The 56485-nt window shown below is 65.9% G+C and carries 53 protein-coding genes (2 of these 53 only partly in view); 33 read left to right on the top strand and 20 right to left on the bottom strand.

All coding sequences use genetic code 11. The annotated features are described in order from the left end of the window. Positions 1-310, top strand: the final stretch of a protein-coding gene (locus tag BW970_RS09980; RefSeq protein WP_076530728.1) for an anti-sigma factor family protein. The gene continues 443 nt to the left of window position 1, outside the view; 310 of the gene's 753 nt are visible here — the last part of the coding sequence; its start codon lies off the left edge, out of view; the stop codon is at positions 308-310. Here the strand turns inward: BW970_RS09980 and BW970_RS09975 are convergent. Next, positions 307-999 (bottom strand): hypothetical protein, encoded by a 693-nt coding sequence (locus BW970_RS09975; protein ID WP_076530726.1) that lies wholly within the window; start codon positions 997-999, stop codon positions 307-309. The two genes, BW970_RS09980 and BW970_RS09975, sit on opposite strands and share 4 nt — an antisense overlap. A 392-nt stretch (positions 1000-1391) precedes the next feature. On the opposite strand from BW970_RS09975, the gene BW970_RS09970 reads away from it, so the two are divergent. Together BW970_RS09970 and BW970_RS09965 are read left to right on the top strand one after the other, a co-directional pair. Next, entirely contained in the window at positions 1392-2696 is a 1305-nt protein-coding gene (locus BW970_RS09970) for an AAA family ATPase (protein ID WP_076530723.1), read from the top strand. Continuing rightward, positions 2693-3781 carry a ParB/RepB/Spo0J family partition protein gene (locus tag BW970_RS09965; RefSeq protein ID WP_076530721.1) on the top strand — a complete coding sequence of 363 codons (1089 nt, stop codon included), beginning with the start codon at positions 2693-2695 and terminating at the stop codon, positions 3779-3781. The genes BW970_RS09970 and BW970_RS09965 overlap by 4 nt, the downstream gene beginning before the upstream one ends. Before the next feature lie 115 nt (positions 3782-3896). On the opposite strand, the gene BW970_RS09960 is transcribed toward BW970_RS09965, so the two are convergent. Further along, positions 3897-4796: a LysR family transcriptional regulator gene (locus BW970_RS09960; RefSeq protein ID WP_076530719.1), complete on the bottom strand. Its 900-nt coding sequence runs from the start codon at positions 4794-4796 to the stop codon at positions 3897-3899. 108 nt (positions 4797-4904) lie between these two features. Between BW970_RS09960 and hglS the strand changes: the two genes are divergently transcribed. Genes hglS through BW970_RS09945 form a run of 3 tightly spaced genes read left to right on the top strand, consistent with a single transcriptional unit; the run spans position 4905 to position 9067 of the window. Next, positions 4905-6290, top strand: coding sequence for a 2-oxoadipate dioxygenase/decarboxylase HglS (gene hglS / locus BW970_RS09955; protein WP_076530716.1), 1386 nt, complete (start codon positions 4905-4907; stop codon positions 6288-6290). A gap of 20 nt (positions 6291-6310) precedes the next feature. After that, positions 6311-7834: an L-piperidine-6-carboxylate dehydrogenase gene (gene amaB / locus BW970_RS09950; RefSeq protein ID WP_229740485.1), complete on the top strand. Its 1524-nt coding sequence runs from the start codon at positions 6311-6313 to the stop codon at positions 7832-7834. Between the two features lie 3 nt (positions 7835-7837). Further along, positions 7838-9067 carry a pyridoxal phosphate-dependent aminotransferase gene (locus BW970_RS09945; protein ID WP_076530714.1) on the top strand — a complete coding sequence of 410 codons (1230 nt, stop codon included), beginning with the start codon at positions 7838-7840 and terminating at the stop codon, positions 9065-9067. Positions 9068-9176: 109 nt separating this feature from the next. On the opposite strand, the gene BW970_RS09940 is transcribed toward BW970_RS09945, so the two are convergent. Then, the gene (locus BW970_RS09940) at positions 9177-10637 is read right to left on the bottom strand and encodes an aldo/keto reductase (RefSeq protein ID WP_076530712.1); all 1461 of its coding nucleotides are present in this window, start codon (positions 10635-10637) and stop codon (positions 9177-9179) included. A 4-nt stretch (positions 10638-10641) separates the two neighbouring features. Further along, positions 10642-11295 (bottom strand): GntR family transcriptional regulator, encoded by a 654-nt coding sequence (locus BW970_RS09935; protein WP_076530710.1) that lies wholly within the window; start codon positions 11293-11295, stop codon positions 10642-10644. Positions 11296-11392: 97 nt separating this feature from the next. On the opposite strand from BW970_RS09935, the gene BW970_RS09930 reads away from it, so the two are divergent. From BW970_RS09930 to BW970_RS09895, 8 genes are read left to right on the top strand one after another with little or no spacing between them, the layout of a single operon-like run. After that, positions 11393-11764, top strand: a complete 372-nt coding sequence (locus BW970_RS09930; protein ID WP_076530708.1) for a TIGR04076 family protein — start codon at positions 11393-11395, stop codon at positions 11762-11764. Then, positions 11761-12843: an aldo/keto reductase gene (locus BW970_RS09925; RefSeq protein WP_076530706.1), complete on the top strand. Its 1083-nt coding sequence runs from the start codon at positions 11761-11763 to the stop codon at positions 12841-12843. The genes BW970_RS09930 and BW970_RS09925 overlap by 4 nt, the downstream gene beginning before the upstream one ends. Further along, complete coding sequence (locus BW970_RS09920; RefSeq protein ID WP_076530704.1) at positions 12840-13607, top strand: ABC transporter ATP-binding protein; 768 nt, start codon at positions 12840-12842, stop codon at positions 13605-13607. The genes BW970_RS09925 and BW970_RS09920 overlap by 4 nt, the downstream gene beginning before the upstream one ends. Beyond that, complete coding sequence (locus tag BW970_RS09915; RefSeq protein ID WP_076530702.1) at positions 13604-14332, top strand: ABC transporter ATP-binding protein; 729 nt, start codon at positions 13604-13606, stop codon at positions 14330-14332. The genes BW970_RS09920 and BW970_RS09915 overlap by 4 nt, the downstream gene beginning before the upstream one ends. Next, complete coding sequence (locus BW970_RS09910) at positions 14329-15246, top strand: branched-chain amino acid ABC transporter permease (protein ID WP_076530700.1); 918 nt, start codon at positions 14329-14331, stop codon at positions 15244-15246. The genes BW970_RS09915 and BW970_RS09910 overlap by 4 nt, the downstream gene beginning before the upstream one ends. Next, positions 15243-16226 carry a branched-chain amino acid ABC transporter permease gene (locus BW970_RS09905; protein ID WP_076530698.1) on the top strand — a complete coding sequence of 328 codons (984 nt, stop codon included), beginning with the start codon at positions 15243-15245 and terminating at the stop codon, positions 16224-16226. The genes BW970_RS09910 and BW970_RS09905 overlap by 4 nt, the downstream gene beginning before the upstream one ends. Beyond that, on the top strand, positions 16223-17485 hold the full coding sequence (locus BW970_RS09900) for an ABC transporter substrate-binding protein (RefSeq protein ID WP_076530696.1): 1263 nt from the start codon (positions 16223-16225) through the stop codon (positions 17483-17485). The genes BW970_RS09905 and BW970_RS09900 overlap by 4 nt, the downstream gene beginning before the upstream one ends. Further along, on the top strand, positions 17485-18156 hold the full coding sequence (locus tag BW970_RS09895) for an aspartate dehydrogenase domain-containing protein (protein ID WP_076530694.1): 672 nt from the start codon (positions 17485-17487) through the stop codon (positions 18154-18156). Before BW970_RS09900 ends, BW970_RS09895 begins: the two co-directional genes overlap by 1 nt. On the opposite strand, the gene BW970_RS09890 is transcribed toward BW970_RS09895, so the two are convergent. From BW970_RS09890 to BW970_RS09850, 9 genes are all read right to left on the bottom strand, one after another. Then, positions 18143-18526: a hypothetical protein gene (locus BW970_RS09890; RefSeq protein WP_076530693.1), complete on the bottom strand. Its 384-nt coding sequence runs from the start codon at positions 18524-18526 to the stop codon at positions 18143-18145. The genes BW970_RS09895 and BW970_RS09890 overlap by 14 nt on opposite strands. Before the next feature lies 1 nt (position 18527). Then, positions 18528-19280: a tyrosine-protein phosphatase gene (locus BW970_RS09885; protein WP_076530691.1), complete on the bottom strand. Its 753-nt coding sequence runs from the start codon at positions 19278-19280 to the stop codon at positions 18528-18530. A gap of 8 nt (positions 19281-19288) precedes the next feature. After that, complete coding sequence (locus BW970_RS09880; RefSeq protein ID WP_076530689.1) at positions 19289-20095, bottom strand: metallophosphoesterase family protein; 807 nt, start codon at positions 20093-20095, stop codon at positions 19289-19291. Then, positions 20092-20868 (bottom strand): ATP-binding cassette domain-containing protein, encoded by a 777-nt coding sequence (locus tag BW970_RS09875; RefSeq protein WP_076530687.1) that lies wholly within the window; start codon positions 20866-20868, stop codon positions 20092-20094. Before BW970_RS09875 ends, BW970_RS09880 begins: the two co-directional genes overlap by 4 nt. Then, positions 20865-21818, bottom strand: coding sequence for an ABC transporter ATP-binding protein (locus tag BW970_RS09870; RefSeq protein ID WP_076530685.1), 954 nt, complete (start codon positions 21816-21818; stop codon positions 20865-20867). Before BW970_RS09870 ends, BW970_RS09875 begins: the two co-directional genes overlap by 4 nt. Then, positions 21815-22633 (bottom strand): ABC transporter permease, encoded by an 819-nt coding sequence (locus BW970_RS09865; protein WP_076530683.1) that lies wholly within the window; start codon positions 22631-22633, stop codon positions 21815-21817. Before BW970_RS09865 ends, BW970_RS09870 begins: the two co-directional genes overlap by 4 nt. Next, positions 22630-23574 (bottom strand): ABC transporter permease, encoded by a 945-nt coding sequence (locus BW970_RS09860; protein WP_076530681.1) that lies wholly within the window; start codon positions 23572-23574, stop codon positions 22630-22632. The genes BW970_RS09865 and BW970_RS09860 overlap by 4 nt, the downstream gene beginning before the upstream one ends. A gap of 96 nt (positions 23575-23670) precedes the next feature. Continuing rightward, complete coding sequence (locus tag BW970_RS09855) at positions 23671-25161, bottom strand: ABC transporter substrate-binding protein (RefSeq protein ID WP_076530679.1); 1491 nt, start codon at positions 25159-25161, stop codon at positions 23671-23673. 153 nt (positions 25162-25314) lie between these two features. After that, the gene (locus tag BW970_RS09850) at positions 25315-27954 is read right to left on the bottom strand and encodes a calcium-binding protein (RefSeq protein ID WP_076530677.1); all 2640 of its coding nucleotides are present in this window, start codon (positions 27952-27954) and stop codon (positions 25315-25317) included. A gap of 283 nt (positions 27955-28237) precedes the next feature. Here BW970_RS09850 and BW970_RS09840 point away from each other — a divergent pair, with 283 nt between their 5' ends. From BW970_RS09840 to BW970_RS09815, 6 genes are all read left to right on the top strand, one after another. Continuing rightward, positions 28238-29335, top strand: coding sequence for an FAD-dependent oxidoreductase (locus BW970_RS09840; protein WP_076530673.1), 1098 nt, complete (start codon positions 28238-28240; stop codon positions 29333-29335). 97 nt (positions 29336-29432) lie between these two features. Further along, on the top strand, positions 29433-31583 hold the full coding sequence (locus BW970_RS09835) for an FAD-dependent oxidoreductase (RefSeq protein WP_076531104.1): 2151 nt from the start codon (positions 29433-29435) through the stop codon (positions 31581-31583). After that, positions 31580-32230, top strand: a complete 651-nt coding sequence (locus BW970_RS09830) for a CDP-alcohol phosphatidyltransferase family protein (protein ID WP_076530671.1) — start codon at positions 31580-31582, stop codon at positions 32228-32230. Before BW970_RS09835 ends, BW970_RS09830 begins: the two co-directional genes overlap by 4 nt. Further along, positions 32227-33417 carry an ABC transporter substrate-binding protein gene (locus tag BW970_RS09825; protein WP_076530669.1) on the top strand — a complete coding sequence of 397 codons (1191 nt, stop codon included), beginning with the start codon at positions 32227-32229 and terminating at the stop codon, positions 33415-33417. Before BW970_RS09830 ends, BW970_RS09825 begins: the two co-directional genes overlap by 4 nt. Further along, on the top strand, positions 33414-35129 hold the full coding sequence (locus BW970_RS09820) for an ABC transporter permease (RefSeq protein ID WP_159441429.1): 1716 nt from the start codon (positions 33414-33416) through the stop codon (positions 35127-35129). Before BW970_RS09825 ends, BW970_RS09820 begins: the two co-directional genes overlap by 4 nt. Then, positions 35126-35761, top strand: a complete 636-nt coding sequence (locus BW970_RS09815; RefSeq protein ID WP_076530667.1) for an ATP-binding cassette domain-containing protein — start codon at positions 35126-35128, stop codon at positions 35759-35761. Before BW970_RS09820 ends, BW970_RS09815 begins: the two co-directional genes overlap by 4 nt. A gap of 20 nt (positions 35762-35781) precedes the next feature. Here BW970_RS09815 and BW970_RS09810 read toward each other — a convergent pair whose 3' ends face one another. Genes BW970_RS09810 through BW970_RS09795 form a run of 4 tightly spaced genes read right to left on the bottom strand, consistent with a single transcriptional unit; the run spans position 35782 to position 40629 of the window. Further along, complete coding sequence (locus BW970_RS09810; RefSeq protein ID WP_076530665.1) at positions 35782-36693, bottom strand: formylglycine-generating enzyme family protein; 912 nt, start codon at positions 36691-36693, stop codon at positions 35782-35784. Then, complete coding sequence (locus BW970_RS09805; protein WP_076530663.1) at positions 36690-38438, bottom strand: hypothetical protein; 1749 nt, start codon at positions 38436-38438, stop codon at positions 36690-36692. The genes BW970_RS09810 and BW970_RS09805 overlap by 4 nt, the downstream gene beginning before the upstream one ends. A 5-nt stretch (positions 38439-38443) precedes the next feature. Next, positions 38444-39922: a sulfatase-like hydrolase/transferase gene (locus BW970_RS09800; RefSeq protein WP_076530657.1), complete on the bottom strand. Its 1479-nt coding sequence runs from the start codon at positions 39920-39922 to the stop codon at positions 38444-38446. Then, positions 39922-40629, bottom strand: coding sequence for a GntR family transcriptional regulator (locus tag BW970_RS09795; RefSeq protein WP_083701205.1), 708 nt, complete (start codon positions 40627-40629; stop codon positions 39922-39924). Before BW970_RS09795 ends, BW970_RS09800 begins: the two co-directional genes overlap by 1 nt. 168 nt (positions 40630-40797) lie before the next feature. Here BW970_RS09795 and BW970_RS09790 point away from each other — a divergent pair, with 168 nt between their 5' ends. The 6 genes from BW970_RS09790 to BW970_RS09765 all read left to right on the top strand — a co-directional run bounded on the left by BW970_RS09790 (position 40798) and on the right by BW970_RS09765 (position 45598). Continuing rightward, on the top strand, positions 40798-41631 hold the full coding sequence (locus BW970_RS09790) for a transporter substrate-binding domain-containing protein (protein ID WP_229740484.1): 834 nt from the start codon (positions 40798-40800) through the stop codon (positions 41629-41631). Positions 41632-41705: 74 nt separating this feature from the next. Further along, positions 41706-42368 carry an amino acid ABC transporter permease gene (locus tag BW970_RS09785; RefSeq protein WP_076530655.1) on the top strand — a complete coding sequence of 221 codons (663 nt, stop codon included), beginning with the start codon at positions 41706-41708 and terminating at the stop codon, positions 42366-42368. A 1-nt stretch (position 42369) separates the two neighbouring features. Beyond that, on the top strand, positions 42370-43035 hold the full coding sequence (locus BW970_RS09780; protein WP_076530653.1) for an amino acid ABC transporter permease: 666 nt from the start codon (positions 42370-42372) through the stop codon (positions 43033-43035). A 10-nt stretch (positions 43036-43045) separates the two neighbouring features. Continuing rightward, the gene (locus tag BW970_RS09775; protein WP_076530651.1) at positions 43046-43831 is read left to right on the top strand and encodes an amino acid ABC transporter ATP-binding protein; all 786 of its coding nucleotides are present in this window, start codon (positions 43046-43048) and stop codon (positions 43829-43831) included. A gap of 11 nt (positions 43832-43842) precedes the next feature. Next, positions 43843-44760, top strand: a complete 918-nt coding sequence (locus BW970_RS09770) for an aminotransferase class IV (RefSeq protein WP_076530649.1) — start codon at positions 43843-43845, stop codon at positions 44758-44760. 61 nt (positions 44761-44821) lie between these two features. After that, complete coding sequence (locus BW970_RS09765) at positions 44822-45598, top strand: sulfite exporter TauE/SafE family protein (protein WP_159441428.1); 777 nt, start codon at positions 44822-44824, stop codon at positions 45596-45598. A 32-nt stretch (positions 45599-45630) separates the two neighbouring features. Here the strand turns inward: BW970_RS09765 and BW970_RS09760 are convergent, their stop codons facing one another. Then, the gene (locus BW970_RS09760) at positions 45631-47991 is read right to left on the bottom strand and encodes an aldehyde dehydrogenase family protein (RefSeq protein WP_076530645.1); all 2361 of its coding nucleotides are present in this window, start codon (positions 47989-47991) and stop codon (positions 45631-45633) included. Positions 47992-48003: 12 nt separating this feature from the next. Beyond that, positions 48004-48990 (bottom strand): deoxyribose-phosphate aldolase, encoded by a 987-nt coding sequence (deoC, locus tag BW970_RS09755; protein ID WP_076530643.1) that lies wholly within the window; start codon positions 48988-48990, stop codon positions 48004-48006. A 795-nt stretch (positions 48991-49785) separates the two neighbouring features. Here deoC and BW970_RS20730 point away from each other — a divergent pair. The 6 genes from BW970_RS20730 (at position 49786) to BW970_RS09725 (ending at position 54775) form a co-directional block, all read left to right on the top strand. Then, positions 49786-49929 carry a hypothetical protein gene (locus BW970_RS20730; protein WP_159441427.1) on the top strand — a complete coding sequence of 48 codons (144 nt, stop codon included), beginning with the start codon at positions 49786-49788 and terminating at the stop codon, positions 49927-49929. A gap of 93 nt (positions 49930-50022) precedes the next feature. After that, positions 50023-50814, top strand: a complete 792-nt coding sequence (locus tag BW970_RS09745; protein WP_076530639.1) for an SDR family NAD(P)-dependent oxidoreductase — start codon at positions 50023-50025, stop codon at positions 50812-50814. A 21-nt stretch (positions 50815-50835) separates the two neighbouring features. After that, entirely contained in the window at positions 50836-51621 is a 786-nt protein-coding gene (locus BW970_RS09740) for an SDR family NAD(P)-dependent oxidoreductase (protein WP_076530637.1), read from the top strand. A gap of 58 nt (positions 51622-51679) precedes the next feature. Then, on the top strand, positions 51680-52822 hold the full coding sequence (locus BW970_RS09735) for a C4-dicarboxylate TRAP transporter substrate-binding protein (protein WP_076530635.1): 1143 nt from the start codon (positions 51680-51682) through the stop codon (positions 52820-52822). 75 nt (positions 52823-52897) lie between these two features. Further along, the gene (locus tag BW970_RS09730; protein WP_083701203.1) at positions 52898-53470 is read left to right on the top strand and encodes a TRAP transporter small permease; all 573 of its coding nucleotides are present in this window, start codon (positions 52898-52900) and stop codon (positions 53468-53470) included. A gap of 3 nt (positions 53471-53473) precedes the next feature. Next, positions 53474-54775, top strand: coding sequence for a TRAP transporter large permease (locus tag BW970_RS09725; RefSeq protein WP_076530633.1), 1302 nt, complete (start codon positions 53474-53476; stop codon positions 54773-54775). 65 nt (positions 54776-54840) lie between these two features. On the opposite strand, the gene BW970_RS09720 is transcribed toward BW970_RS09725, so the two are convergent. After that, positions 54841-55755, bottom strand: a complete 915-nt coding sequence (locus BW970_RS09720) for a LysR family transcriptional regulator (RefSeq protein ID WP_076531091.1) — start codon at positions 55753-55755, stop codon at positions 54841-54843. Between the two features lie 63 nt (positions 55756-55818). Between BW970_RS09720 and BW970_RS09715 the strand changes: the two genes are divergently transcribed. After that, positions 55819-56485 carry the beginning of an FAD-binding and (Fe-S)-binding domain-containing protein gene (locus BW970_RS09715; RefSeq protein ID WP_083701202.1) on the top strand. The gene runs 2150 nt beyond the window's last position, so 667 of the gene's 2817 nt are visible here — the first part of the coding sequence; its start codon is at positions 55819-55821; its stop codon lies beyond the right edge, outside the window.

The following is a 56485-nucleotide window of genomic DNA, read 5'->3' as shown; positions in this document are numbered from 1 at the left end:
AACCCGGCTGGGCATTTCGGTGCCCGCACTGCCCCCCGACTGGCGTGTCCGCACGGTTCAGGTGGTGCAGCACGCCGGCCAACCCGGCATTGCCATTCTGCTGGACACGCCGACCATGGGCGAGATTCTGCTGTTCTCGGCCGGATTGCCGGTCGATGGGCCGGATTTGCCGCCGCGCAGCTTTCAGCGCGATGGCAAGGCCCTGGCCGCATTCGAAAAGGGGCAAGCGGCCTATGTGCTGGTCGATGCATCGGCACCGATGGCCGATCTTGCCGGTGGGGCGCAAGAGCTGTTGGCGCGGTTCAACTAGGCCCGGACCACCACGCCCCGCACGCCCGGATCCACCTTGCGCATCGCGGCCTCCAGCACGGCCAGATGATGGGTGGTGACAAAGCTGGCGTGAAAGCGGCTGGGCGCCCGCAGATGCCAGACCCCGTCTTCCTCGGCCTCGACCGTCAGCGAGGCGAACCATGTCGAACACAGATCGGGGCGGCCAAGGTGCAGATCCTGCAACGCGGCCCCCCAGGTGCCCTGCCCCTCGGTCCGGGGGGGGACGGGAAAGCTGACCACATTGCCGGTGGCCGCGGGGGGGTCGACGGGCAGCGCCATGCGGGCGGTGAAATCGGGGCCGATGTTCGACCAACTGCCTTGGGTTCCTTGCAGGATCGCCGCCAGACCCAGGCCGTGCACCGCCACCCTGCCCCGCGCGGCGGGTCGGCGCTGCACCAGCCAGCCCAGATCGCGCAGGCGCGCCATCTCGCGTTTGACCGTGCGTTCATCGACGGACCACAACTGCGCCAACTCGCGCTGACCCACCGACAATTCGTCGCTTTGCCAGTTGTAGCGCGCGACGATCACCGTGATCAGGCGCAACACCAGACGTTGCAGGTGCTTGTCGCCTGCGCATCCATGCGCGCCTAGCGCGGTGATCAGATCGTATTTCAGCGCCGCGGCATTCCGGCCAACGGGGCGCAAGGTTCTGCTCTGCTCTTTGCCCATTGCGCCTTTCCCGGCGTTTTTTCTGGTTCTGCCGGAATTAGCGTTGAGTTTTACGATTCTGTCAAGCGACGGTTTTTCACCACCCAGATTCCGGATCAAAATCCGGGTATTATGGTAATGGGGGACATGTTGGCTGTCCCCCTATTGGCCCGTAGATGTCCCCCCAATATCTGGCAGAGCGCCAAAGATGTCCCCCCAATATCCGGTGCGGGCAAGGGGCGGACCGAATCGGTAGGGGGCGGTTTGGCCCGGTGGATCGCTTTTGGTTCAACGGCTTGGCCCCGCTGGCCGTTTCCCCGCGGGGAAATTGCGCCTATAGGCAACAACTGAATTGCAAGAAAGTCAAATCCGGCGTATTTCGGTTTCAGGCAAGAATTTACGTTGAGGCAGATATGCTGGGCTATCAAGATCTCCAGGCGCTGCGGGACAGTTCGCTGAAAATGCAGGGATGGATCCGCAAGCAGACCTTTTCCCCTGACAATGAAAAGCGCCTGCGCCGCTTTTCCAGTTGGGAGGTTGCCGAGCTGATCTTCAAGGTGAACCAGAACACCTTTCGCGGCCGCCTTGCAGCAGAGCCCGGCCTTCCCGCCGGCGAGATCGAGGAGGATGGCCGCCAGCGTTGGTTCAGCCTGGAAGAGATCAACGAGATGCGGCGCAAGATGAAGATCAACCGCAAGTCGCTGATGCCGCCGCGGCCCAAGGGCAAGCGGGCGGTGCGCGTGGCGGTGGCGAATTTCAAGGGGGGCGCGGGCAAGTCCACCGTCGCGCTGCATTTCGCCCATGCGGCGGCGCTGGATGGCTACCGCGTGCTGGCCATCGACTTTGACCCGCAGGCCACGCTGTCGCATTCGATGGGCCTGTCGGATGTGTCCGAGGAGCATACGGTGTGGGGCATCATGGCACGCGACCTGATCCGCGAGACAGACCGGATGAACCGCGCCAGTCAGGGTGCCGAGACGGGCCGCGCGGTGCCGTCGCGCCGCCTGCCCGCCTCGATCAGCGACACGGGTCTTGGCGATTTGCGGGCCGCCGACTTCATCAAGCCGACAAGCTGGCCGACCATCGACATCGTGCCCTCTTGCGCCAATGCCGCTTTTGTCGAATTCGCCAGCGCGCAATACCGGCATGTGAACCCGGACTGGTCGTTCTTTGCCGCCGTGTCGCGCTGGCTCGATTCCCTGCCGGACGATGCCTATGACATGGTGATCTTCGACTGCCCGCCTGCCATCGGCTATCAGTCGATGAACGCGGTCTTTGCGGCGGATGTGCTCTATATCCCGTCGGGGCCGGGGTATTGGGAATATGATTCGACCACCTCGTTCATCGGCCAGTTGGCCGAGGCGCTGGCCGACCTTTCGGATTTCGCGGCTGATTTCCCCGCGGGGAAATCGCGCCTGCCGAAAGAGTTTCTCGACATTCGCTTCATGCTGACGCGCTATGAACCCGGCAACGATCTGCATCGCGCGATGCGGGATGCCTTTGCCAAGGTGTTCGGCGACCGGATGACCGAACACCCCATCGAACATACGCGGGCGGTGGAACAATCGGGCCGGTTCCTCAGCTCGATCTACGAGATCGACTACCGCGACATGACCCGCGAAACCTGGCGCCGGGCGCGGACGACATTTGACCGGGCCTATGAGGAATTTCGCGGTCATGTCCTGACCGCGTGGGATAAGTTGGAGGATCGGGCATGAGCCGCAAGCGCCGCATGTTTGACGTGGACCTGCCGAACGATCCGCCGATCCCCGATGATCTGGATGTGAAATCGTTCGGCGGGCGACGCGGGCCGATGGCGACGGCCATCGGTGAAAACGCCGAATCCCTGCGCGAACGCGCGCGGGTCGAGGCGGATATCCGGGCCGAGAATGATACGCTCGCGCATGAATTCGTGCGGCTCAAGAAGCTGGGTCTGGTGACGGATATGATCCCGGTCACGGCGATCCGCACGACCAAGCTGGTGCGCGACCGCAGCCGGGCAGCGGATCTGGATCTGGGGGATCTCAAAGCCTCGATCCGGGCGGTCGGCTTGTCAAACCCGATCCGGGTGGAGCCCGACGGAAAGGGGGGCTACGAGCTGATCCAGGGATTGCGGCGCCTGACCGCCTGGCGCGAACTGCGTGCCGAAACCGGCGATGCGGTGTGGGACAGAATCCCTGCGGGCCTGATGGCGGCGGGCGAGACGATGGAAATGCTCTACCGTCGGATGGTGGACGAAAACCTCGTGCGCAAGGATGTGTCCTTTGCGGAAATGGCGCGGCTGGCGCGGGCCTATGTTGCGGATGGGGTGGATGGCTGCGACGATATTGATGCGGCGGTGAACAAGCTGTTCGCCTCGGCCGCGCCGCAAAAGCGCAGCTACATCCGCCGGTTTGCCCGGTTGATGGCGGCGCTGGAAAAGGCGCTGGAACACCCCGAGGCCATCCCGCGCGCCCTGGGGCTGGAACTGGCCGACCGGCTGGATTCTGATCCGATGGCGCAGATCAATCTGGTGCGGCTGTTGCAAGCGGCGGGTCAGCGCAGTGCCGAGGAGGAAGTGGCGATCCTGCGCCGGTTTCTGGAAGGGCAGGCCGCCCCGGTTCCGGCGAAGTCGCGCGGGGCGCCGCGCGGCCAGCGGCGGGGGCGCATGTCCTTGTCGGTGCCGGTGGGGCCGGGGGTGCGTTGCACGGCGACGGATGGCAAGCTGGAGTTCCGCGCCGCGATGGATTTTGCCACGCTTGACCGTGGCAGGTTGGAAGCGGCGATCGAGGCATTCTTTGCCGCTTTGGGCAAGAGTGGTTGATATGGCGGTGATTTCCCCGCGGGGAAATGGCTGGCTCAAAGGGGCGCACAAGGGCGTCTTGGGTGCTGCGCAAACGGTCTGACTTTTGCGCATCATACGTCCGGGAGAGGCGCCTTTATTGTTGCCGGGGTTGTTCCAGTAGCCAAGCCCGAAACTCTTGCGCGGCCGGGTTGGTCTGGTGCCCTTCGGGGAGGATGATGTAATAGCTGGTCTCGGTCGGCATGGGTTGGTCGAACAATTGCACCAACTCGCCGCTGCCGGTTTCCTGTTCGATCAGATAGGAGGGCAGCAACCCGACCCCAAGCCCGGATTGCACCGCCGCGATGATCATCGAAAACTGGTCGAACCGCGTGCCGCGCCAGGGATCGGCCCCGGAATGGCCAAACCGTTCGAACCAGTGCGACCACAGGCCGGGCCGTCCGGTCAGGTGCAGCAGATGCGCTGCCGCCAGATCCGGCACCCCGCCGGTGGTCAGCCGTTCCGCCAGGGCGCGGCTGGCCACGGGCACTACCAGCTCCGAACACAGGAATGTGGTGACGCCGCCGGGCCAGACCGGCTGGCCATAGTGGATCACAAGGTCGATGGGTTCTTCCTGAAAGCTGAACGGGCGGTCGCGGGATTCCAGCGTCAGGGCCACATCGGGGTGCCGGGTCAGAAACTGGCCGAGGCGCGGCACCAGCCAGCGCGACCCGAAGGTGGGCAGCGTGGCCACCCGCAAACGCCGCCCCCGCGCCTCGCCGCTGAGCGCACCCAGCATCAGACGTTCGGCGCCGGACAACAGTTGCCGCACCTCGGGCAACAGCATCGCACCGGCATCGGACAGTACCACGCGCTTGCGGATGCGTTCGAACAGGTCAAGGCCGGTCTGCTGTTCCAACTCGCGGATCTGGCGGCTGACCGCGCTTTGCGTCAGGTTCAACTCCTCGGCGGCACGGGAAAAGTTGCCGTGGCGGGCTGCGGATTCAAAGGTTTGCAGCAAGCCCATATCGGGCAGCAAGCGACGACGCATTGTCATTTGTTCATTCCGATTCCGCATCAACTTGGGCCAAAGTCTCACGTGACGCGGATCAACTCAAGGTCTATGCTGCGCCGCAATACTCACCAGACCAGAGACTGCCCGCCCATGACTCTTGTCAGCGCCGATGTGATCCGCAGCCGTTTTTCCGCCGCCATGTCAGCGATGTACCGCGACGAAGTGCCCGCCTATGGCACGCTGATGGACCTGGTGGGGCAGGTGAATGCCGCAGTGCTGGCCGCCGATCCGACAGAGGCCGCCCGGCTGGCGGCCAATGACGATCTGGGCCGCATTTCCGAAGAACGCCATGGCGCGATCCGGGTGGGCACGGCGGCAGAGCTGTTTACGATGCGCCGCCTGTTTGCGGTGATGGGGATGCAGCCGGTCGGCTATTACGACCTGTCCGAGGCCGGCGTTCCGGTGCATTCGACCGCCTTTCGCCCGGTGGGCGAGGCCGCGCTGAAGCGCAATCCGTTCCGCGTCTTTACCTCGCTTCTGCGGCTGGACCTGATCGGGGATGCAGGGCTGCGGGCCGAAGCGGCGGGGATTCTGGCCGAGCGGCAGATTTTCACCCCCGGCTGTCTGGCGCTGATCGACAAGGCAGAGGCCGAGGGCGGGCTGTCCGAGGCCGATGCGAGCCGTTTCGTGGCCGAGGCGCTGGAAACCTTCCGCTGGCAACCGCGCGCCAATGTCAGCGTCGAGATGTATGCACGCTTGCATGACGCGCACCGGCTGGTGGCCGATGTGGTGTCGTTCAAGGGGCCGCATATCAACCATCTGACGCCGCGCACGCTGGACATCGACGCGGTGCAGCGCCTGATGCCTGCCCATGGTATCACGCCCAAGGCGGTGGTCGAAGGGCCGCCGACCCGCCGATGCCCGATCCTGTTGCGCCAGACCTCGTTCAAGGCGCTGCAAGAGGCGGTGGATTTCCGCCAGGGCGACGGCTGGGCCACCGGGTCGCATACCGCGCGCTTTGGCGAGATCGAACAGCGCGGGGTGGCGCTGACGCCGCGGGGCAGGGCGCTGTATGACAAGCTGCTGGCCGATACCCGCAAGGTGGCGCGGCCTGCCGCCGATGGCGCGAATGCGGCGGAGTATGTCGCCGCGCTGGAGGCAGGCTTTGCCGCCTTTCCCGACGACTGGGCCGCGATCCGTCAGCAGGGGCTGGGCTATTTCACCTATAGCCTGACCGATGCCGGACTGGCCGCCGAGGGCGCGGATACCCGCGATTTCGAGGCGCTGGTGGCCCGTGGACTGATCCGCTTTGACCCCATCGTCTACGAGGATTTCCTGCCGGTTTCGGCTGCGGGGATCTTTCAGTCCAACCTGGGGGACGGTGCGGCGCAGACCTTTGTCGCCAGCCCCAACCAGCAACGCTTTGAAACCGATCTGGGGGCAGCGGTGCTGGACGAATTCGCGCATTATGCCGCCATCGAAACCGCCTCGCGGCAGGCCTGCCTTCGGGCGCTGTCGGCCCGACGCGCCGGCTGATCATTCAACGGGAGAGACCCATGACCAAACAGATGACCGTCACGCAGGAAGCCACCGAGATCCTGGACCGCCTGGGCGTTGCGAAAGCCGCCTGGACCGGGGGCACGCTGGCCTCGTTCTCGCCTGTCACGGGTGAACAGATCGCGACGCTGCCCGTCGCCTCGGTCGCCGATGTGGGCGCCGCGGTGGAGCGCGCGCAGGCCGCGTTCAAGGAATGGCGTCTGGTCCCCGCCCCGCGCCGGGGCGAGCTGATCCGCCTGCTGGGCGAGGAACTGCGCGCCGCCAAGGCCGATCTGGGACGTCTGGTCTCTATCGAGGCGGGCAAGATCATTTCCGAGGGCCTGGGCGAAGTGCAGGAGATGATCGACATCTGCGATTTCGCTGTCGGCCTGTCGCGCCAGTTGTACGGCCTGACCATCGCCACCGAACGCCCCGGCCACCGCATGATGGAAACCTGGCATCCGCTGGGCGTGGTCGGCGTGATCTCGGCCTTCAACTTCCCCGTTGCGGTCTGGTCGTGGAACACCGCGCTGGCCATCGTCTGCGGCAACCCGGTGATCTGGAAACCGTCGGAAAAGACCCCGCTGACCGCGCTCGCCAGCCAGGCGATCTTTGAGCGCGCGATGAAGCGGTTTGGCGATGTGCCGGCGGGCCTGAGCCAGGTGCTGATCGGCGCTGGTGACGTGGGCAATGCGCTGGTGGAAAACCCCAAGGTTGCGCTGGTCTCGGCCACCGGATCGACCCGCATGGGCCGCATCGTCGGGCCCAAGGTCGCCGCGCGCTTTGGCCGGACCATCCTGGAACTGGGCGGCAACAATGCCGGTATCGTCACGCCCTCGGCCGATCTGGACATGGCGCTGCGGGCCATCGCCTTTGGCGCCATGGGCACCGCCGGACAACGCTGCACCACGATGCGCCGCCTGTTCGTCCATGCCTCGGTCTATGACCAGCTCGTGCCGCGCCTGAAGAAGGCCTATGAATCGGTCTCCATCGGCAATCCGCTGACGTCGAATGCCCTGGTTGGCCCGCTGGTTGACAAGCTGGCCTTTGACGCGATGCAGACGGCGCTGGAGGCGTCGAAATCCATGGGCGGGACAGTAACGGGGGGGGCGCGCGCCTCGGTCGAGGGGGACGCGGCCTATTACGTCCGCCCGGCCATCGTGGAACTGCCCAGGCATGACGGCCCGGCGCTGGAGGAAACCTTTGCGCCGATCCTCTATGTCGTGAAATACACCGATTTCGACGAGGTGCTGGAGCTGCACAACGCGGTGGGCGCGGGCCTGTCGTCGTCGATCTTCACCACCGACCTGCGCGAGATGGAAACCTTCCTGTCGGCCCGCGGGTCGGATTGCGGGATCGCCAATGTGAACATCGGCACCTCGGGCGCAGAAATTGGCGGCGCCTTCGGGGGCGAAAAGGAAACCGGCGGCGGCCGCGAATCCGGTTCCGACGCCTGGCGCGCCTATATGCGCCGCCAGACCAATACGGTGAACTATTCCAACGCCCTGCCACTGGCGCAGGGTGTGGTCTTTGACATCGAGTAAGCCATGAACACACTAGAGCATCCGGCGGGGTTTACCCCCGCCGACCGTATCGCGGCGATCGACGTGTCCGAGATCGTCGCCATCAGCGGCCGGGCCGCGGCCATGAAACGGGCCGGGGCGCCGGTGATCATCCTGGGCGCGGGCGAACCCGATTTCGACACGCCCGACCATATCAAGCAGGCCGCCTGCGAGGCCATCATGGCAGGGGCCACCAAATACACCCCGCTGGATGGCACGCCAGAGCTGAAAGCCGCGATCAAGGGCAAGTTCGCCCGCGAAAACGGCATCGACTATGCGCTGGATGAAATCACCGTGGCGACGGGGGCCAAGCAGATCCTGTTCAACGCCATGATGGCGTCCTTGAACGACGGGGACGAGGTGATCATCCCCGTGCCCTGCTGGACCAGCTATATCGACATCGTCAAGATTGCGGGCGGCACGCCGGTGATCGTGGAAACGACAGCCGCCGACGGGTTCAAGCTGACCGCCCCGGCGCTGGAGGCCGCCATCACCCCGCGCACGAAATGGGTGCTGCTGAATTCTCCGTCCAACCCGACCGGCGCCGCCTATTCCGAGGCCGATTATCGCCCGCTGCTGGACTTGCTGCTGGACCATCCGCAGGTCTGGCTGCTGGTGGACGACATGTATGAACATATCGTCTATGACAACTTCCGCTTTGTCACACCGGCCCAGTTGGAACCCCGGCTGAAAGCGCGCACGCTGACCTGCAACGGCGTGTCCAAGGCCTATGCGATGACCGGCTGGCGCATCGGCTATGCCGGTGGGCCCAAGGCGCTGATCAAGGGCATGGCCGTGGTGCAAAGCCAGGCCACCTCCTGCCCCTCGTCGGTCAGCCAGGCGGCCTCGGTCGCGGCCTTGAACGGGCCGCAGGACTTTCTGATCGACCGGCGCGACAGCTTTCGCCAGCGCCGCGATCTGGTGGTGGCGGCGCTGAACGCCATTCCCGGCATCACCTGCCGCCGGCCCGAAGGCGCCTTCTACACCTATGCCGAATGCGGCGGGGTGCTGGGCAAGCGCACGCCAGAGGGCAAGGTTCTGGAAACCGACCGCGATTTCTGCGCCTGGTTGCTGGAAACGGCCCATGTCGCGGTCATTCCCGGCGCGGCCTTCCTGGCCTCGCCCTGTTTCCGCATCTCCTATGCCACATCCGAGGCGGAACTGACCGAGGCCATGGCGCGCATCACCGCCGCCTGTGCCACGCTCCAGCCCTAGAACCGGCGCCGCCCCAGCCTCCGGGGCGGCGTTTTCATCTTGCCGGAAATACCCCGGGGGGAGGTCTGCCGCAGGCAGGCCGGGGGCAGCGCCCCCCAGCGGCGCCGGGTCAGGGCGCGACGATGGCTTCGGCCTCGATCTCGACCAGATGCTCGCCCACCAGCCCGGCAACCTTGACCAGCGTGTTCGCGGGTTTCACCGCCCCGAAGACCCGGCCATGGGCCTGGGAAATCGCCATCACATCCTCGTCCCGCGTGACATAGATGCGGGTGCGCGCGATATCTTCGGTCCGGCCGCCCAGCGACAGGACGGCGGCGATGATCCGGTCAAGGATATAGGTGGTCTGGGCGCCCGCATCCTGCGGGGCAACCGGGCGCGACAGGCCCGCCACGGCCGTGGTGCCCGAGACAAGGATCCGGTCGCCGATGCGGTGGGCGCGGCAATATCCGGCCACATCCTCCCAATGGCTGCCGGTCAGCACGCGGGTTGCGCCGGGGCGGGTGTCGACCGGCTGGGGCGCAAAGGGCTTCGGGATCGCCTCCAGATGATGCGACAGATCGCCCGAGGCGGTCAGGAATGGCGGCTTGCGGTATTCGTCGCCGCAATCGCCCGGAATGGGCGTGGTCCGGGCAAAAGCGGCATCCAGCAGCGCATGATCCTCGGCATCCAGCGCAAAGCGGAACAGGTTGAGGTTGTCGCCTGCGTGGAAATTCTCGCCCAGCCGTGCGCCGATGATCACCCCGGCCACGCGGCGCTGTTCCAGCACCCAGCGGGTTGCGACGTTGGAAATCGACACGCCATGTTTGCGCGCCACCTGTGCCGCGGCCTGCAACACGGTCTGGAACGCCTCCCACCCGCCTGCGGCCTGAAGGAAGCGGTGGTATTTCATCTTGGACCAGTCGCCGATCCGGTCCGGTTCGGGCTGGCCCAGCCATTTGTCCGACAGGAACCCGCCGTTCAGCGTGCCATAGCCCAGCAGCCAGGTGCCATGCCGCTCGCAGACCTCGGCCAATGCCCCGGCGCCGCGCCGGTCCATCAGCGAAAAGCTGACCTGGTTGGTCAGAATCGGCACGCCATCGGCCAGCGCCAGATTCAGGTGCGCGGCGTCAAAATTGGTGACGCCCAATTCGCCGATCAGCCCGTCGTCGCGCAGATCCTTCAGGTGGTGCAGCGCGTCGAGCCATTGGGGATGTTCAAAGGTCCACCAGTGGAACTGCAACAGATCCACCCGGTCCACCCCCAGCCGGTCCAGCCGGTCCTGCACGCCCGCGCGAACCACATCGGCGGTCATCGGGCCGGGGGGCGGGCACCATTTGGTAAAGGCGACAGGGCGGGGCGTGCCGCCGCGTGCCAGCAACCGCCCGGTGATCAGTTCCGAGGTGCCATAGTGATCGGCCATGTCAAAGGTGTCGAACCCGGCATCGGCATAGGCGCTCAGCCAGTCGGCGCCGGTCTCGGGGTCGATGATCGCGCCGTCCTTTTCGATGTCGGCCACCTGCCACAGGCCGGTGACGGCGCGGGAGATGTTCAGGCGGTCGGACAGGCGCAGGCGGTCGGGGGTGGTGGGCATGGGATCAACCTTCGGGGATCAGGAAATGGAAGGACCGGCTGACATCAGCCTCCAACGCGACATGCGCGGCGGCGCGGTCGCCCGATTTCAGGGCGGCGACGATATCGTGGTGATGGGCATGTTCCGCGATCAGCCCCGCCTGCGGGCGGTTGATGATCAGGTTCAGATAGGCGCCGTATTGCAGCCACAACGCCTCGACCAGTGGCAGCAGCACCTCGGATTCGGAATAGCGGTAGAGTGTGAAGTGGAATTCGTGGTTCGCCACCAGATCCGGCAGCGCATGGGGGCCATCGTCGGCCCGCACCAGCACCTGTTCCAGCCGGGCGATGCCGTCGGCGTCGATCCGGTCCATCGCGCGGTCCAGCACCAGATGTTCGAGCGCCAGCCGCGCCGCCTTGAGGTCGCGCGCCCGTGCGGCATCGAAGGCGGGTACCATCAGCGTGCGCGACGGCGTGTCGACCAGCGCGCCTTCGGCCACCAGCCGCCGCACCGCCTCGCGCACGGGGGTCATCGACACGCCAAGCTGATCGGCGAGTGTGCGCAGGCTGAGCGTGTCGCCGGGTGCGAATGCGCCGCGCGTAAAGGCATCGCGGAGTGCGAAATAGGCATTCTCGCGCAGTTTCACCGGGTCGAGGCGGGCAATCACGGGGGCTGTCATTGGCAAGCTCACGAAGAGGATTGACAGGTCGGGCGGGCATCTTTGATAAAATATCACAGATCACAGCCGACTCGGTCAAGCCTTGAAAGGGCCACGGATGGAACGGAACGGCGAAAAGGGGTTCTGGCTTTACGATCTGCGGGTGGAAACCGTGGTGGGCGACCGCCATGCTGTCTGCCGTCATGTCGAGGGCGAGGTCTTTCGCGTCATCGGCGAGAATCTGGTGTTCGATGGCCCGGCCAAGGTGCCGATGTATGCGCTGGTCGGTATCCTGCCGCATCTGCCCGCCCGCCAGCGCGAGACCGATCCCGACGACTGGATGTCCACCGATGCCGAGATTGCCTGCGCCGATCCGCATTGTGGCGGGCGCTTTCGCATCGTGCGCGAGGGGCGGCGCTGGTTTTCCCATGCGGAAACCACCGGCCTGCCAGAGGCGCGCAGCACCCCCTATTGGAAGGATGAGCAATGACCGTGGAAACCGCCGACCTGCGCCCGAACCACCGGATTTCCCGCGTCATCAAGGGCGGCTGGCAGCTTGCAGGCGACCATGGCGAGGTGCGCCCCGCCGATGCCATCGCGGATATGGAGGCGTTTCTCGACGCCGGGATCACCACCTTTGACTGCGCCGATATCTACAAGGGCGTCGAAGAGATGATCGGCCATTTCATCGCCGATGTCCGCAAGCGGCGTGGGGCCGAGGTGGCGGACCGCGTGATGGTGCATACCAAGCTGGTGCCCGATCTGGGCCGGTTGGCGACGATCCGCCCGGACGAGGTGGAGGCGATCGTGGATCGGTCGCTGAAACGCTTGCAGATCGACCGCATCCCGCTGGTGCAGTTTTTCTGGTGGGACATGACGCAGGGCAACCCGGTCGAGGTGCTGGGCGTGCTGAAGGACTGTCAGGCCAAGGGCAAGATTGCCAATCTGGGCACCACCAACTGGGATTGTCCCGACATGGACAGGTTCATCGACGCGGGCCTGGATGTGGTGTCGGCGCAGGTGCAGTATTCGCTGCTGGACCGCCGCCCCGCCGCCACCATGGCCGCGTGGGGCCAGCGGCGCGATGTGCAGATCCTGTGCTATGGCACGCTGGCAGGCGGATTTCTGACCGATGGCTGGCTGGGCAAGCCCGATCCGGGGTTCGAGTTCGAGAACCGCAGCCTGATCAAGTACCGGCTTGTCATCGACGAATTCGGGCCATGGGACAAGTTCCAGGAGCTGTTGCGCCTGCTGAAGTCCATTGGCGACAGGCACGGCGTGGCGCTGTCGACCATCGCCACCCGCTGGGTGCTGGATCAGCCGCAGGTGGCCGCCGCCATCGTGGGCGCGCGCTATGCCCGCCATCTGCCCAAGACGCTGGAAGTGTTCGGCGTGACGCTGGATGCCGCCGATCATGCCGCCATTTCTGCGCTGCTGGCCACGGCGCCGGGGCCGCAAGGGCCGGTCTATGCGCTGGAAGGCGACCGTTCGGGGCGACATGGCCGGATCATGAAGTTCAACCTGAACACCAACCCCAACGATCAGGTGCATGGAGCCAAGGCCGGATGAGCACGCCTGTTCTGTCCACCAAGGGGCTGACCCGCGACTTCGGCCCGTTCCGGGCCGTGGATGGCGTATCGCTGGACATCCGTCCCGGCACGATCACGGGGCTGATCGGGCCGAATGGGGCAGGCAAGACGACGTTCTTCAACCTGATCTCGGGCGCGTTGAAGCCGTCGGCGGGGCAGGTGCTGCTGAATGGGCAGGACATCACCGGCCTGCCGCCCGAGGCGCTGTTCGGCAAGGGTCTGGCGCGCACCTTTCAGATTCCCCGCCCGTTCCGCCGCATGAGCCTGTTGGAAAACGTCATGCTGGCGCCGCAGGGGCAGCGGGGGGAAACCGTGCTGGGCGCGCTGTTTTCCCGCGCCGCCGTGCGGGCCGAGGAAGCGCGGCTGCGCGACAAGGCCATGGGCATTCTGGAGTTCATGACGCTGGGCAAGCTGGCCGATCATCCGGCGGGGCAAATCTCTGGCGGGCAGATGAAGTTGCTGGAACTGGCCCGCGCGTTGATGGGCGATCCGGCGGTGATCTTGCTGGATGAACCGGCGGCGGGGGTGAACCCCTCGTTGACCCGTGTCCTGATCGAGCGGATCGAAGAGCTGAACCGGCGCGGGACCACCTTTTTCATCATCGAACACGACATGGATTTCGTCATGCGCCATTGCGATCCGGTGATCGCCCTGGCCGAAGGGAAAGTGGTGTTCGAAGGCACCGCCGCCGAGGCGCAGACAAACCCGCTGTTGCTGGATGCCTATCTGGGGGCTGCGGAATGAGCGATACCGTCCTGACCATCGAGGGGCTGGAGGCGGGCTATGTCCGTGACCTGCCGATCCTGCGCAATGTGGCGCTGACGTTGCGGCGCCAGTCGCTGACCACGATCATCGGGCCGAACGGCGCCGGGAAATCGACCCTGATCAAGGCGATTGCGGGGTTGGTTCCGGTCAGTGCCGGGCGGATCATGCTGGACGGGGCCGAGATCACCCATCTGCGCCCCGACCGCATGGGAGAGTTGGGGCTGGCCTATGTGCCGCAGACCGACAACATCTTTCGTCAGTTGTCCATCCGGGAAAACCTGGCGCTGGTGATGCGGCGGATGCCGGATCGCGCCAGCCGGTTGCAGGAACTGCTGGGCGTCTTTCCCGCGCTGGAACCCAAGCTGGGCGACCGGGCCGGGTCGCTGTCGGGCGGGCAGCGGCAGATGCTGGCGGTGGCCATGGCACTGGCCCGGCGCCCGCGCGTGATGCTGATGGACGAACCTTCGGCCGGGCTGTCGCCCAAGATCACCGCCGAGGTGCTGGATCTGGCCCGCGGGCTGACAGGGCAGGGGGTGTCGATCCTGCTGGTGGAACAGAACGTCAAACAGGCGCTGCGGGTGTCGGACCACTGCTACATCCTGGCCGAAGGGCGCAACCAGCTGGATGGACCGGCGGCGCAGATCCTGTCGGATCCGGTGGTGGGCGAGATTTATCTGGGCGGCAAGCGCGTGGGGGCGGCATGATCCAGAACCTTGTTGACGGGATTCTTACCGGTTCCATCTATTCGCTGGCCGCCATCGGCATGACGATGGTCATGCACATGCTGCGCTTTGCCAATTTCAGCTATGCCGAGTTGCTGGGGATCGGCGGCTATGCCGCGCTGGTCTTTGACCGGCTGTTCGCCGCGCTGGTCCCCGCCCTTGGCGTGGCCATCGAGCCGCTGACCCTGACCTGGGCGCTGGTGTTGGCAATGCTGGTGGCGATGGTGATCACCGGCGCCTCGGCGGTGCTGTTCGACTGGCTGGTGTTCAAGCGGATCCGGGCCAAGGCCGACGCGCTGTCGATGGTCTTTGCCAGCTTTGGCGTCGCGTTGATCGTGCGCAATGTGATCACGCTGATATTCGGCCACAAGGCGGAACTGTATTCGCAGGACATCGCCTTTGCCGTCGTGCTGTCGCGCGATCCGATGTTGCTGGTCAAGCCGGACCAGATATTCACGCTGGTTGCGGCGCTGGTGCTGATGCTGGCCTTTCATCTGGTGCTGACGCGCACGACCTTTGGCTATGCGCTGCGGGCGGTGGCGGAAAACCCCAATCTGTCGCAGGTCTCGGGCGTGCGGCTGTCGTCCATGGTCACGGCGGTCTGGATGATTGGCGGCGGGTTGTCGGCAGCGGCGGGGGTGTTCTACGCCATGACCAACCATCTGTCGCCGGTCATGGGGCACAACTTTGTCCTGCCGGTCTTTGCCGCGACCATCGTGGGCGGGATCGGGTCGGTCTATGGCGCGGTGCTGGGCGGGTTCATCGTGGGCATCGCCTCGGGGCTGGCGCTGATGGTGCTGCCATCGGGCTATACGCCGGCCATGCCGTTCGTGATCATCCTGGCCGTGTTGCTGGTGCGCCCGCATGGCCTGTTCGGAGAGGACCGCGACGCATGATCGGGCTGATTTCCTACATCGCCTTTTTTGCCACCATGGCCGGGATCATGGCGATTGCCGTTCTGGGGCTGAACCTGCAATGGGGCAATACGGGGCTGTTCAACGGCGGGGTTGTCGCCTTTTTCGGCATGGGCGCCTATGGCACGATGATCCTGGGGGGGCGCCCAGAGGCGGAGCAGTTCGGCGGGTTTGAGCTGCCGTTCCTGATTGCGTTTGCAGGCGGGATTCTGGCGGCGGGGCTGATGGCCTGGGTGGTGGGCAAGCTGACCCTGCGGCTGCGGCATGACTACCTGGCCATCGCCACCTTCGGGGTGGCCATCGCGTTTGAAAGCGTCACCCGCAATGCCGAATGGCTGACCGGCGGTGCCAAGGGCCTGCGCGGTTTTCCCCGCCCGTTCGAGGCGGCCATCGGGGACGGCTTCACCTATGGGCTGGTGTTTCTGGCGTTGGTGCTGGCGGTGCTGATCGTGGTCTATGTCGGGCTGGAGCGGCTGGTCCGGGCGCCCTATGGCCGGGTGCTGCGCGCCATCCGCGAAGATGAGGTGGCAGCCCGGTCGCTGGGCAAGGATCCGGCGCGGATGCGGCTACAGGCCTTTATCATCGGGTCGATGATCATGGGGGCCGCCGGGGGGCTGTATGTCACCTTTTATGCCTTTGTCAGCCCGCAGGACATGGCGCCGATCCTGACGTTCCAGCTTTGGGCCATGCTGATCGTGGGCGGGGCAGGGAACAACCGGGGGGCCGTGCTGGGGGCCTTCCTGATCTGGGGCGCCTGGACGCTGAGCGGCTTTGCCCTGGCGCGATATGCCCCGGCCTCTATGCAGCTTTACGCCGGATCGGTGCAGTATATCCTGATCGGGCTTGTCATCGTCGGAATGCTGCTGTGGCGCCCGCAGGGTCTGGTGCCAGAGCGGATTGGAAAGACCTTTAACGACAGGGCTGCCAAGGCCCCAACCAACACGGGAGCACACCAAGCATGAAACGGAAACTGACAGGCTTTGCCGCGCTTGCGGCGCTTGCCATCATGGCCCAGGCGGGCACCGCTGCCGCGCAGGACTGCGCGGTCAAGGTGGGCGTCGTCTATCCGACCTCGATCGACTGGGGCAAACCCATCGCGGCCACCGCGCTGTGGGTGACGGACATGATCAACGAGGCAGGCGGCATTGACGGCTGCAAGTTCGAGGCGGTGCTGCGCGACGATCAGTCCGACCCCAAGGTCGGCGTGGATGCGGCCAAGGCGCTGGTCGATCTGGACAAGGTGCAACTGCTGCTGGGCACTGTGGCCTCGGGCGTGACCATCCCGATGCTGACATCGGTGACGGCGCCTGCGGGCGTGATGCAGATGTCGTGCTGTTCGTCGTCGAACCGCCTGACGCAGATCGCCGCCGAAGGCACCACCAAGGGGCTGTGGTTCCGCACCTTTGCCACCTCGAACGTGCAAGCCTCGGTCGCGGCGATCCTGGCGCGCGACTCGGGCTACAAGACCATCTCGATCCTGTACAAGAACGACGACTGGGGCCAGGACATTGCCAAGCTTGCCGCTGCGGCCTTTGAGGCGGCAGGGGTTACGGTGGTGGGGTCTACCGCGATCACCGATGGCCAGCCCAGCTATCGTGCCGAAGTGACAGAGGCCTTGGGGGCCAAGGCCGATGCCGTCTATATGGCGATCTATCCCAAAGAGGGGATCTCGGTCGTGCGCGAATGGCTGAGCCTGGGGGGCACGCAGAACATCATCGGCACCAATTCGTTGAAATCGGATGAGTTCAAGGAAGCCGTCGGGATGCGCTATCTGGCGAATTTCCAGGGCACCGATACATCGACCCCGCGCACCGATTCTGCCACGGCCTTTGTCGATGCCTATACGGCGCAGTTCGGTGCCGCGCCTTCGGGGCCGGGATTGCCGAACAGCTTTGACGCGGCGGCCATCGCCTTGCTGGCCTATGCGGCGGCGGGCAAGGATGCCAAGGGCGCCGATATCGCCGCCAAGGTGCCGATGGTGACGGATCCGGCAGGTGAAAAGATCGGCGGCACGGTCGAGGGATTCACCAAGGCACTGGCACTGCTGAAAGAGGGCAAGAGCGTGTCGTATCAGGGTGGCACCGGCGCGGTGGTGTTTGACGCCAACGGCGATGTGTCGGCACCTGCGGTCGCCTGGGCCTTTGGGGACAGCGGCATCGAGGAGAAGCGGTATATCCCGCTGGAGGAAGTCGGCGCCTTCATGGACAGCATGGCGAAGTGATGCTGGAGGTCGCGCTTGTCGGGCGCGGCAGGATCGGCGCGGGGGTTGCCGAATGGCTGACCGCCGCGCCGGGTTTTGCCCTGCAAGGTGTGATCGGGCGGGGGGAGGCGCTGCCCGCCGCCCGTCTGACCATTGACGCCGCCGGACCCGAGGCGTTGCGCGCTCATGGTGAAGCGGCGCTGGAGCAGGGCGACCTGTGGAGCGTGGGGGCGGCGGCGCTGATCGACCCCGCGTTTCGCGCCCGGCTGGAGGCGGTGGCAAACCGCACCGGCCATCGGCTGCGGCTGTTCACCGGCTGGATCGGCGGCCCCATGTTGTGTTCGCCGGGGCACTCCGCCCGGATGGAGATCACGCAATCCGCCCCGCGCCTTGGTCCGTCTCCGGGCGAGCTGTTTCATGGCCCCTTGTCGCAGGCGGCAGAGCAGTTTCCCGACCATCTGAACACCGCAACCGCGGCGGCGCTGTGCGGGCCGGGGATCGAGGCCACGACGATCCGGTTGATCTGCACGCCGGACGGTGCGCCGCATGTCATCCAATCGCGGTTCGAGATGCCGGGGCAACTGATCGACACGCATGTGACGCTGGAGAACGACCCCGCGGCGCCGCATCCGGTGGCCGAAGCGATCATAGCGGCACTGGTACGGCAACGGGCCTGGGTCAGCTACGGCTGATCGCCTCGATGGGAAAGAACGGGCGGCAGATCTTGGCCTCCAGCCGGAACCAGCGGTCCAGCCGCGCGCCGTCCTGATCGACGCGGAAGGCGTGCAGCATGTCGGACACGGTCTGAAGCGACGGCACCTCGTAGACCAGATACCAGGTATGGTCGGTATCGGCGGGCTGGCCGACCTTGAGGATATCGTCGTCCAGCGTGGTGATCAGCCGCGCACCCATATCCAGCCAGCTTGCGCAGACAGCCATCAGGCGGGGCAGGATCACCTCGCGCCGCTCGTCATCGGTGGCGGCATACCAGCCGGGGCCGGACGCCCCCAGCAGCAGGACGCGCAGCGGCGGCGTGGCATCCGGGGCGCCGTAATGGCCCATGTCAGCCCCCCAGCAGGCGGTCGCGCAATGCCTCGATATCCGCGACTTCCAGCCCGATATCGGTCAGATAGCCCGCGATGGAGCCATGACGCTTTTCGATATGGTCGAGCATCGCCTCCATCGTCGGGGCCTCGCAGCGCAGAAAGCGGGCATGTGTCACCGGATCGCCGCCCGTCGCGCGGGTGCGCGCCAGCAGCCGTTCCACCAGCGGGACGATATGCGCGCCGGTCAGGGCGTAATCGGCCACGATATCCTCGCGTTCCACATCGGCGGCGCCCAGCAACAGGGCCGCGATGATGCCGGTCCGGTCCTTGCCGGCCGTGCAATGAAACAGCACCGCGCCTTCGGGCGCTGCCGCGATGGTGGCCAGAACACTGCGCACCGCGCCCGACTGGGCGTTCAACGCCTCCATGTACAGATCCAGCAGCAGATCGTCGGAATTGCGGGCCTTCACATCCTTGATGGTCGGCGCCAGATCGTCGAACAGCGGGATCGTGTGGTAGGCCACGTCGGGGGTGCGGGCCAGCGGGTTCGGCTCGTCCACCGTTTCGTGGTGCGACCGCAGGTCGATGACCGACCGCAGACCCGCGCCGCGCAGCACCTCGCCACCCTCGGGGCGCATGGTATGCGGGCTGTCGCCCCGGTACAGGCTGCGCCAGCGCGTCTGATGGCCGCGCCGGGTGCGATAGCCCCCCAGATCGCGGATGTTGAGCACGCCGGGCACAGTCAGAAGTCGGGGAAAATCGGTCAACATGTCTCTACTCAACTGAAAGATAGCAGGCGGGCCACTTCCAGCCGCCCAAGTTCCTGCGCGTTCGGGGATAGCGGAACGAATGTCACCGTCAACCCCGAGCCGCGCAGATCGAAGAGGGAAAAGCCCGTCCCCTCCATGATCCGCATGTCTTCCCTCTCGATCAGATCGACCGTCGAGTTCAGGCCCTGCGAGACATAGAGCGGCACGCCATGCCACATCCGCACGCTGTTGATATGGACATGGCCGGACAAGATTCCAAGAACCCCCCGGCCCCGCAGCAATGTGGCCAGCCGGTCACTGATGGCCTGATCCAGCGTGGCCCAAGGCAGTTCGCCGGGGTCGATCCGCGGGGGATGGTGGGCGACGATGATCTTGGGCAGGTCAGGCGCGCGGTCCAGTGCGGCGGTCAGAAAGGCGAACTGTTCGTCGCAGATCGTGCCCGATACCCGACCCGGCAGCAGCGTGTCCAGCGTGATGACATGCAGCCCCGCCAGTACCGTGTCGTGGTAATGCGGCCCTTCGCCCTTGCCGGTGTCATAGGCGGTGTGAAAGGGGCCGCGTTTGTCATGGTTTCCCAGTGCCAGCACCACCGGCATGGACAGCGGGGCAAGAATCTCTTGCAGCAGCGCATAGGATTTCGCATCACCGATATTCGTCAGATCGCCACTGGCAATGACAAAATCGGGCGCCGGGGTCAGTTTGCCGATGGCCTCGACCGCGCGGGCCACCTGTGCGGGCGTATCGGTGCGCAGCATCGTGTCGCCAGACTCGGGGTGCGAGATGTGAAGGTCGGTCAGATGGACAAAACGGGTCATGTCAGGCCTGCGGCAGTCAGAAGGGATTTGGTATAGGGATGGCGCGGGGCGGCCATGACCTGTTCGGCCGGGCCCTGTTCGACGGTCTTGCCATGTTCCAGCACCAGAACGTCATCGCAGATCGCGGTCACAACGGACAGATCGTGGCTGATGAACAGCAGCGCCAGCCCCAGATCATCCTGCAAATCCATCAGCAGATTCAGGATCTGCGCCTGTACCGACACATCCAGCGCCGACACCGCCTCGTCCGCCACGATCAGGGCGGGACGGGTGACGATGGCGCGGGCAATCGCGATGCGCTGGCGCTGGCCGCCGGAAAATTCATGCGGATACTTTTGCGCATCGGCGGCACGCAGGCCCACCTGCTCCAGCGCCTCGGCAACGCGGGCCTCGGCGCGGGCGGTGTCGCCGGTGGCGCGCAGCGGCTCGCCGATGGACCAGCCGGCGGTGCGGCGCGGGTCAAGGCTGCCATAGGGATCCTGGAACACGATCTGGAACCGGGGCCGCACGGCCCGCAGCGCCGAGGCCGAGAGCGCGTTCAGATCCTGCCCGTCCAGCCGGATCCGCCCTTCGTCCGGGCGTTCAAAGGCCATGACCATGCGCGCCAGCGTGGATTTCCCCGAGCCGGATTCCCCGACGATGCCCAGCGTCTTGCCCGCCTGCAAGGTGAACGAGGCATTGTCCACCGCCGTCAGCACCGGCCCCGGTTGCAGGATCGACTGGCGGGGCATCCGGTAGCGGCGGGTCACATTCTCGACGGCCAGCAGGGTCATGCGGCGCCCCCCTGTGCCAGCAGGTGGCAGGCGGCATTGGCCACCACGGGCGGGCGCTCTGTGGCGCACTGCGGCAGTTCCACCGGGCAGCGGCCGGCAAAACGGCAACCGGGGGGCAACTTGTCCAGCGGCGGGACGGTGCCGGGAATGGTGGGCAACCGCCGACGGGTTCCGCTCTGGCGCAGCCCTTCGGGACGGGGGCGCGCGGCGAGCAACCCCTTGGTATAGGGATGGCGCGGCGCGTTCAGCACCTCGGCCGTCGGGCCGCGTTCCACCACGGTGCCACCATACATCACCATGATTTCGGTGGTGGCGCGGGCGACGGCTGTCAGGTCATGGCTGATGAACATCAGCGCCATCTGGCGTTTGACCGACAGGTCGGTCAGCAGTTCCGTGATGCGCAGGGCCACATTGGCATCCAGCGCGGTGGTCGGTTCATCCGCGATCAACAGGCCGGGGTTGCAGGCAAGCGCCAGCGCGATCAGCACGCGTTGCCGCTGGCCACCGGAAATCTCGTGCGGGAACTGGCGCAGGCGGGCGGCAGGGTCGGGCAGGCCGACTTCCTTGAACAGGGCAAGGGCGCGGTCCAGCGCGGCCTCGCGGCCAAGTCCTTCGTGCACGCGCAGCGGTTCGGCCACGGTATCCCCGACCCGGCGCAGCGGGTTCAGCGCCGCCATCGGTTCCTGAAAGATCATGGCGATGCGCCGCGCGCGCAGGCGGCGCCAGTCGCGTTCGCTGGCGCCCGCCATCTGGGTGCCATCGACCGTCAGGCTGCCCGTGACCTGTGCCGCATCGGGCGACATGCCCATCAGCGCCAGACCCAGCATCGACTTGCCCGAGCCGCTTTCCCCGACAATGCCGATACGGGCGCCCGGGGCGATGGTCAGGCTGGCATCGCGCACGGCCTGTGCCGGGCCAAAGTTCACCGAGAGGTTGGAGACGTCTATCATCTTTCACGCGCCAGTCTTGGGTCGGTGATGTCGCGCAGCCCGTCGCCCAACAGGCCAAAGCCCAGGACGGCCGTCACGATGCACAGGCCGGGCCAGATGGCCAGTTGCGGCGCCAGATACATCAGTGTCTGCGCCTCGGACAGCATCCGCCCCCAACTGGACTCTGGCGGTTGCACGCCAAGGCCCAGGTAGGACAGCGCCGCCTCTGCCAGGATCGCAACGGCGAATTCAATGGTCGCCTGAACGATCACCGGCGCCGCGATATTAGGCAGGATATGGTCGCGCGAGATGGCGAACTTGCCCATTCCCGCCGCGCGGGCGGCAAAGACATATTCCCGCGTCCAGATCTGATTGGCCGAGGCACGCGCCACGCGGGCGAACACCGGGATGTTGATAAAGGCAATCGCCAGAATGGCGTTCTGCAAGCTCGGGCCAAAGACGGCCGCCAGCATGATGGCGAACAGCAGGGTCGGAAAGGCAAAGCTGATGTCGGCGAACCGCATCACCAGATCCTCGACCCAGCCGCCCACCGCGCTTGCCACCAGCCCCAGAATGGTGCCGATCGACCCGCCCAGCAGCACCGCGATCAGTGCCACCGCCATGGAGTTGCGCGCAGCCATCATCAACTGTGTGGTCAGATCGCGGCCAAGCTGGTCGGTGCCCAGCCAGTGCGTCGCCGACGGGGCAGCGAACTTGCCCCGGATGTTCATCAGGTTTTCGGGATGCGGCGTCCAGACCAGCGACAGCGCCGCAACACCGACGACCAGCGCCACCAGCACACCGCCGATGATCAGATTGGCAGGCAGACGTCTCATGTCCGGGCTTTCAGGCGGGGGTCGATGGCGACATACAGCAGATCGACGATGAAGTTGGCCGTGACCACGATGGCAGCGAACATCATCACCAGCGCCTGCACCGTCGGCAGATCGCGGTTGGCGATCGACTGGAACACCAGACGGCCGAGGCCGGGCAGGGAGAACACGTTCTCGATGACGATGGTGCCGGTGACGACGGCCGCGAACTGCATTCCGACGATGGTGACGATGGGCACCAGAGCATTGGGCAGCACATGCTGCCACAGCACCCGGCCGCGCGACAGGCCGCTGGCGCGTGCGGTGCGCACGAAATCCAGCCGCATCACCTCCAACGCGGATGACCGCGTGACCCGTGCCAGAACCGCGGATTGCACAAGGCCAAGCGCCACGGTCGGAAGGATAAGCGCGCGAATGGCAGCTACCGGATCATCCCAACCGGGAAAATGCCCCGGCGGCAGCCAGCGCAGCTTGACCGCGAACAGCAGCACCAGCAGCATCGACAGCCAGAAGGCGGGCACCGCGATCCCAAGCTGCGACAGGAACATAACGCCCCAGTCAGCCGCCTTGCGGTGTTTGGAGGCCGCCAGGATCCCCGCCGGCAGCGCGATCAGCAGCGTCATGGTCATGCCGGCCAGCGCCAGCGAGATGGTCATCGGCAACCGTTCGCTGATCAGGCCCGCGACGGGCACCTTGAACGAATGGCTGATGCCGAAATCGCCCTGCAACGCGTTCCAGACCCAGCTGAAATACCGCGAGATGACAGGCTCGTTCAGACCGAGTTGGTCGCGCAGGGCCGCCAAGGCATCTTCAGAGGCGTCAAGCCCCAGGATGGTCAATGCCGGATCGCCCGGCAGGATGTTCATGGTCGCAAACACGACCACCGATACGACCAGCAGCGTCAAGATGAACCCAACGGTGCGGCGCAGCAGAAATAAACCCATGTCCGGCCGGTCTTCATTCCTTGGGCCACCGCGCCCGTTTCAGGGGTGGCCGGTCAGTCAGACGGGCGGCGGGGGATCCCCGCCGCCCGCAGCGGATTACTGAACCTTGACACCGGCCAGCGGCTGGAACAGCACCGGGCGCGAGGCCCAGAGACCCTCGATGCCCTTCTTCTGGATATTGACCTGCGGCAACTGGAACAGGAACCCGTGCACGGCCTGTTCAGCCAGATAGGTTTGGCCCTGCTTGAGCAGATCGTTGCGGGTGCCGGCGTCGGTTTCCTCGCTGATCTGCTTCCACAGGTCGTTGTAGGACGCATCGTCGAACCCGTAGAAGTACTTGGGGCCACGGGCAAAGTTCGACATGTCGTTCGGGCCGGGGTGCGAAATGATGGTCATGTCGTAGTTCAGCTTCTTGTAGACCTCGTCCAGCCAGAAGCCCCATTCCACGTTCTCGACCTTGACGGTGATCCCGGCCTGCCCAAGCTGCGCCTGAATGATTTCAGCGGAACGGGTGGCGTAGGAGAAGGGGGGAACCCGGATTGTCATCGTGCTGCCCGCGACGCCCGCTTCGGCAAAGAGTTCCTTCGCCTTTTCGGTGTCGGTCGGATACATGCCGGTCAGATCCACATAGGCCGGGCCATGGGGCGGGTAAAAGCTGCCGATCGGCACGGCCTGACCATACATCGCGCCGTCGATCAGTTCTTCGCGGTCGATGGCATGGCTGATGGCGCGACGCACGCGGATGTCGGTGAACGGCGCCTTGGAGTTGTTGATGGCCAGGATCACCTCTGCCTCGGTCGAGCCGATGGTCACGTCAAAGCGCGGATCGGCCTGGAACTGCGGCAGCATCTCGGGGGCGGGGAAACCGGCGTAGACATCCAGTTCCTCGGCCAGAAGGGCAGCCGATGCGGCGGCAGCGTCGGGGATGAAGCGGAACTCGACCTTGTCGAGCGCGACATCCGCCGCACCGCGGTAATCGGCGTTCTTTTCCAGCGTCAGCCGGTCGCCGCGCGTCCAGGAGGCGTATTTGAACGGTCCGGTGCCAACCGGGGTCGTCACGTTGGCATCTGCGCTCTCGGGGGCGACGATGGAGGCATCCCCCTGCGCCATGTTGAACAGGAAGAAGGCATCCTTCTTCTTCAGCTTGATCTCGACCGTTGCCGGGTCGATCACCGTCACGCTCTCGATCGGGGCGAAGATGCTTTTGGTCGGGTTGGTCGAGCCTTCGGCCATGGCGCGGTCGAAGCTGAATTTCACGTCATCGGCATCGAAATCGGTGCCATCGTGGAATTTCGCGCCCTGAACCAGGGTGAACACATAGGTCAGGCCATCGTCCGAAACGGTCCAGCTTTGGGCCAGTTGCGGCTGCACCTCGCCCGCCTCGTTCACGGTGGTCAGCGATTCATAGACGTTCTGGGTCAGCATCCCGTCGATCGAGGCAGTGGCATCCGAGGTCGGGTCAAGCGACGTCGGTTCCTGCTGGATGCCCAGGATGATCGAGCCTGCCATGGCCGAGGTGGCGGACAGGCCGGTGCCGAGTGCGATCACAAGGGCCGCGAGCGGCAGGCTGGGAAGAAGATGACGCATGGAAACCTCTCTGTCGTTGGCGCGTGATGGCGACAAACACTTTGTTTGTAACAGGTGTAAGGTGGCGAATGTAACGGTCAAGTAAAACCGCCACATTTTCGTAAATTTCTGCCTGACGCCAGAATGGTGCAAAGGCCGGGTGGCCCGCGCCGCCTAGAAGAAGATCCAGTGTTCGGGGCTGCTGAAGTCCATCTCGGCGCCGGTCCGGGCCACCGGATGTGCGGCATAGACCGTCAGGCTGGTCTGCGGCGGTGTGTAATAGGCCGTCGTCCCGTCAAGCGCGGTATAGGCGATGGGCTCCACCGGGCCGAACAGCACATGGGTCGCCAGCACATCGCGGGTGTCGTCGAAATTCGCCGGGCTGAAGATGGTCATGCCGTTGACCGGCGCCCAGACCGAGGCGCCCCCCGGCCCCGGAATATTCACGTCCTCGAACATGTGAAACCGCCGCGTCACGCCCTCCAGCACTGTGGCATCGAGCGGCAGGCCCGGATGCGCCGCGGCCCAGGCGGCGGTATCAAAGGCCAGCCGGTCGCCTTCGTCGGGGTTGAAGTCCATGACCGAGATGCTGCCCACGCCAGGATTGATGACAAAGACATCCGCACCTTCGCCGCCATAAAGCTGGAACGTGGAACCTTTGGCGGGGGTGTCGATCAGGGCCTGCAAACGCCGCGCTTCGGCGCCCGAGATTGCGCGGGTGCCGTTTTCGGTGGCCGCTGCGATCAGCTCCCACGGTGGCGGGGCCTGTTCGGGGGCCAGCGGGGCCAGCACGTCGTCGCCATCGAAACCCGCGACGATGACGCGCGGCAGATAGTCCATGGCCCAAGGATCCATCTGCAAGGCATCGTCGCCTGAACTGCCGATGAAGACGCTGAAGTCGCTCTGGGCGGTTCCGCTTGGCCCCTGGACCGTCAGGCGGGTTTCGGCGGCCAGTGTCGCGGCATCGGCAATGTCGGGAAAGTCCAGTTGCGCCAGCCGTTCAGCCGGGGTCAGCGGCGGGCGGGCGATGATGAGATCGGCAAGCTCTGGCCGGTCGCCCTGCACCCGCAGGATGTGGTCGGCCCGGCCATTCCCCGTCACGTCGATCTGGACATTGCCTTGCGCGTTGATGGTGGCCTGTGCCCGCCCGCCGGGTTCGGCGCGCAACGGTCCGTCGGACCAGACCAGATCGCCAAAGCCGGTCAGGTCGATCCGGTCGCCCTGCGCCTGGTTGAAATCGCGCAGCGTCGCGGGGGTGGCGCGCGCCCCGCCGTCAGGCACAAACACAAAGGTATCGGCCCCCTTGCCGCCGGTTGCCACATCGCCCGTGGCCCGCAGGATCAGCACATCGTCACCAGCGCCACCGTACAGCGCATCGGCCCCGTCGCCGCCGTCCAGCGTATCGCGGCCCTTTGCGCCGGTCAGCCGGTCGTCCCCGCCGCCTCCGGCCAGCAGGTTGTGACCGGAATCGCCGATCAGCGTATCGGCATGGCCCGATCCGGTGATGCCTTCGACCGCGTTCAGCCTGTCCCCCTTGGCGATACCGGCAAGCCCCTTGCCCTTGGCCAGATCCACATGGACGGCGGCGGGGGCATTGGAATAATCCGCGATGTCGAACCCGTTCCCGCCGTTCAGCCGGTCCTTGCCCGGCCCGGCGATCAGCACATCGTCACCGGCGCCGCCGTTCAGACGGTCGTTGCCCTTGCCGCCGTTCAGCGTGTCGTTGCCCTGCCCGCCTTCCAGCGTATCCGAGCCCGAACCGCCGATCGCATGGTCATCGCCGCCGCCGCCGAGAAACCTGTCACGTCCGGCGCCCAGAGACGCTCTGGTTCCGACACTGCCTTCGGCGGGGCCAAGGGTGATGACCACATCATTGCCCGATCCGCCGGTGATCCGCCCGACGCCGGGTCCGGCCAGAACGAAGCCGCCCCTGTCGTCCAGATTGACCGTATCCGTCATCGACAGCACCGAGGGGCGCTCTGCGCCGGCCTTGGTGACGCGGCCGACCATCGCAACCTGCCCCAGCAACTGGCCCAGACCGGGCGCGAGACCGAATTGCACCGCGATGACATCGCGCACGACATAGGCGGTCGTCATGCGCAGCGCCTCGACGGCGGCGGCCTGTTCGGCGGGGTTCCAGTCGGCGGGGTCGTCCGACCAGCCCGCAATCATCGCCAGCCCCTGATCGGTGATCGAGAACAGACCTTCGCGCAGCGCATCCGCCCGCCCGATCGCATCCGAGATATGGCGCAGCCCCGCAAGCTCTGCCGCCCCGCCCAGAATATCGAACAGCGCCGTCACCATCGGCCCCGCCGCATTGCCCGTGACAGAGGCCGACCACAGCCCCGCGCTGGAACCGGGGATGTAATAGGGGGCGTCGCACGGGTTCAGCGGATCGGCGCCGCGCAATTCCAACAGCGCATGTGTGGGGACATAGGCGGATTGCCAGACGGGAAAGTACCCGCTGTAGCGCGCCAGCGCGGAACTGGATTCGCCCAGATCGTCGGGGCGTGAAAACGTATAGCCACTGATGGATTTCTTGAAATAGTCCGACCCCAGCCAGTCGCCATCAGGCGATCCGGTCCCGGCTTTGATCGGCTCGTTCGGGTCGTTGACCGAGCCATAGACGTTCGTCAGATAGCGCCCGCCCACTTCGAGGGTGGCGTTGAAATACAGATCGTTCTTGCCGGAAAAGTTCGACCCCGGATTGCTGAGCGTTTCGGCATAGGGCGCCTCTGACAGGTCATAGTCGATGCGGAACCAGACCTGAACCCGACCGTCGCTGGTATAGTTGCGTGTGCAGTCGCTGGCCATGGTCAGTCCTTCCGGGTGGGCTCGCCACCGATGGCGATGCAGGGAAATGGTGCCGACAGCCCATGGCTCGCCTGCGGTATCCGGCCAGTCTGGCCCGAAAACGGCAGACGGATCAAGGCTTTTGGGGGTGCGGCTCCGGCGCCCGGCCCGGCCGTGCGGTGGCGAATGCCCCTTCCGCCCTGCGGCACCTTGCCCCTGCGCGCGCCATGGACAGGCGCAGTGCGATCCGCCATCAGTTGGACTGCGGGCCCTGCCGCCACGCGCGGCTGACGGAGGACAGGATTTGCCACAGACGGCCCGTATTCTGTTGCTGGGGGCAGGACATGCCCATCTGCTGGCCCTGCCGCCGCTGCGCCGCGCCCTGCCGGACGCCCGGATCGTTCTGGTCGATTGCGACAGCCATGCCACCTATTCGGGCATGTTCCCCGGCCATGTCGCCGGGCATTATCCGCTGGACATGCTGCGCGTTGAACTGGAACCCTTTGCGCGTCGGCATAAGGCGCAGTTCCTGCGGGCAAGGGTCTGCGGGATCGACGCGGCGACGCGGCAGGTCTGGCTGGAGGGCGCGGGCCAGGATGGGCCGTTGACGTATGATCTGGCGTCGCTGGATATCGGCAGCCATTCCGCCCTGCCCGAGGGGCTGCCGGGTGCGGCGGACCATGCCGTGGCGCTCAAGCCGCTGGGCAGCAGCCTTGCGCGTCTTGCGGTGCAGGTGGGCGATCCGGCGGGGCGGACCGCCGCCGTGGTCGGCGGCGGCGTGGCGGGGGTGGAAATCGCGCTGGCGCTGGCCCATCGGGGGTTTGCGGGTGTTTCGCTGATCGAGGCCGGGGCATGTATCGTTCCGGCCTTGGGGCGTCGGGTCCGGCGGCGGCTGGAACAGGCGCTGCACCGCGCTGCGGTGGGCCTGCATCTGGGCCGCAGGGTGGTCGAGGCCACGGCGGCGGGTGTGCGTCTGGATACGGGTGACTGGATCGCCAGCGACCTGACCCTTGCGGCGACCGGCGCCCGTCCGCAGGGCTGGCTGGCGCGCGATCTGCCGACGGATCCGGCAGGATTTGTCCGGGTGGGGCCTGGCTTGCTGGTCGAGGGGTGTTCGACCCTGTTCGCCGCAGGGGATTGCGCCGCCATGACCCATGCGCCGCGCCCCAAGGCCGGGGTCTTTGCGGTGCGTCAGGCGCCCGTGCTGGCGCGCAATCTTGTGTCTTGCGTGCAGCAAAGACCCGTGCAGCACTACCTGCCACAGCGGGACTATCTGAAGATCATATCGCTGGGTCGCAAGGACGCGGTGGCGGAATGGCACGGACTTACGCTGCATGGGCGCTGGTTGTGGCGCTGGAAAGATCGCATCGACCGGCGTTTCATGGCGCAGTTCGACCTGTGACAGGGCGTGATCGTGATGCGGCCGCACCCGTAGCGCCGGTTCCGGCGTGCCGCCCTGCCTGTCCGGTGCCGCCGGAAGCAACAGCAAGGACCAGATCGTGAAAAAACCGCTTCTTCTGACTGTGGCCGTCGTGCTGATCCTTGCCCTTGGCCTGGGGTTGAGAAGCCATCCTCTGGATCTGGAGACGCTGCGCGGGATGCTGGAGAGGCTGCGCGACTGGCAGGGAGCGAATGCGCCGCTAGTCGCGGGGGTGTTCTTTGTCGCCTATATCGGGATCACCGCGTTTTCGTTGCCGGTCGCGGTGTGGATGACGCTGGCCGCCGGGGCGCTGTTCGGGTTCTGGTGGGGGCTGCTGATCGTGTCTTTCGCCTCGACCATCGGGGCAACGCTGGCGTTTCTGGCCGCGCGGTATCTGTTGCGCGACTGGGTGCAGGACCGGCTGGGCGCGCGGGCGGACGCCGTGAACCAGGGTCTGCGCCGCGATGGGCCGTTCTTTCTGTTTTCGCTGCGGCTGATCCCGGTGATCCCGTTCTTTGCCGTCAATCTGCTGATGGGTCTGACGCCGATCGGCCCGCTGACCTTTTACCTTGTCAGCCAGGCGGGGATGCTGGCCGGCACCGCCGTCTTTGTGAACGCCGGGACACAGCTTGCCCAACTGGACAGCCTGGCGGGCATCGTTTCCCCGTCGTTGCTGGTGTCATTCGCCATACTGGGGATTTTCCCGTGGCTTGCCAGGCTGCTGCTGAATACCCTGCGCCGCCGCAGGGTCTATGCCCGCTGGACCCGGCCTGCCAGCTTTGACCGCAATCTGGTGGTGATCGGCGCAGGCGCGGCGGGGCTGGTTTCGGCCTATATCGCGGCGGCAACCAAGGCCAGGGTGACGCTGGTCGAGGCGCATCTGATGGGGGGGGATTGCCTGAACTTCGGCTGTGTGCCCTCGAAGGCATTGATCAAATCGGCGCGCGTGGCGCATCAGATGCGCCATGCGGATCGGTTCGGCGTGGCGGCCACCGAGCCGCAGGTGCGCTTTGCCGATGTGATGGCGCGGGTGCGCCGGGTGATTGCCGATATTGCCCCCCATGACAGCGTCGCCCGCTATACCGGCCTTGGTGTCGAGGTGCTGCAAGGATATGCCACCCTGATCGACCCCTGGACGGTCGAGGTGGCCCTGCCCGATGGCTCACGACAGCGGCTGACCACGCGGTCCATCGTGATCGCCACGGGCGCGCGGCCTGTCCTGCCTGCGCTGCCGGGCTTGCAGGAGGTCGGCTGTCTGACGTCGGACACGCTGTGGGACGCCTTGTCCGACAGGCCGCAGCCCCCGCGGCGGCTGGTGGTGCTGGGCGGCGGGCCCATTGGCACAGAACTGGCGCAGGCCTTTGCGCGGCTGGGATCCGGGGTGGTCCAGATCGAGGCCGGTCCGCGCCTGCTGTCGCGCGAGGATCCAGAGGTGGCCGCAGCGGTGCAGGCCGCGTTGCAGGCCGATGGGGTGACGGTGCTTGTGGACCATCAGGCGCGGGCCTGCGGTGTGACCGACGGAAAAAAGTGGATCGAGGTGAAACATTCGGGCGGCATCCGCCGTATCGACTTTGACGAGATCATCGTCGCCGTCGGGCGCGCGCCGCGCCTGACGGGTTTCGGGCTGGAGGCATTGGGGATCAGGGTGGATCGTGTGGTGGAAACGAATGACTATCTGGAAACCCTGTATCCCAATATCCTGGCGGCGGGCGATGTGGCTGGCCCCTATCAGTTGACCCATGTTGCCGCGCATCAGGCATGGTTCGCCACGGTGAACGCGCTGTTCGGCGGCCTGAAGCGGTTCAAGGCCGATTACCGGGTGATCCCATGGGCGACCTTTACCGACCCGGAGGTGGCCCGCGTCGGCCTGTCCGAGGCCGAGGCAAGGGACAAGGGCATCGCCTATGAGGTGACGCGCTATGGCATCGACGATCTGGACCGCGCGATTGCCGACGGAACCGCGCAGGGGTTTGTCAAGGTGTTGACCGTGCCGGGCAAGGACCGGATCCTGGGTGTGACCATCGTGGGCGAACATGCGGGCGACCTGATCGCCGAATTCGTTCTGGCCATGAAACAGGGGCTTGGCCTGAACAGGATTCTCGGGACCATCCATATCTACCCGACCCTGGCCGAGGCGAACAAATACGTCGCAGGGGATTGGCGCCGTGCCCATGTGAACCCTCGTCTTCTGGCGCTGGTCGAACGCTACCACCGATGGAGGCGCGGATGATCGACGCACGACTTCTGCCGCTGCAACGCCGCGCGCTGGCCCCTGCGGCGCGGTTTCTGGTGGCGCGCGGGGTTTCTGCAAATACGCTGACGCTGACAGGCTTTGGCCTGGGGGTGCTGTGCGTGCCCGCGCTTGCGGCGGGATGGTGGGGGGGCGCGCTGGTGTTCATCCTGCTCAACCGGCTGTTCGACGGGCTGGATGGCGCGGTGGCGCGGCTGACCACCCCGACAGAGCGCGGCGCCTTCCTTGATATTGCGCTGGATTTCGTGTTCTACGCGCTGGTTCCGCTGGGGTTTGCGTTGCAGAACCCCGCCGCCAATGCCTTGCCTGCGGCGGTCCTGTTGACCGCGTTCATCGGGACGGGGTCGTCCTTTCTGGCCTTTGCGGTCATCGCTGAAAAGACCGGCCGCCAGTCAACCGCCTTTCCCACCAAGGGCATCTATTATCTTGGCGGTTTGACGGAAGGTTTCGAAACCATCGCCATGTTCATTGCCATGTGCCTGTTTCCCGCAGCATTCCCGGCGCTTGCGCTGATCTTTGCCGCCGCCTGCGCGCTTGCCACGCTGTTGCGCTGGGGGCAGGGGTGGCAGATCCTTGGCGCCGCGCCGCCGCATCCATCCATGACCCACAAACCGGAGGCCCGATGACCCAGATTGCCCTTGCTGCCGTTACCGTTCTTGCCCTGTCCGCCCCGGCAGGGGCCGAGGACTGGCAGGCCACCCTGGACGCTGCGCGCGGGCAGACGGTGTATTGGAACGCCTGGGGCGGCGATGACCGGACCAATGCCTTTATTTCCTGGGTCGGACAGGAAACCGAACGCCGCCATGGGGTGCGGGTGGCGCAGGTGAAACTGTCCGATACCGCCGAGGCGGTCACGCGCGTCGTGTCGGAAAAGGCGGCCGGGCAGGACAGCGGCGGCGCGGTTGACATGATCTGGATCAACGGCCCGAATTTTCTGGCGATGAAGGAACAGGGCCTGTTGCATGGCCCGTTCGTCGCGGATCTGCCCAATGCCCGCTATCTGGATCTGACGCCCGGTTCGGCGAACACGCTGGATTTCACGGTTCCGGTCGATGGGTTGGAAAGCCCGTGGCGGCTGGCGCGGTTCGTGTTCAACCATGATACCGCGCGGGTCGATGTGCCACCCGCGACCATGGCCGCCTTTGTCGATTGGGCGGCGGTCAATCCGGGGCGGTTCACGCATCCGGCGCCCTCGAATTTCATGGGGGCGACCTTTCTGAAACAGGCGTTGATCGAACTGGTGCCCGATCCCGCAGCGTTGCAGGCGCCGGTGAGCGACGCCAGCTATGCCGCCGCGACGGCCCCGCTGTGGGACTGGTACGAGGCGCTGCGCCCGAACCTGTGGCGAGGGGGGACGGTCTTTCCCGAAAACCAGTCGGTGTTGCAGCAACTGCTGAATGATGGCGAAATCGACATGGCAATGTCGTTTGACCCGGCATCGACGGCGGCGGCCATCGCGCAGGGGCTGTTGCCCGATACGGTGCGCGTCTTTGTGCCCGAGGGCGGCAGTATCGGCAATGTCAGCTTTGTCGCCATTCCCTATAATGCCGCGAACCGGGACGGGGCCCTGGTCGTGGCCAACTTCCTGCTGGATCCCGCAACACAGGCGCATATGCAGAATATCGAGGTGCTGGGCTCGTTTTCGGTGCTGGACCCGTCGCGCCTGGATGAGGCGGGCCGCGCGGCCTTTGCGGCGCTGCCGACGGCGCCCGCCTTGCCCACGCTGGAGGCGCTGGGGCCCACACTGCTGGAGCCTCATGCAAGCTGGATGACCCGTCTGACCGACGACTGGGCCCGGCGCTATACGCGGTGAGCGGGGGCGCCTACAGCCTGTGGTCCTTGCGGGCGGTGGCGCTGGGGTGCGTCAGCCTTGGCATCCTGGCGCCGGTCGCTGCCGGTATGTGGCAGACGGTGCGCGCAGCCTTTGGCAGTTTGCCAGCCATCGGGGCCTTTGGGCCGGATGCGGGGCCATGGGCCGATCTGCTTGCCATGCCAGGTCTGTTGGCGGCGGTGCGGTTGACGATCGTCACCGGACTTGGCGCGACCGTGCTGTCGCTGATGGTGGCCATCGGTGTGTGCGCGGCCCTGCACGGGCGGCGGTCGCCGCGCCTTGCCGCGCGTGTGCTGGTGCCGTTTCTGGCGATGCCACATGCCGCGCTGGCCATCGGACTGGCCTTTGTGCTGGCCCCGTCGGGCTGGATCGGCCGCGCGATGGCGCCCTGGCTGGGGTGGGACAGGCCGCCGGATCTGGCCACGGTGAATGACCCGTGGGGCTTGGCGCTGATCCTGGGGTTGATGATCAAAGAGGTGCCGTTTCTGCTGTTCGTGCTGTTGTCTGCGCTGACACAGATTCCGGTGCGACAGCAGATGGCGGCGGGGCGGGCGCTTGGCTATGGGCGCGGGATGGTCTGGATCAAGGTCATTCTGCCGCAGCTTTGGCCATTGATCCGCCTTCCGGTGATGATCGTGCTGGCCTATGGCATGTCGGTGGTGGACATGGCGCTGATCCTTGGGCCGTCCAATCCGCCGACGCTTGCGGTCATGCTGACGCGCCTGTTTTCCAACCCTGATCTGCGGTTGCTCTTGCCGGCCTCGGCAGGGGGGCTGCTGCAACTGGGGCTGGTGATCGCGGCCTTTGCGCTGGTGTGGCTGGTGCAGCGCGGGCTGCGGGTGCTGGGGGGCTGCTGGGTGCGGCGCGGTCGCCGGGGCGGGTGGACCGAGCCGGGCCTTGCCCTGACGGTCGTCGTCCTGTCGGGTCTTGTGGTTCTGGGCGGTCTGGCCATGTCGGCCATGCTGGTCTGGTCCTTTGCCTGGCGTTGGCCGTGGCCTGCGCTGGTGCCGGACAGTTGGTCGCTGCGGGCCTGGATGGCGCCTGCCGGGGGTTGGGGGCGGGCGCTGGGGCATACCGTGGTCATCGCGCTGTGTTCGGCCGGGCTGTCGTTGCTGCTGGCCATCGCCTGGCTGGAAGGCGAGGACCGGGCGCGACGCGGCCGCGCCCGCTGGGCCGAGGTGCTGGTGCATGTGCCATTGCTTGTCCCGCAGGTGTCGTTCCTTTTCGGGATGAACATCCTGTTGTTGCGTCTTGGCCTGTCGGGCAGCCTGCTGGCGGTGATCTGGGCGCATAGCCTGTTCGTGTTTCCCTATGTCATGCTGGCCCTGGCCGCACCCTGGCGGGCGCTGGATCCGCGTCTTGGGCGCACGGCGGCGGCCCTGGGCGCGGGGCCATGGCGGCGGCTGATCGGCATCAAGCTGCCCGTGCTGCTGGCGCCGGTCTGCGCGGCGGCGGCCATCGGGGTGGCGGTGTCGGTGGCGCAGTACCTGCCGACGCTGTTCATTGGCGCAGGCCGCGTGCCCACCCTGACCACCGAGGCGGTGACGCTTGCCGCGTCGTCCGACCGGCGCGTGACCGGCGTTTACGCCAGCCTTCAGGCCGCGCTGCCATTCCTGGCCTATCTGCTGGCCTTTGCCCTTCCGGCGATCGTCCACCGCAACCGCCGCGACCTGAGAGGCCAAGTTCCCGAATGACCCTGACGCTCGATGCTGTCGCGATCCGGTTCCGGGCCGCGCCCCCGCTGTTTCCGCCGCTGTCCATGCATGTTGCCCCCGGCGAGATCGGCACGGTCATGGGGTCGTCCGGGATAGGCAAATCCACCTTGCTGGATGCCGTGGGGGGGCATCTGGACCATGGGTTCGTCTGTTCGGGCCGCATCGTGCTGAATGGCCGCGATCTGGCGGGCCTCCCGCCCGAACAGCGCCGCATCGGGCTGATGTTCCAGGATGCGGTGCTGTTTCCGCATCTGTCGGTGGCCGACAACCTGGCCTTTGGTCTGGCCGCACGGATCAAGGGTCGCAGCCAGCGCCGCGATATGGTCCTGCGCGCGCTGGAGCGGGCAGGGCTGGGCGGCACGGCTGACCGCGACCCGGCGACATTGTCCGGCGGGCAGCGCGCGCGGGCCGCGCTGATGCGGACGCTGTTGTCCGAGCCGCTTGCCCTTCTGCTGGACGAGCCGTTTTCCAAGCTGGATGCCGGGTTGCGCGCCGAGATGCGGGCCTTCACCTTTGCCCATATCCGTGACAGCGGCATTCCGGCCTTGATGGTCACGCATGATGCGACGGATGCGCAAGGCGCCGCCGGGCCGGTTGTTCACCTGGGCTAGCCACGCGGCGGGGGCTGGCGTCAGGGCGCGGACGTCACGTCCGCGGCGACGCGGAACCCGATATGGCTGGTCGTTGTCGCGGCATGGGCCAGCAGCCGCGACGAGACGCGATAGCGCGCGCAATAGCTGTCATGGCACAGATGCGATCCGCCCCGCAGCGGTCGCAGGTCAGGGGCTGGCGCGGGCCGGTCGGGGGCCGGGGCGCGGCACCATTCCCAGACATTGCCGGTCATCTGGAACAGCCCGTATCCATTTGGCGGATAGTGTCTGACCGGCGCCGTGCCGCAAAAGCCGTCGTGCCCGAGATCCCGATGCGGAAAGCTGCCCTGCCAGATGTTGCAACGGTGCACGCCCTCGGGGTGCAAGGCGTCGCCCCAAGGGTACAGCCTGCCCTCCAGCCCGCCACGCGCGGCGAATTCCCACTCCGGCTCGGTGGGCAGCCGTGTGCCGGACCAGCGGCAATAGGCCATGGCATCGGCCCAGGCGATGTGCACGGCAGGATGGTCCATCCGCTGCGTGATGCGGCTGCCCGCTCCTTCGGGGTGCAGCCAACAGGCGCCATCCACCTCGCGCCACCAGTCGGGGCCATCGACCGCGCGCGCCTGCGCGGCTGCATCGGGTGCCAGATGACCGGCAAAGACCATCGAGGCGCCGGTGGCCTCGGCGCAGGTGACATGGCCGGTGTCAAGCACAAATGCCATGAAATCGGCATTGCTGACCGCCAGCGGGGCAATGGCAAAGCGCGCCACATCCACCGTCCGCACCGGGCCTTCGCCATCGGCAGGCAGGACCATCGGACCCGCGCCGCCCATGAAGAACCGCCCGCCGCCAAGCGTGATCAGCCCTGCGGCATTGGTGGTGGGCGCGGGTGGCGGCGGCGCATCCTCGCGCGCCTGCGTCACGGGGCCTGCGGGGGGAACGCAGCAGCTCATGCCTTTGTCCGGCGCGGCAGCAGGGCGCGCAAGGCAGGCAGCAACGCCGATGCCTCGCGGCAGACCAGCGCCCCGGCGGCGGCGAGCTGGTCGCCGACATCGACAGGCAGGCTGGTGTTCGAGCCCTCGGGGATCTGGTTCAGCCGCCCCCCGATCAGCACCGGAACCGTCACCCCGCAGGCCAGCAGATCGGTGAAATAGCCCAGGGCCACGCCATTATAGGTGCTGATGGCAATCGCATCGGGGGTGTCACGTCGGGCCAGGTCTGCCAGCCGCGCCGGATCGGTCGAAACGCCGCCATCCAGCACGGTGGCGCCAATGCGGCGCAGCATTTCCTCGATCAGCATCTTGCCGTGTTCATGCACATCGCTGGTGGCCACCATCACCCGCAGACCGGCCAGATCCGTCACCGGGCCAGCGCCGGCCAGCGCGTGATCGGCCATCTCTGCAATCTCGGCCAGGATCGTGGCAGGGGCGACCGGAACCCTGCCGCCCGTGACCGCTGGATCGGGGCGCCCGGCGCCAAAGGCCAGTTCCAGCCGCCGGGCCCCCAGGCGGCGCAGCGCCAGCAGCATCTGGAACGCATCGCCGGTATCCACCCCCGCCGCCTCCAGCCCCCGCAGGGTCGCGGTGCAGAAGGCCCGGCCCCCTGCGACGATCCGGTCGGCAAGCTCTTGCACCGGGCCGGGGTCCAGCATGGGCAGCCACATCGGCGCGAAATCCTTCAGCCGCCCGGCGAAAAGCTGGGCGTCGATCACCTCGTCAATCTCGGGGATGCGGTCGTTTTCCGTGACCGGAACGGCGTTGATGGCATGTCCGGTGGGCCGGGTCATCTGCGCCACCGCATCGACCAGCAGGTAGCTGGACAGGCCCGCGAAATTCGCGGCGGGACGACCGCGATAGGCGGTGGTGTTGCCATAGATCACCGTGCCGGGCGCCGCGTCGATCTGTGCCATCGCGCGCTGAAACGCCAGACGCGCCAGCGGATCGGAAAAATGGTGGCCATAGCAATGGCCCAGCGGCGCCCCCACGATTCCGGTGACGATGTGACGTTCCAGCAGGATCATGCCCAGACAACTGGCGAGATCGGTGAACTGCGCGGCATAGCCGTCATCCAGGTTGGAATGGACCATCACCGGCACCGGCTGTGCCGCGATCAGGCCAAGGGCGCGGACGGTCTGGGCCGTAGCCTCGACATCGTCGTCATGGCCAGGGACGCGAAAGGTGAAATACTGCCCCAGATTGCCGATGGCCGTGCTGCCTGCCGCCAGCGCGGCTTGCGTGTTTTCCAAGGCCGCCGGAAAGCCCAGCACGAAATCGCCGAAATGCGCTGCAACGGGGGCGGAATTGGCCAGTTGCACGAAATCCTCGACCCCCGGCAGGATCATTCCGGTGCCACGTTGCGCCCCGGCCCGCTGCGCGCGCGGCAGCGCCATGGACCAGTCCAGGCACAGGCCGTAACGGTCCACCGTCACGCCCTGACGGTCGCAGGCCTCCCATATGCCGGCATAGGCACGGCAGCTTTTGTCCCGGTCGCGGTAGCCGATCTGGGCGTGCTGCATGACCGCACCTTCGGCCATGCGGCGCAGCTTGTAGGCATGTTCGCTGCTGGCACCGACATGGTCCAGAAAGGCCGATGGCCCCACGGTCCAGTAGCGCGTCAGGGCCCGCCCCTCGGCCAGCAGGTCGGCGCCCTGTGGCAGATCGGGTTCGGGCATCAGGCGGGCGCGGTCGGGTATGGGCATGGGTCTCAGGCGCTGTTGAGGATTTGCGGCATGTCGGAATGCAACTGCGGCGGCCAGTGCTGGCCGCGCTGGCTGGACAGGTCGCGGTTCACCCGCGGCCCGGCCTCGCGGTTGGGCAGGCCGGTCAGGCGGCCATCGGTGACCCATTCCAGATCCCCGCCATACAGATGCGCCACCAGCAGGGCGGTCAGCCGGTCCAGAATGGCACTGCACTCGGGCAGATGGGCCAGATCGCGGGTTTCCTGCGGATCCATCTCCATGTCGAACAACTGGCGGATGTTGCCCACGGGGTAATAGATCAGCTTCCAGCGGTCATCACGGATCATGCGGGTGGCATTGGCATTTTCACCGAATTCCCCATGCACGACCGTGCGCGCGGGGGCGGTCAGCATCGAGCGGCCATCAACGGTGTCCGGCGTCGCGATGCCTGCGAGGTCCAGCAACGTGGGCATGACATCGGCCAGCGTGACCAGACGATCCTCGACCACGCCAGAGCCGATCACCGGATCGTTGCGGCGGCCCAGCAGGATCATCGGGATGTTGACGGAGGGTTGGTAGAACAGGCTTTTCGCCCACAGCCCATGGTCGCCCAGCATGTCGCCATGGTCTGAGGTGAACAGCACGATGGTATTGTCCAGCAGCAATTCCTCGCGCAGCGTGCCGATGACCAGACGGATCTGATGGTCGATATGCGTGCACAACGCATAAAAGGCGCGGCGGATGTCGGCGATCTGGCGGGAGGAGTACTTCTCGCCCCGCTTGCGCTTGGAGGCGACGGCATAGGGCAGTTCGCCCACCTCGGCCCAGTCATCCCCGACCGGCTCGCCCATGTCCATGTCACGGTACATGTCCAGATAGGATTGCAGCGGTACCAGCGGCGGATGGGGGTGGCGATAGGACAGATACCAGAAGCCGGGCCGCTGCGGATCGCGCCGCTTGATCTGGCGGATCATCTGCTGGGTGGCCCAGTTGGTGACGTGCAACTCCTCTGGCAGATGCCAGGGGCGCCAGACATAGCCGTCCGTGCTCATGCCATGGTCGAACTGCTGGCCGGGGCGGCCCTTGTCGCCCAGAAAGATCTCGTAGTCGTCCATCACGCCGTATTGGGCGCGGCCTTCCTCGTCGAGTTGCACATCGTCAAAGCCGATGCGGTCGCGCTGTGGCCAGACATGCAGCTTGCCCACCGCCTGGGTCTGGTAGCCGGCATTGCGGAACGCGGCTGCCATCGTCTCGGCCGGCATCTTCAGGCTGTCGTTGTAAATCCGGTCGCCCTGCGCGCGCGGCGAGGCGCCGGTCATCAGTGTGCGGCGGGCCGGCACACAGATCGGGCATTCGGAATGCGCATTGGCAAAGCGCAGCCCGCTGCGCGCAAGTTCGTCCAGCGTCGGTGTCTGCACCACCGGATGCCCGGCAATGCCCAGCAGGTGCCCCGACCACTGGTCGGTGGTGATCAGCAGGATGTTCGGGCGCGTGGTTTCGGCCATCAGATCAGCTTTCCGGTGAGGAGCGAGCTTTCCAGAAACGCCTCTGTCTTGGAGGAGCCGCGCAGCATGTGTTCGCGGACCTCGGTGATCATGGCGTTCAGGTCGGTGCCCATGGCCGCCTCGACATACAGGCGGTGGCCTTCGGGGTGGGGGCCGCGTCGGCCATGGGCGCGATGATGCGCCGCCCAGTAGAGTTGCAGCTTGCCGCGCAGGCCCATCCAGGTTTCCAGCAGCAACTGGTGCCCGGAATGTTCATAGACACAGGAATGCAGGGCGAGTTCGTCCAGAATGGATTTTTCATCATCCCCGGCCTGAATGCTGCGCAGCAGGTCATCATGGCGACGGGCCAGTTCGTGCCGGAAACTGTCGTCGCGCCGGTTCCAGACCTGTTCAAAGGCAAAGATTTCCAGTGCCGTGCGCAGCGAAAAGATCTCGCGGATGTCCTTGAGCGACAGATCGACCACATGGGTGCCGGTATAGGGCACGGTGACGAGCAGGCCATCCTCGATCAACTGGCGCAGCGCCTCGCGCAGCGGGCCGCGGCTGACGCCGAAGCGTTCGGCCAGATCGGCCTCGATGATCTGGCTGCCGGGGGCCAATTCGCCCGACATGATCAGGGTGCGCAGCGATTCAGCGATCTGTTCGCGGAAGGTGCGTCGCTTGACCGGCTCGATTCGCTGCATCGGCTGAGTGTCGTCGCTGCTCATTCCGTCTCCTCCGCTCCCCTTCACATCCTTGCGGCGGTCTGCCGGCCGGATGCGCCCCCCAGAGGGAGAAAATTGCTCCCTGGCGGCATTTTCTATTGTTAAAGTAAAAATGATCGTCGATTGTCAACAATCAGAATGCCTCAAGACCAAGAAACAGGGAAGTATGACATGATGAACAGAAGAAACCTGATCGCCCTGGCGGCGGGCGTTGCAATGTCTGCGGGGCTGCTGCCGCACTCTGTCGCGGCCCAGACCGCGTTGGAGGAGGTGAAGGCGCGCGGCGTGTTCCGTGTGGGCATGGCGGCGGCCGACCCCTGGTTCTACAAGAATCCCAGCACCAATGAATGGACCGGCGTCGGCGTTGAAATCGGCAAGCTGATGGCGGCCGAACTGGGCCTGACCTTTCAGCCGGTCGAGACCACCTGGGGCAATTCGGTGGCCGCGCTTCAGGCGGGACAGATCGACGTGATGTATGTTCTGGACCCGACCGAGGAACGCAAGAAGGCCATAGATTTCCCCGATACGCCGCTGTTCTACTATGCCATGGGCGCCCTGACCAAAGAGGGGTTCAAGGTCGAGAACTGGCTGGATCTGAACAAGGCCGGCACCCGTGTCGGCGTGACCTTGGGCACCACGGTCGACCGGCGCCTGACAGAACAACTGCCCGAAGCGACCATCGAACGGTTCGCCAGCAATGACGAGGCGGTGGCCGCCTTTGCCGCTGGCCGGGTGGATGTGGTGTCGCAGTTTCACCCCGCGTTGATCGTGCAATCCTCGCGCCTGCGGATGGGTGTGGTGCAACTGCCCAACGAGACCGTGGCCGTCCCGACCAGCGTGGGCCTGCGCAAGGCGGCCGATCCGTCGTTCCGCGACTGGATCGACGGGTTCATTGCCAGGATCTACAACGAAGGCACCACCAACACGATCTTTCGGGACTACATTGCGACCAAGGGGATCGACCCCGACACCGTGCCAGGCATCCAGAAAGAAACCTGGTTCTGACCCCTTGGGTCCGGCATCGGCAGGGCCGCACTGGCCCTGTCTCTTTCAACCTGCACCAGGGGCCTGACTGACCTATGCCCTATGAATGGGATTTTCTTGCGGTTCTGGCGCAATGGCCGCTGCTGCTGTCGGGCCTGCTGGGCACCATCAAGATCGCGGTGATCGCCATTGCGGCGGGGGTCATTGTCGGCGGGCTGGTGGCGGCCATGCGGCTGTCACGCCTTTGGCCGGTGCGGCTGCTGGGCACGATCTATGTGGACTTCTATCGCAATACGCCCGGCATCCTGCATTTCTTCTGGTTCTACTATGCGCTTCCGGTGCTCAGCAACGTTTCGCTGGGTCCGCTGGAGGCAGCGGCGCTGGCGCTGGCCACCCAATCGGGCGCCTTCTACGCCGAGGTGTTCCGGGGCGGGATAGGGTCGATCCGCAAAGGCCAGTGGGAAGGCGCCAAGGCCCTTGGCATGATCCGTGGCCAGGCGCTGCGCCGTGTGATCCTGCCGCAGGCCGCGCGCCGCATGATCGCGCCCTTCACCGAGCGTTCGTTCGAGATCATCAAGACCACCTCGCTGGCCTCGACCCTGTCTTATGGCGAATTGCTGTATCAGGGCATGATGGTCGCCTCGATCACCTTCCGGCCGCTGGAAACCTATACCCTGCTGGCCCTGATCTACTTTGCCCTGCTGTTCAGCCTGAGTGCGCTGGCCAAATGGGGTGAATCCCGGCTTCAGGCGTATTGAGATGCAGTATCAATGGGATTTTTCGCTGATCTTCGACAACCTGCCGGTGCTGTGGCGGGGTGTGGTGGTGACGCTGCATCTTGCCGCGATGTGCCTGTTGGCAGGGCTGGCGCTGGGGTTCGTCATCGCGTTGATGCGGCTGTCGAAATTCGCCGCAGCGCGGGTGTTCGGCCGGGCCTTTGTCGAGTTTTTCCGCAACGTGCCGGCGCTGATCCAGTTGATCTGGTTCTACTATGCCTTTCCGATCCTGATCGGCGCGCAGATGAGCCCGTTCATGGCCGCCTTCCTGGGCATCACGCTGAACACGGCCGCCTTTTCGGCCGAAATCTATCGCGCGGGGATTCAGTCGCTGGAGCGCGGCCAGTGGGAAGGTGCCATGGCCATCGGCATGGGGCGGGCGCAGATCCTGCGCCGCATCATCCTGCCGCAGGTGTTCCAGCGCATGTTGCCCGCCTTCACCAACCGCGCGGTAGAGGTGGCCAAGGTCACATCGCTGGCCTCTGTCATCTCTGTGCAGGAACTCATGTATCAGGGGCGCCTGCTGTCCTCGACCTATTACCGCCCGCTGGAGATTCTGACCGCCGTGGGCTTTATCTATCTGATCGTCATCTACCCGCTCAGCCTGGCCTCGATGCTGATGGAGCGGCGGATGGCCCGCAACCAGTAAGGGCACCACGATGACCGGACCCATCCTGCGCACCATGGACCTGCGCAAATCCTTTGGCGAGCTGGAGGTGCTCAAGGGCATCGACCTGACTGTCGAACCGGGTGAGCGGATCGCCATCATCGGGGGCAGCGGGTCGGGGAAAAGCACCCTGTTGCGCTGCCTGAACTTCATGGAACTGCCAACGGCGGGCCGGGTAGAGCTGGACGGCGCCTTGATCGGTCAGGTGCAGACCGCCCGCGATGGCACCGAACGCATCACCTATGCCGAACGCGCGCTGACCCAGGTGCGCCGCCGGGTGGGGATGGTGTTCCAGCAGTTCAACCTGTTCCCGCATATGACCGTGTTGCAAAACACCATGGAGGGATTGATTACCGTGGACCGGATGCCACGGCAGCAGGCCCGCGAGCGTGCGATGGCAGAACTGGCCCGCGTCGGGCTGGCGGAAAAGCTGGGGGCCTATCCCTCGCAACTGTCGGGCGGACAGCAACAACGTGTGGCCATCGCCCGTGCACTGGCCATGCAGCCCGAGGTGCTGCTGTTCGACGAACCCACATCGTCGCTGGATCCCGAACTGGTGGGCGAGGTGCTGCGCACCATCCACACTCTTGCCGAAGAAGGGCGCACCATGTTGCTGGTGACGCATGAACTGGGCTTTGCCTACCGTTTCGCCACGCGGGTACTGTATCTGTATGACGGGCTGGTGCACGAGGAAGGCACGGCCGAACAGATCTTCCGCGCCCCGCAGCGCGAGAAAACCAGGGCGTTCATCGAGCGCTCTTCCGAATTTTCCCTGTAAGGAGGACCCAGATGGCCACCATTTCCAGCGCCCAAAGCTATGACGGCGATCCCCGCAACGATGATGTGCGTGTCTATGTGAACGGCACATTCGTGCACCGTGACAAGGCCAGCGTGTCGGTGTTCGACGCGGGCTTTGTGCTGGGCGACGGCATCTGGGAAGGGCTGCGGCTGGTCAACGGCAAGCTCTTGTCGCTGGATCAGCACATGGACCGGCTGTTCGAAGGCGCGAAGTCGATCAGCCTCGACATCGGCATGACGCGCCAGCAGGTGGTGGACGCCATTCTGGCGACCTGCGCCGAGAACGGCTTTACCCATGACACCCATATCCGCCTGATGATCACACGGGGCCGCAAGACCACGCCGAACCAGGATCCGCGCTTCATGGCGTCGGCGGCCACGGTGGTGATCGTGGCGGAACTCAAGCGGCCCCGCCAGGCGCTGGCGGACAAGGGGCTGTCGCTGTTCACCTCGACCTTCCGCTGTTCGTCGCCCGATGTGTTCGACCTGCGGCTGAATTCGCACAGCCGGCTGAACCTGATCCAGGCGCTGATCCAGGCGATTGCCGCCGGCGCGGACGAGGCGCTGATGCTGGACCCGAACGGCTTTGTCGCCAGCTGCAATTCGACCAACTTCTTCATCATCCGCAAGGGCGAGCTGTGGACCTCTCCGGGACTCTACAGCTTTAACGGGATTACGCGGGGGCATGTGGCGCGGCTCTATGGTGAACAGGTGGGGCCATCGGTGCAAAAGGATTTCACCCTGGCGCAGGCCTATTCCGCAGATGAGGCGTTCGTCACCGGCACCCTGGGCGGCGTGACGCCTGTCACCCGGATCGACGGCCATACCATCGGCGATGGCACGCCCGGCCCCCTGACGCGCGAGATTGCGCGGGTTTACTGGGAGTATGTCGCCAAGAGTTGTGCGTGATCGTGGCATGGCCTGGCAAGCCGCATAGGCCCCCGGCGGGGCAGGCAGGGATCAGACCATCGTGCTTGTCGCCGCGCTGACCGGCTGGACCGGGGTTCCGGCGCTGCACATTGGCGCCTTGCTGGTGACTGCATTGGTCGCGGGATGTGCGCGGGGCCTGTCGGGCTTCGGTGCCGGTCTGATCTTCATTCCGCTGGCCAGCATGTTGATTGGCCCGCAGATGTCGGTCGCCCTGCTGTTGATCACCGATCTGATCGGCGGCCTGCCCACGCTGCGCCCCGCCTGGCGCGAGGCAGAGCGGCGGTCGGTCCTGATCATGCTTGGTGGCGCGCTGGTGGGGATGCCGCTGGGATTTGCCGCCTTGCTCGTGCTGGACCCGGTTCTGGTGCGCTGGTGCATTTCGGTGATCGTGCTGGCGCTTCTGGCGTTGCTGGTCAGTGGTTGGCGCTGGCGCGGCGACGCAGGCCCGCCGGTGCTGGCGGCCGCAGGTGGCTGCGGCGGCATACTCAGCGGGCTTGCGCAGATCGGCGGGCCGCCAGTTGTGGCCTTTTGGCTGGGAATGCCGCGGCCGGTGGCTGTGCTGCGCGCCAACATCATGCTGTATTTCGGGCTTAGCTCGGTGGCGAGCCTGATGCTGTACGGGTTCGGCGGGTTGATCACCCCGGCGGTGCTGGCTGTTTCGGTCGTCGTCACGCCCGCCTACATGCTGGGTGTGATCCTGGGCATCCGGTTGTTCAGGGTGGCCAGTCCCCAGGTGTTCCGGCGCCTGTCGATGGTGTTGATCGGGCTGGCGGCGATCATCGGTATGCCCCTGGAATGGCCGCCGCTGCCCTGGTGAAGGACGGCGGCGGATCCGCCGCCATCCATCCGTCACGCACCATAGGGCACCCAGACCGTCTTGATCTGCGTCGCGCGTGTCAGGAATGCGCGGCCCTGGCCTTCGTCACCCGTCCAGTCGCGGGCGGCGCCGTCTTCGGCCCAGGTCTGTTTCAGGTTGCCGGCCGAGGCTTCCTCGATCATGCGCCCGCCTTCGGCGGTGCCGAAATACCAGACCGCATCGACATCGGAATGATCAGCCAACGTGCGCGCCAGCGCGTCGCGTTCGCCCGAGACGATGTTGACCACGCCCCCCGGCACATCCGATGTGTCGAGCACCTGATACAGGTCGGTCGCCGCCAGCGGATGCAGTTGCGACGGCACCGCCACAACCCGATTGCCCATGGCGATCGCAGGCAGCACCAGCGACACGAACCCCAGCAGCGGCAGCGCCAGCGGACAGGCGATGCCCACAACGCCCAGCGGCTCTGGTATGGCCAAGGTCACATGCGCCGATTTCGTCGCCTGCACCGCGCCATCGAATTTGTCGGCCTGCGCGGCATACCAGAAGATGCGGCGGATCGCGGTGTCCACCTCGGTCCGGGCGGCGCCTTGGGTCTGGCCAAAGCTGTGCAGACGGTCCTGGAATTCGCTGGCGCGGGCCGACAGGTTTTCGGCCAGGAAATACAGCACCTGCGCGCGGTTGTGCCCGGTTTGCGCCCCCCAGCCCTTGGCGGCATGGGCGGCCTCGACCGCGTTGCGGATGTCTTTGCGGTTGCCCAGTGGCGCCAGCCCGACCGCACCTTTTGCCCCTGGCACGGCATAGGAATAGCCACTGTCCGGGCGGGCTTGCTTGCCCCCGACATACAGCTTGGCGGTGCGGTCGATGGGGGTGGCAGGCAGGCTTTCGGCCGGGGTGGCGACGGGGGCCGGGGGCGCGGTTTCAGGGCGTTTGGCCTGTGGCCGGGCGGTGGCCAGATAGGCCGCCATGCCCGCCCGCCCGCCTTCGCGCCCGAACCCGCTTTCGCGCATTCCGCCAAAGCTGGCACCGGCGTCAAAGACATTGGCCGCGTTGATCCAGACGACTCCGGCCTTGACCTTCCCGGCGATGTCCAGACACAGGTTGATGTTCTCGGACCAGATCGAGGCGGCCAGCCCATAGCGCGTGTTGTTGGCCAGCGCGACCGCATCGTCGGGCGTGCGGAACGTGCTGAGCGTGACGACCGGGCCAAAGATTTCCTCGGTCGCCAGGACAGAGGCGGGTTCAACCCCGGTTGCCAGGGTTGCGGGGTAATAGCAGCCCTCGGGGGCCGTGCCCTGATGCAGCTCTGCCCCTTCGGCCCGGCCCTGATCCACCAATGCGCGGATCCGCTGTAGCTGGACGGGATGGACGATGGCGCCGATGTCGGTGTTCTTGTCCAGCGGGTCGCCCACGATCAGGCCGGACATGCGGCGGCGCAGCAATTCGGTAAAGCGCGGGGCCACGGCCTCGGCTACCAGAATGCGCGATCCGGCACAGCAGACCTGGCCCTGATTGAACCAGATCGAATCCACCACACCCTCGACGGCGGCATCCAGATCGGCATCGGCAAAGACGATCAAGGGAGATTTGCCGCCCAGTTCCAGCGTCAGCGCCTTGGCCGATCCGGCGATCTGGCGCCGGATCAGACGGCCCACCTCGGTCGATCCGGTAAAGGCCACCTTGTCCACGCCCGGATGCCCGGTGAGTGCCGCGCCGGTGGTGCCATCGCCGGTGACGATGTTCAGCACCCCCTTGGGCAAGCCTGCCTCGCGCGCGATTTCGGCAAAGGCCAGCGCGGTCAGCGGGGTGTATTCGGCGGGTTTCAGCACCACGGTATTGCCGGCGGCCAGGGCGGGCGCCACCTTCCACGCCAGCATCAGCAGCGGAAAGTTCCACGGGATCACCTGCCCGCACACCCCATGCGGGGCGGCGCCGGGGAATTCGTCGGCCAGCACCTCGGCCCAACCCGCATGGTGATAGAGATGGCGGATGACGAGCGGGATGTCGATGTCGCGGCTTTCGCGGATCGGCTTGCCGTTGTCGATGGTTTCCAGCACCGCCAGAAAGCGCGCGTGCTGCTGCAAATGCCGGGCCAGGGCATAGAGGTGCCGCGCCCGATCATGCCCGGACAGCGCGGCCCATTTCGGTTGGGCGGCGCGGGCCGCCTTGACGGCGGCGTCCACATCCTCGGCGCGGCCTTGCGAGACGCGGGCGATGTCTGCGCCCGTCGCCGGGTTGGTCACGGCAAAAGTGTTGGCCGGCGCGGTGAAGGCCCCGTTGATGAAATGCCCAAAGCCTGCGGCGTGCCGGGCCAGCCACTCGCGCACCACGGCGCTGTCTTCGGGGGCGGTGCCATAGTCGAGACGGGTCAGGAGTTCGGTGATCTTGGTCATGTCGTGGTCCCCTTACGCCAGCGCCAGCCGCGAGGCGGACGCATAGCGCCCGGTGACGAAATGTTCGAGCTGTCGTTCGATGTCGCCCAGCATGGACGATGCCCCCAGCCGGAACAGATGCGGATCCAGCCAGTCGTTGCCCATTTCTTCCTTCATCAGGATTTGCCAGCTAAGTGCATCCTTGGCCGATTTCATGCCGCCCGCGGGTTTGAACCCCACACGGTGCCCGGTTGCGTCGCGGTAGTCGCGCAGGGCGCGCACCATCGTCAGGCTGACGGGCAGGGTGGCATTCACCCCTTCCTTGCCGGTCGAGGTCTTGATGAAATCCGCCCCCGCCTGCATGGCCACCATCGAGGCGGCGTAGACATTCGTCAGGGTCTGCAATTCCCCCGTGGCCAGAATGGCCTTGAGATGCGCGGCCCCGCAGGCTTCGCGCATCTGGCGGATTTCGTCGTGCAGCGCCTGCCAGTTGCCGGTCAGCACATGTTCGCGGGTGATCACGATGTCGATCTCGTCCGCGCCCTCGCCCACGGCATAGCGGATTTCGGCCAGACGCAGCGGCAGCGGCATCAGTCCTGCCGGGAACCCGGTGGCGACCGAGGCAACGGGAATGCCCGATCCGCGCAGCGCACGGACCGCATGGGGCACCATGGTCGGATAGACGCAGACCGCCCCCACCGTCAGGCCAAAGTCGGCCAGGCCCAATCCGTCGAGGATATGCGGGGCCAGTGGTCTGCGTGCCTTGGCACACAGCCGGTGCACGCGGTCGGCCGTATCGTCCCCGGCCAGGGTCGTCAGGTCGATGCAGCGCACCGCATTGACCAGCCATGCCGCCTGTGCCGCCTTCTTGATGCTGCGCCGGGCGATCATCGAGGCCGCGCGGCGTTCGGCTGCGCTGCGGTTGACGGCGCGGCCCTGGAACATCTGATGGCCAAGCGGCATTCCGGGATTGCGCGGGTCATTCGTGCCTGGGGGGTGCGCGGCCGGTTCAACGGTCATCTAGGGGCTCCAGTTCGCAAACATCGGTCTGTGTCGGGGCGCGGTCGGTCGGGCGTCTGGGCCGCGGTTCGCGCGGAGGGGCCGCCGCCTTCGCTGGCGCATTGCCTGTCCCGCAAGGGTTGTCGTGTGTCATGTGCCATGTTCTTTCGCGCGGTTGTCCAGAGAATGCCGGAGCGGCGTCCGAACGTCCACTGCCTGTTGCGGGGTATCGGTGGGGGTGGTGGCCAGGCGCGACCCGGCGCCCATCCACAGATCCCGGTCCGGGCGCCTGCTGCGGTCGTTCCGGGTGCCCGGCGACCCTGCGGATTCCCGGTGCGGCGGGTGAGAAACCGCCACTATGTGGCGGAACTCTTGCGATCCGACCGCCACATGGTGGCTGTTGGTCGCGGCCGTCCGGCGGGCCGTTGACCGATGCGGGCCTGGGATCGGCGGATGTGTAGTCGTGTGTCAGGGCGCACAGACCTGCGGCCTTGCGCGTGTTTAGATGTGTGCCTGATATTGAGCCGACCTCTGGTATCCTTGTATTTCCCCTTCAGGCCGGGATCCGGCCTTGGCAGGTGTCGCGGTGCCTGAACCGCAGGAGTGCCGAATATATGCGCTTGACATGTGGTGTTCATGGCTGAATGGTCTGACGTAAAGCGTCACTATGTGGATGCTACTGTTCGCGTGCCAGTCAGAGAATGGTTTGGGAGGACCAGATCGACTGCCTTGCCGGCCAGGCTGGATATGTCAGTTGCGCCGGTGGACCTGCCCCTGGCGAGGGCAGGGCGGAAGATCAGACAGCGGGAGGACGACATGCTCAGCTTTGGGCTGGTCGCGGTCGCGGCCGGAATCGTTGCGCGCTTTGCCGTCAGCCGTGGCGGCGGGACCGGACGAGGCCGGGCGGTGCGCGTGCCCGTGCGGGTGCAGGCCCGCACGCCGCGCACCCCTGTCAGATGATCGCCATGGGCAAACGGTCGTCGGCATCAGGGGCAAGGGGGCCACGATCGCGAAAGATCCGGCCCTTCATTCGTCGGCCAAAAGGACCAGGACATGACCACGCCAAGGCTTGAGGGCAGGATTGCCGTGATCACCGGCGGCGCCAGTGGCATCGGCCAGGCGGTGGCGCAACGCTTTGCCGAAGAAGGGGCCGACATCCTGTTGACCGATCTTGCGCCCTGCGATGCGACGGTTGCCCTTGTGCAGGGTCTGGGGCGCAAGGCGCATCAGATGCGGATGGACGCGACTTCCGAGGCAGATTGCGACCGTATGGTCGAAATGGCCGTGCAGGTCTTTGGCCGCATCGACGTGGCGGTGTTCTCTGCCGGGGTCAAGACCTTGCCAGAGGCGCCCCGGCCGGGCGTCGACCCGGCCAAGGCGACACAACTGGTCCACATGTCGGTCGAGAATTTTCGCAAGGTGATCGACGTCAATGTCACCGGCGTCATGCTGGGCAGCCGCGCGGTGGCCCGACAGATGCTGGCGCAGGGCACCGGGGGGGCGATCGTCAACATCGCTTCGACGGCGGGGCGGATTCCATTGGCGGGGGGCGGATCCTACTGCGTGTCCAAGGCGGGCGTCATCATGCTGACCAAGGTCATGGCGCTGGAGCTGGCGCAGACCGGCATCCGGGTGAACGCGGTCGGCCCCGGTTATACCTCGACGCCGATGTGGGACGCGCCCGAAGACTCCGATGCCTATCGCCGCGCCATGTCCATCACCCCGATGCAGCGCAATGGCACGCCGCGTGAACAGGCCGATGCCTGCCTCTATCTCGCCTGCGACGAAAGCTCGTTCATGACGGGCCAGACCCTGCACCCGGCCGGCGGCCAGTTCACCGGCTGATCCAATCCTACAGGAGGCTCCATGACACATCAGCGAATTGCGGTCGTCACCGGCGCGGCCAGCGGTATCGGCAAGGCCTGCGCCGAACGGCTGGCCGCCGATGGCTGGCACGTCGTTTGCGCCGATATCCAGCTTGAGGCAGCCCGCGTCGTGGCCGGGCAGATCGGCGGCACCGCCCGCCAACTGGACGTGACCGACGAGGCCGCGACCGAGGCGCTGGCCGAGGATCTGTGGTCGGCGCTTGGCCCGGTTTCGGCCTGTGTCGCCTGCGCCGGGGTTCTGCAACCCTGGGATCGCCCGCACGAGTTGGACATGAAGGTCTTTGACCGCGTGCTGGACGTCGATTTTCGCGGCGTGTTCCTGACGGCCAAGGCGTTTGGCACCCGGATGGCCCAAGGCGATGGCGGGGCGCTGGTGCTGATTTCGTCCTGCGCCGCCTTCCGCTCTACCCCGCTGCACGCCTATGGCCCCGCCAAGGCCGCCGTCGTGGCCCTGACCGAGACGCTGGCCGCCGAATGGGGCCGGTCGGGGGTGCGGGTCAACGGGGTGGCCCCTGCCTATACCTTGACCGAAGTGATCGAGAAACAGGCCCGCGAGGGGATGCGCGACCTGAGCACGTTCGGGGCCGACCTGTTGATCGGTCGGGCGATCCGCCCGGCGGAAATCGCGGCCCCGGTCAGCTTTCTGCTGTCGGGCGGGGCCAGCGCGATCACCGGCATCACGCTGCCGGTCGATGGCGGGCTGCTCGCCTCGGGGGTCTGGGCCTCTTACGGGGGGATCCGTCCGGCCTATGCGCCCGTCGACTGACGCTATTCCAGAACCGGGCCGCATCAACGGCACGAACCCACAACAAGGAGGAAATCTGATGACACATCTGGCATTCAAACTCGGGGCCGCTGCCCTGCTGTCCACGGCCCTGGCCGTCCCGGCCGTCGCGCGCGAGGTCAGCTATTCCCACGGCTTTGCCACCGGATCGGCTGTCGGTGTCGCGGCGGTCGATTTCGCCAATGCCGTCGCCGAAAAGTCGGGCGGCGACCTGACGGTCCGCGTCTATCCCATGACGCTGATGAACCTGATCGAGACCGGGCCGGGCGTGCGCGACGGTCTGGCCGATATGGGCTATGTGCTGGCGCCCTATTATGCAGCCGACTATCCGCATTACAGCCTGCTGCACGAACTGACCATGTCGATCAACCTGCGCGAGATGACCGGCAAGGAAAGCCTGGCCTATGCCGGGGCGATCACCGAATTCGCCTTTCATGACTGCCCCGGATGCCAGGCCGATTTCGCCAGGCAGAACCAGATCTATCTCAGCGGTGCCACCTCGTCGGTCTATTCGCTGCTGTGCAACAAGCCGGTGGTGACCGAAGCCGACATGCGCGGCAAGAAGGTGCGCGCGGGCAGCCCGAGCTTTTCGCGCTTTTCCGAGCATTTCGGGGCAACCGGCATCCAGATGGCGGCAAACGAGGTGTTCGAGGGCCTGAGCCAGGGGGTGCTGGATTGTGCCATGCTGTCGGCGCCCGAGCTGACGACCTACAGTCTCAAGGATGTGGTCACGGATGTGACCATCGGCGTGCCGGGCGGCATCTATGCCGGTGCGGCGGTGGGGAACATGAACATGGACAGTTGGCGGTCGCTGACCGACGATCAACGCGCCGCCATGCTGTGGGGGGCCAATGTGCTGTCGGCTGACATTTCGTGGAACTACTACGCGCAGGATGCCGAGAACATCCAGATGGCCCGCGACAAGGGCATCAACATCCACGAAGCCTCGCCCGAGTTCCGCGAGAAGATCCGCGCCTATGTGACCGGGGATCTGGACGGCGTCGCGCGCATCTTTGAAACCACCTATGGCGTGGCCGATGCGGCGGCGGTCAAGGAACAGTTCATGCCGGTGCTGGAAAAGTGGTATGGTCTGGTCGAGGGCGTCGAGACCCGCGAAGATCTGCGGACGCTGTTCTGGGATCAGATCTATGCCCGCGTCGACCCCGCCGCCTACGGCATGTGATCACGCCTCAAGGCATGGCAGGGCGCCCGATGGCAAATCGCCGACGGGCGCCCCATCCAATGACAGGACAGACAGATGAGCTTAATCGGGCGGACGATCTCGGGGCTGAATGGCCTTGCCACCGCGATATGTGCAGCCGTCGTGCTGCTGCTGGTGTTTCACGTCACGCTGGAAGTCGTGATGCGCTATGTTGTCGGAATGCCTTTGAAGGGCACCATCCAGTTCGTATCGCTGTATTACATGACGGCGATCACCTTTCTGGCGCTGGGTGTTGTCGAGCAGCGCGACAGCCACGTCGTGGTCGAGGTGCTGTCCAACACTCTGGGTCCGCGCGGTCTGGCCGTCTGCGTCGCCATCGGGCTGGTGCTCAGCGCGGCGACGGCGGCAGGTCTGGCCTGGCGCACCTGGGGCGAGGCGATGAAGCAGTTCCGCGGCGGGGCATTCGTCATGGAAGGCGGGTTCGTGCTGCCCACCTGGCCCACCTATTTCTTTCTGCCGGTCGGGTTCGGGCTGATGCTGATCGTGGCGTTGTACCGGCTGGGATGTCTGGCCACCGGGCGCCCTACCGGATTCGTGACCCATGGGTTCGATCCGGGTGCCCCGGTGTTCGATGATCCGCCTGCGGCGGCCGATGGCAAGGGGCGCTGAGGCATGACCGACCTTCAGATCGCCTTTGCCTTCATCTCGCTGCTGGTGGTTCTGCTGCTGATCCGGGTGCCCATCGGGGTTGCGCTGATCTCGGTGTCGTTCACGGGCATCGGCACCTTGCTGAACTGGAAGATCGCCTGGGGTACGCTGGGCGTGATCCCCTATCATTTCGCGTCCAGTTGGCTGCTCAGTTCGGTGCCCGCGTTTCTGTTCATGGGCTTCCTGTGCTATCACGCGCGGCTGACCGAAGGGCTGTTCCACGCCGCCCGCATATGGCTTGCCGGGCTGCCCGGAGGGTTGGCGGTGGCGTCGGTTTTCGGCTGTGCCGGCTTTGCCGCCGTGACCGGATCGTCGGTGGCCTGTTCGGCGGCCATGGGCAAGATCGCCGTGCCCGAGATGATGCGCAACCGCTATAGCGCAGAGCTGGCCACCAGCACGGTGGCGGCGGGCGGCACCATCGGCGCGCTGATTCCGCCGTCGATCCTGATGATCCTGTATGGTGTGATCGCGCAGGTGCCGGTGCACGACCTGTTTCTGGCTGGCGCCGGGATCGGCATCCTGACGATGTTCGCCTATTGCGCGGTGATCATGCTGCGGGTCAAGGCGAACCCCGAACTGGCCCCGCCGCTGGTCGGCGAGGTGATTACCGGGCGGGATCGCCTGCTGGCGCTGGCCGAGATCTGGCCGGTGCTGCTGATTGCCCTGGGCGTCTTCGGGGGGCTGTTCTCGGGCGTGTTCACCCCGACCGAGGCGGGCGCCATTGGCGGCTTTCTCTCGCTTGTGGTGGCCTTGGCCAAGCGCACACTCGGGTGGCGCGTGTTGTGGATGACGATCATTGAAACGGTCATCACGACCGCCTCGCTGATGATCATTGCCATCGGGGCCAGCATGTTGACCCGCTTTCTGGCATTGTCCGGCGCGGGCGAGGCGCTGTCAGGCGCGATCCTTGGGCTGGGATCCGAGCCGGTGGTGATCATCCTGATGATCTGCCTGGTCTATCTGCTGCTGGGGATGTTTCTGGAACCCATCGGGGCCATGCTGCTGACGCTGCCGATCTTTCTGCCGGTGGTCGATCAATCGGGCTATTCGCTGCTGTGGTTCGGCATTCTGCTGACGAAGCTGCTGGAAATCGGAATGATCACCCCGCCGATCGGGATGAACGTCTTTGTCATCAAGGGCGTGGTCGGCAATCTGACCAGCCTTGGCACCATCTTTCGCGGGGTTGCCTGGTTCATCGTGGCGGATTTCGTGCTGATCGCGCTGATGATCGCCTTTCCGGCACTGGTGCTGTTCCCGGTGTCATAGGCGCAGGCACGCCCTTGGCAGCCTTGTGCCCTGGCGCGGAACCCCGTCGCGCCAGGGCCGGGACGTCAGCTTTCGGCCACCAGCCTCGAACATGCGATGAAGCGCATGGCGATATGCGACATGGCGCGGCGGGCGGGGGTGATCAGCGACAGGCTGCGGTTCAGATGCAGATCCGCGACAGGCAGGAACGCAAGCCGGGGATCATCGAACAGTGTCACCGCCTTGCGGGGCAGCAACCCTATACCGACGCCAGCCCGGATCAGGCAAAGCTGGCCGAAGGTTGACTGCACCCGCAATGTGCCCTGGCGCAGTGCCGCGGGCAGGGCGGCGTGCTGCGCCAGCAGGCGGGCGGTGCCGGTGGTTTCCTCCAGATGGATCAGGCTGTCGGGGTCGATGTCGGCCAGACGCAGCGGGCGGTCCAGCCGCGTCAGCGGGTGGTCCCTTGCAACGGCGAGCCCGATGGGATCCAGCGCGATCTCTTGCCGGTCCAGCAGGGGAGAGGTGCCGGAATACCCGGCTATCGCCAGATCCAGGTCACCATCGGCCACCTGGCGCGCCAGTTCATCGGCTGGCCCATCGTGCAGCGTTATCTGGATGCGCGCATGGTCGCGGCGAAAGCGCAGGATCGCAGGGGCGACCAGATCGGCGATGGTCGAGGGAGATGCGCCCAGCATCAGCCGCCCGCGCTCCAGGTTGGCGCTGTCTTCCAGCCGGTCCAGCGCCCGGTCCAATGCGTCGATCAGCGGCCGGGTTTCCTCCAGAAAGGCCAGCGCGGCAGGGGTCATCTGCGGCGGGCGCATCCGCCGGTCAAACAGCGCGACCCCTGCGCTGTCTTCCAGTTGGCGGATCGTTTCGCTCAGCGCCGAGGGCACGACGCCCAGGCGGTTGGCGGCGCGCGCAAACGACCCTTCTTGCCGGATTGCATGAAGGGCGCGCAGATGGCGCAGGTTCAGGTTCGTATTCTGCGAATTTATCTTCATTATATTCCAGTATGGCGAAAAGCAGATCTGTGGTTCAAGCGCAAAACAATGCCGGAGCCCGCGATGATCGCCCATCAGCCGATCCATACCCTGCCCGAAGCCTTGCAGGCCGCCGGTTTCGCGGGGCAGATCGAAACCGACAGCGCCCTGCGCGCCGCGATGGCCACCGACAATTCGGTGTATCAGATCACCCCCGATTTGGTTGTCGCGCCGCGCGATGCGGCGGATGTCGTGCGCGTGTTGCAGGTTCTGCAAGATCCCGCCTTTGCCGATGTCGCCCTGACCCCACGGGGGGGCGGCACCGGAACGAATGGCCAGAGCCTCAATCGCGGGCTGATCCTTGATCTGCGCCGCCATATGACGCGCGTGCTGGAGATCAATGCCAAAGACGGCTGGGCCGATGTCGAGCCGGGCGTGGTTCTGGATGCGCTGAACGATGCGCTGCGCCCGCATGGCTGGTTCTTTGCGCCGGAAACCTCGACCTCGACCCGCTGCACCATCGGCGGGATGGTGTCGACGGACGCCTCGGGCAAGGGGTCGCGCATCTATGGCAAGACATCCGACAATGTGCTGGGGCTGGAGGTGGCGCGGCCAGAGGGGCTGCTGTCCAGCCTTGGCCCGGCCCCGGACTGGGCAGTGCCGGTCTTGGCACAGGCCGAGCGGGCCGCCCGCGAGGGCAAGGCCGCCTTTGTCGCCAATACCCCGCGCCTGAACCGTCGCTTTACCGGCT

Source organism: Gemmobacter megaterium, from assembly GCF_900156815.1.
Taxonomy (GTDB): domain Bacteria; phylum Pseudomonadota; class Alphaproteobacteria; order Rhodobacterales; family Rhodobacteraceae; genus Wagnerdoeblera; species Wagnerdoeblera megaterium.
The sequence above is the reverse complement of the archived record's forward strand: the minus strand, read 5'-3'. Positions and strand labels throughout refer to the sequence as shown.

Bases quoted from the DNA above. Each gene is read 5' to 3' on its own strand.
- amaB (WP_229740485.1), top strand. From the start codon at position 6,311: ATGACCAAACAGATGACCGTCACGCAGGAAGCCACCGAGATCCTGGAC.
- BW970_RS09810 (WP_076530665.1), bottom strand. From the start codon at position 36,693: ATGAGCTGCTGCGTTCCCCCCGCAGGCCCCGTGACGCAGGCGCGCGAG.
- BW970_RS09790 (WP_229740484.1), top strand. From the start codon at position 40,798: ATGATGAACAGAAGAAACCTGATCGCCCTGGCGGCGGGCGTTGCAATG.
- BW970_RS09935 (WP_076530710.1), bottom strand. From the start codon at position 11,295: ATGACAGCCCCCGTGATTGCCCGCCTCGACCCGGTGAAACTGCGCGAG.
- BW970_RS09915 (WP_076530702.1), top strand. From the start codon at position 13,604: ATGAGCGATACCGTCCTGACCATCGAGGGGCTGGAGGCGGGCTATGTC.
- BW970_RS09945 (WP_076530714.1), top strand. From the start codon at position 7,838: ATGAACACACTAGAGCATCCGGCGGGGTTTACCCCCGCCGACCGTATC.
- BW970_RS09860 (WP_076530681.1), bottom strand. From the start codon at position 23,574: ATGGGTTTATTTCTGCTGCGCCGCACCGTTGGGTTCATCTTGACGCTG.
- BW970_RS09795 (WP_083701205.1), bottom strand. From the start codon at position 40,629: ATGAGCAGCGACGACACTCAGCCGATGCAGCGAATCGAGCCGGTCAAG.
- BW970_RS09825 (WP_076530669.1), top strand. From the start codon at position 32,227: ATGACCCAGATTGCCCTTGCTGCCGTTACCGTTCTTGCCCTGTCCGCC.
- BW970_RS09805 (WP_076530663.1), bottom strand. From the start codon at position 38,438: ATGCCCATACCCGACCGCGCCCGCCTGATGCCCGAACCCGATCTGCCA.
- BW970_RS09800 (WP_076530657.1), bottom strand. From the start codon at position 39,922: ATGGCCGAAACCACGCGCCCGAACATCCTGCTGATCACCACCGACCAG.
- BW970_RS09890 (WP_076530693.1), bottom strand. From the start codon at position 18,526: ATGGGCCATTACGGCGCCCCGGATGCCACGCCGCCGCTGCGCGTCCTG.
- BW970_RS09865 (WP_076530683.1), bottom strand. From the start codon at position 22,633: ATGAGACGTCTGCCTGCCAATCTGATCATCGGCGGTGTGCTGGTGGCG.
- BW970_RS09745 (WP_076530639.1), top strand. From the start codon at position 50,023: ATGACCACGCCAAGGCTTGAGGGCAGGATTGCCGTGATCACCGGCGGC.
- BW970_RS09900 (WP_076530696.1), top strand. From the start codon at position 16,223: ATGAAACGGAAACTGACAGGCTTTGCCGCGCTTGCGGCGCTTGCCATC.
- BW970_RS09850 (WP_076530677.1), bottom strand. From the start codon at position 27,954: ATGGCCAGCGACTGCACACGCAACTATACCAGCGACGGTCGGGTTCAG.
- BW970_RS09770 (WP_076530649.1), top strand. From the start codon at position 43,843: ATGGCCACCATTTCCAGCGCCCAAAGCTATGACGGCGATCCCCGCAAC.
- BW970_RS09830 (WP_076530671.1), top strand. From the start codon at position 31,580: ATGATCGACGCACGACTTCTGCCGCTGCAACGCCGCGCGCTGGCCCCT.
- BW970_RS09960 (WP_076530719.1), bottom strand. From the start codon at position 4,796: ATGACAATGCGTCGTCGCTTGCTGCCCGATATGGGCTTGCTGCAAACC.
- BW970_RS09895 (WP_076530694.1), top strand. From the start codon at position 17,485: ATGCTGGAGGTCGCGCTTGTCGGGCGCGGCAGGATCGGCGCGGGGGTT.
- BW970_RS09720 (WP_076531091.1), bottom strand. From the start codon at position 55,755: ATGAAGATAAATTCGCAGAATACGAACCTGAACCTGCGCCATCTGCGC.
- BW970_RS09880 (WP_076530689.1), bottom strand. From the start codon at position 20,095: ATGACCCGTTTTGTCCATCTGACCGACCTTCACATCTCGCACCCCGAG.
- BW970_RS09970 (WP_076530723.1), top strand. From the start codon at position 1,392: ATGCTGGGCTATCAAGATCTCCAGGCGCTGCGGGACAGTTCGCTGAAA.
- BW970_RS09780 (WP_076530653.1), top strand. From the start codon at position 42,370: ATGCAGTATCAATGGGATTTTTCGCTGATCTTCGACAACCTGCCGGTG.
- BW970_RS20730 (WP_159441427.1), top strand. From the start codon at position 49,786: ATGCTCAGCTTTGGGCTGGTCGCGGTCGCGGCCGGAATCGTTGCGCGC.
- BW970_RS09940 (WP_076530712.1), bottom strand. From the start codon at position 10,637: ATGCCCACCACCCCCGACCGCCTGCGCCTGTCCGACCGCCTGAACATC.
- BW970_RS09930 (WP_076530708.1), top strand. From the start codon at position 11,393: ATGGAACGGAACGGCGAAAAGGGGTTCTGGCTTTACGATCTGCGGGTG.
- BW970_RS09965 (WP_076530721.1), top strand. From the start codon at position 2,693: ATGAGCCGCAAGCGCCGCATGTTTGACGTGGACCTGCCGAACGATCCG.
- BW970_RS09875 (WP_076530687.1), bottom strand. From the start codon at position 20,868: ATGACCCTGCTGGCCGTCGAGAATGTGACCCGCCGCTACCGGATGCCC.
- BW970_RS09735 (WP_076530635.1), top strand. From the start codon at position 51,680: ATGACACATCTGGCATTCAAACTCGGGGCCGCTGCCCTGCTGTCCACG.
- BW970_RS09905 (WP_076530698.1), top strand. From the start codon at position 15,243: ATGATCGGGCTGATTTCCTACATCGCCTTTTTTGCCACCATGGCCGGG.
- BW970_RS09855 (WP_076530679.1), bottom strand. From the start codon at position 25,161: ATGCGTCATCTTCTTCCCAGCCTGCCGCTCGCGGCCCTTGTGATCGCA.
- BW970_RS09785 (WP_076530655.1), top strand. From the start codon at position 41,706: ATGCCCTATGAATGGGATTTTCTTGCGGTTCTGGCGCAATGGCCGCTG.
- BW970_RS09925 (WP_076530706.1), top strand. From the start codon at position 11,761: ATGACCGTGGAAACCGCCGACCTGCGCCCGAACCACCGGATTTCCCGC.
- BW970_RS09760 (WP_076530645.1), bottom strand. From the start codon at position 47,991: ATGACCAAGATCACCGAACTCCTGACCCGTCTCGACTATGGCACCGCC.
- BW970_RS09775 (WP_076530651.1), top strand. From the start codon at position 43,046: ATGACCGGACCCATCCTGCGCACCATGGACCTGCGCAAATCCTTTGGC.
- BW970_RS09975 (WP_076530726.1), bottom strand. From the start codon at position 999: ATGGGCAAAGAGCAGAGCAGAACCTTGCGCCCCGTTGGCCGGAATGCC.
- BW970_RS09725 (WP_076530633.1), top strand. From the start codon at position 53,474: ATGACCGACCTTCAGATCGCCTTTGCCTTCATCTCGCTGCTGGTGGTT.
- BW970_RS09885 (WP_076530691.1), bottom strand. From the start codon at position 19,280: ATGTTGACCGATTTTCCCCGACTTCTGACTGTGCCCGGCGTGCTCAAC.
- BW970_RS09740 (WP_076530637.1), top strand. From the start codon at position 50,836: ATGACACATCAGCGAATTGCGGTCGTCACCGGCGCGGCCAGCGGTATC.
- BW970_RS09815 (WP_076530667.1), top strand. From the start codon at position 35,126: ATGACCCTGACGCTCGATGCTGTCGCGATCCGGTTCCGGGCCGCGCCC.
- BW970_RS09910 (WP_076530700.1), top strand. From the start codon at position 14,329: ATGATCCAGAACCTTGTTGACGGGATTCTTACCGGTTCCATCTATTCG.
- hglS (WP_076530716.1), top strand. From the start codon at position 4,905: ATGACTCTTGTCAGCGCCGATGTGATCCGCAGCCGTTTTTCCGCCGCC.
- deoC (WP_076530643.1), bottom strand. From the start codon at position 48,990: ATGACCGTTGAACCGGCCGCGCACCCCCCAGGCACGAATGACCCGCGC.
- BW970_RS09920 (WP_076530704.1), top strand. From the start codon at position 12,840: ATGAGCACGCCTGTTCTGTCCACCAAGGGGCTGACCCGCGACTTCGGC.
- BW970_RS09870 (WP_076530685.1), bottom strand. From the start codon at position 21,818: ATGATAGACGTCTCCAACCTCTCGGTGAACTTTGGCCCGGCACAGGCC.
- BW970_RS09730 (WP_083701203.1), top strand. From the start codon at position 52,898: ATGAGCTTAATCGGGCGGACGATCTCGGGGCTGAATGGCCTTGCCACC.